Genomic DNA, 57,671 nt, shown 5'->3' on the forward strand with positions numbered 1-57,671 from the left:
TTCTGCCTGATCAGTTGGCGGATTTTCTGGCTTACCATGGCCAATCGCACTGCCCCAGCCGAACCACCACGGTGCGCCCTGACCAAATTGGAAATCAGCTTGCTCGATCACATCGTGAAAGATCGAGAGCCATGCAGCCAGAAAACACTATCCCATTATCTCGTCAAAATCGCACGCCTCGGAGGCTATCTCGCCCGCGCGAGTGATCCGCCACCCGGCAATACCGTCATGTGGCGCGGAATGACGCGCCTCACCGATATCACCCTCGGAGCGGTCACCATGGCAAATATTTGTGGGTAATCGAAAGCCTCACCGGATGGGTACGAGGATGCGGCCGATGGCGGGATTGGTTTCGATCAGTTCGGCCATGGTGGGGTCGGCCAGCAGGTCGCGGAGTTGCTGGGCGGGGTAGGTGACGGCGGCCGGCATGTCGTGCGTGCCGGGGAAGACGCGGGGGAGCCAGCCGAAGCCATCCGGCAGGGATGGGCGCTTGGCGCGGTTGGGTTTGGCGGGCGTGAGGCGCTTCCGGCTTGGGGTGGGGCCGCGCAATACAGCACGCGCGAAGCGGGCGGCGATGCCGGCGAGGCGCTGCCAGATTGTGATGATTTTGGCACCGGGGAGGTGTTGGGCGTGGCCCTGGGTGACGACGATCTCGGTCAGCATCGCCATGATGAGGGCGAAGCGGTCGAGAAGCGAGATCGTCAGAGGGGTTGGGTTGGTGCGCACCAGGCGAGATAAGCATGGTGGGCGGGGGGTGAGAAAGGGTTTTGTTTGCCCGAAACCGGCTTGACGCAGGCGAGACGGTTGACGCTAGAGCGTTACGCTTTCAGCTCAACGTCCTAGCTCCATGTTCTATCGATCGATTTCATGGGATTATGTTGCTGCTGCTGCGTCAACTTGATCGCACATCGCTCAACGCTGTGCCGGAGCAACGGGTCCGATTACCGCAAGTTGAAATCCCATGCTACGTCTTCCTTGATCACCTTTGCAGGCTGGCCGGCGGCCAAGGTGTGGGGTGGAATTTTGGTTGTAACGATCGAACCAAGTCCTATGATCGAACCTTTCCCGATATGCGCACCTTTCAGGATCTTCGCTTGATATGCGATCCAGACGTTATCATCCACGAAAATGTCTTGGGCCGGATTGAGGCGTACCCTGGTGGTTCTGTCGAGGATCGAATGCATGTCACTGGTCATAAAAAGTGTATCGCTTGCGATCAGGCAGTTCGAGCCGATCGAAATACGCGATGGTTCGTGGATGTACAGGCGGGTATGCCACGTGAAATTGGTTTGGGCCCCGACGAAGATTGAGCCGTTCGCGCTCGCGAGCACCTCCAGCGCGGCCAGACTGCAATTTGGCCCCATCTCCAATATACAAGAGTCACCCAAGGTGATCATTGCCCCGCTAAAGGTGCAGTTCTCGTCAATCCGAACGTACGTGTCCGACCCTTTCAATGTGATAAGCGCATCGCCTGATTTCTCGACAGTTGGGTGGATCTGGACGTCGTTATTGGACCCTTCATCAACCACCCTGATCGTCATTCGGTTGGCTCAGCCAACAGGGCGGAGACCACGACCGTTTCAGGTGCGTAAATCGGGGCGGATTCGGCGACCCGTTTCAGCCCTTCGATCGCCCCGGCGGGGTTTGCGAAGTCGACCTCCTGCAGCTGCCAGGGCGCGTAGTCCCACCAGCGGATAAACAGTAACTGAGCGGCAATGATCGGATCATGGCGCATGCGGATGATGCGGGCGGGGTTGCCGCCGACGATTGCGTATGGGGGTACGTTTTTGGTCACGACAGCCATGGCAGCGACTACTGCGCCGTCCCCGATTGTGACGCCCGGCATAATCATCGCGCCGTGGCCGATATAGACGTCGTTACCGATCGAGATTGGTTTGAACTGGGTAGACACGGCGTTCTGCCAGTCTGGTGCGCCGTATGAGTGATAAGGGCCAGCGGATGAAAAACCGTCGCCGACGTCAAATATTTTCTCTCGAAGATAGAAAAATGGGCTTGTGCTGACCCAGGTCAATGGATGGCTGGCGCGGCCAACCTGAACGTTTTCGCCAATTGACGTATAGCGACCTATAGTGACACCGGAATAAAATCCGCTGACGGCATAGCTGAACGCTCCAATGCGAAAATCATCTCCGATGTTCATCCACTTGATGCTGCAAGGTGGCTCGAAAGTCGCCCCTACTGAAATCGTTGTTCCAGGGCCATTGAATGTTTCAACACCGTGAAACTTCAGGAGATCAACTAACTCCGATGTCATCTCTGTGATCAAATTTCAGTTCCTCTTCGCTGGTATCGTCGGCAATAGAAAAATACCCAGCTAATCCGTCCGCTCGTTCGTTGGATTATCAAACCTTTAATGGCGATGTGCCAAATCCCCAAGTATGAATCATCCTAACAACTGGCGCACGGAGAAACGGCGTATTGACAGGGTCAGACCTCAGCTTACGATCTACTCTTCATTTGAAAAAACCGCGACATGCATCGCGATCAAGGCCCCCCCCGACGGAGACCGGCAGTCCTCTCCATCGCCGGCGATCACTTGTTGGTTAGTCCCAACAAATTTGCCAACTGTTCGAATGCTCCATCGTGTCTTTTCACTCTCCAAGAGCCGACACGTGAATCCTATAAGCTCTCTTGACTCACCGCGGGTACCAGCAAACATACCTTGATCAAACCAATCAGACCATGTGGAATCAGAATATTGGACTCTATAATGAATTAAGCGTTCGTCTAATTCAATTGAAAACCCCTGTATCGGAAAGTTTTCAGAAGAAAAATTCACAAATCCATCATTTCCTAAAACATCACCTTGGTTCGAAATATGAGCTGCAATTTTTAGTGTTTTTTGAACCGAAGAAGTGGGCTGCGGTATGTCAAAGAACGGCTGACTTTCACGAATAATAGGTATAAACAGTTTTTTTATCAGACATGCTCGTCTATAGAATGTGATAGATTCCGCCGCTCGTCCGTAGGTCCGTAAAAATGCATCTTCGACAGAATCAATATCTACCAAATCATCGCCAACTCTAAGGTCAACCCATTTTTTTAGGTAATCTACACATGACAGAGCTGAAATCCCCTTATATAATTTATACATATCACCATAATTTGTCTGTAAATCCTCTACAATATATATGCCGCTACTTTTTAAAAATGGAAATAAAGTTCTCAATGATGTAATTTGATGTTCCCACATATGTGACCCATCTTCAATTATCAAGTCAAATGGTCCATATTTAACTGCGAGCCGCGTTAACTCTTCTATGTTGGATTGATCCAAAAGTTCAATTTTAATTCTTCCTGCTTCATGAAATTTAGCGCTGGGAACGATGTCCGCCCCTACGATCGTAGAATTGGAAAAATATTCCTCCCAAGTCCTAAGCGATGCACCGTCTAAAACTCCAATTTCTAAAATATTCAATTTCCTGGATCGAATTTTCGAAAAATATTGCTCATAAAAATTCAAATAGTTATGATAACTAGAGGATTTGTCAGTCCCATTTTTCAGGCCGATTTCGTTCAAACTCAGATCAACATCCATTTTGTTAACTCCCTATTCATAAGTATGTAAAAGTAGTCAGTGGAAGCACAAATCACGAAACGAAGGTTTAGTGACTGCAGACGGACCACGAGCCTATTAGTCAAAATAATCTGAGAATGATACGGGAACTGTCGCTGCACTTTCGGGGTCCGGAAATATTCCATGGTCTATCCTCAGAGAGAGAAAGCTGCTTGAGTTGTTATATATATAATGTGTCTTTACAGGGCGCCGATATTTACAATACTTTTCCCAACAAACATTGTTTGAAAAAGTAGACCTGGTTAATCCAACAAAATACTCCGCATCCATCGCCATTTCGAAGTCTATAAGCGACAGATTTAAGACACCTAATTGTGACATATCGTCCGCACTTAAAAAATCAGATTTCCAGAACAATTCAATTCCGAATTCCTTGTAGATCTTAGATTTAATTTCTTCGACTGGAACAGGTAGATTTTTTTCATCAGAGACAATATATATCTTTCTAGGAATCGGTTTTATCGTTTTTTCGATTTTCGAAAATATATATGGATATGGGATTATAAAGTCCTCGGCCGACCCAAGGGCTGTTCTAAGATGAGTAGCATATTCTTGCCAATCGTTCTCGATTCGCAGTTGAAGAACGGTGCTAATTTCTTCATTTTCAAAGACGTTCTTTTGTAAATTCACTAAAATATTTGAATTTCTGATAATGGGCACCAACGCATTTGTACGATCAATTCCCATGGTTGCAGGTGTATTGAAATCCGGATTTCCATTAAAAAAAATCCACCCATGTGGGTCATCTGATTGGAAGTCTTGCGGCTTCTCTACGATTTCAACTCCATATTTCGACGCGAAATCCCTGAATTGCCCAAGATCATAAATAGACTCGAATGGTACAGTCTTCTGCACATCATTTTTATGATCGAGTTGGTACAGCTCTGGAAGAAAAATCGGACGCTTAGCATCGTAGGCGGCAGCGAGAAGTCCCGCTAAAGCTCCCTTTTGATTGTTTAGTCCACCGTTGTTGTATAAATATCCAAGCGGCATGGCGCGGCGACTTTCGTCATTGAACGTTATACCGGCTTCATTAGTCGTAGGAATAAAATAAGAATCGTTATCAATCGTATTTTGTTGAACAGTGTTTTCAGGAGATTCTACTAAGGTTAATCGCCAACCCGCGGTATAAAAATGTGTATCATATTCACTCTCTGTGACTAGGCTTGGAATCATATTAGGCAAGTCGTCTCGATAAATTGCTGTGACGAATACGGTCTGCCATTGATCACGAAGCGCCAGATCGGGAGAGTTAAAGTCCTGCGAGTATGTCCCCCATAAGACGGTCGAGATGTGTGAGCCTTTAAAAGAGCTGGGGATCAGAATCGAAACTTCGAATTTATATAGTCTGCCATCGATTAAGCCATTGATAAGAATATGGAATATGGGCTTTTCAACTGTGTTTGTCTTCGACACTTGGTGTTTTATGACTTCCAAATACTCCAGCGGAGGACTGACCTCTGTTTCTGGCGGTGGAGTGTCTATCGACCTCATCTTATATTCCCTAAGCTTGATAGTGACGCTGGCGTTTGAAGTATTTTGAATATGTATCATGTCGGAGCAACATTTTGCTAGGGTTACATGAGGTATGATTGCTCCATCGGAGTTGCGCGGATTTTGCCGTCTCCTGATATGTTATCAATGAGTATGGGATCGGCAAAGTCGTTGCTTAAGATCCGTCCGCTCACGTTTCGAAGGTAGACCAAGGGCTGGAACGAACGAAGTATGGCACAATGTCGCTGAGACGTCAGGGCAAGAAGATCGATCGCAGAACAGTCTAATCTGGTTTGGTCGCGTCGGCCTCGAGACATAGCGACGGCTCCAATTCATCGTCGTGCGATTATTCGAGTTTGTACCGATAGTTGTCGACGTTTGTGATACGTCCAAAACCCTGGTTTTAGCGGGGGGCGTCGTCTAAAGTGTTTCGCGGTTCCGACTTACTCGTCGAATTGTCGGGTGGTGTCGTGTTGGCGGAAAATGCCGGCAAAGATGGGACGTTTGATAGGGAGGCGTCGGACCTAGCGGTGCATCAGCCAAGTGTCGATGCTGATGGCGCGGCGGGTGCGCCCGCTTTCGGTAATCACTTGGGTGACGGTTCCATAATGGTCGAAGTTTGCGGTGTCGGGGGGCGGGGTGGCGAGTCGTTCTACCATACCCGCATCGCCTGGGATCAGCCTCATGCCCTATTGGATATCGCATTTATGCCTACCATGAGTTCAGTTGATGTGCCGGCGCAACGAGACCGGTAGGATGGCCCGCGTTATTGCCTCAAGCGCCGAATTCGGCCTGGAGGAGGGCGACGGATTCGGTGTCGGCGAAGGGGGCGCGGGCGTTTTCGGGGTAGGGGTGGGCGGGGTCGAAACCGTCGATCGCGGCGAGGGCGTCGGCGGGGGTGACCGGGAAGGGGATGATGATGCCGAAGCCAGCGTTGCGGATGCGTTCGGCGGGGGCGCCGATGTCCGGCACGATGGGGATGAGGCCGGCGTTGACCGCTTCGGAGAGGGTGTATGAGAAGGTTTCGGGCCAGGCGCTGAGGAACAGGGCGAGGCGGCCGCCGACGCGATCGATCAGGCCGGGGAGGGTTGCTTCGGTGTAGCGGCCGAGGATGGTGACGTTGCCGAGTTGTTTCAGATCGTCATCGATATCGGTATGGCCGATGATTGTGAAGGTGAGGTGGGGGTGGCTGAGGCGCGCGGTTCGGGCGATTTCGAGCAGCTGGCGTGAGCCTTTGTGCGGGCCGATGCCGCCGAGCAGGATGATGTTGTCGCTGGCACCCTGGCGGATGGGCGCGGGCGGGGTGTGGGTGATGGTGGGGTGGGGGATCGGCTGGATCGGGACGGTGGGGAAGGCGCGCTGGAGGTAGGATTTGGTGTCGTGCGAGGGGGTGATGATTTTGGTGATGTTGGCGAAGAGGCGGGCGAACAGGGCGCGGTGATCATCGATGGTGAGGCTGGCGAGGCGTGAGGCTTCGTGGCTGCCGCCGATTTTCAGGCAGCGGTTGCAGACTTCGGGCGTGCCGCCGCCGCAGAAGCGCTCCGCGGCGTCGATGAAGGTGGTGCGGGGGCAGACGGCGTAGAAATCGTGGCCGTAGTAGATGGTTTTGCGATGGGCGGCCCAGCCGGTCAGGGTTTCGATGGCGGCTTCGGTGAAGCCGAGGAGTTGGTGGATCAGGACCAGGTCGATCTCGGCGGCATCGAGCATGGCGCGGAGGACGGGTTCGTCGCCGGGGTGGAAGACGGCGCGGATGAGCGGGGCGTGGCAGGTGAGGACGAGGGCGCCGTTTTCCTGGCATTGCAGGGAGATGGGGTGGCGGGCGCCGTAGGAGACGATGGTGCCGAGATCGGCCGCGGCTTTGCGGGTGCCGCCGGCGAGCCAGTTTTCGATGATGAGGGCGTAGCGGCGGCCTGGCTGCGCGGCCGTGGCGCGGGTGCGGCGCAGGCGGGCGATGTCGAGCTGCCAGCGGCCGGCGCGCAGGGGATCGGCGTCTTCGAACGCCATGATGAGGGGGGTGTATTCGGGATAGATGCCGCCGAGGATGGCGAGGTTGCGGCTGATGAGGTCGGCTTTTTCGGCACCGAAGGAGACGCTTTCGCGGTGTTCGACCAGGGCGCCGGTGGCGGCGACGTGGCGGAAGCCGAGGTCGGTCGCGCGCAGGCAGAGCTCGTTTTCCTCGCCGTAGCCGCGGCCGAACACCGTGTTCAACTGCTTGATGTGATCGAGGATTTCGCGGCGGATGAGCATGCAGAAACCGTGGCCGGTCGGGACGTCGATGAGCTGGTCGCGGTTGAGATCGGCCGCGAGGCGCGCGAGTTCGGGCCAGGTGATGTCGGGCAGGGTGGTGGTGGCGAGGGTGGGGTGGGGGTAGGAGAAGATGGTGGCGTTGTTGGAGAGGGCGGTGACGGTTGCGATGTCGTCAGCACTGCGCAGGGCCCGGCGCATCCGATCGAGCGTGCCGGGGAAGACGCAGGTATCGGCGTTGAGGAGCAGGACGTCGCCGGTTTTGCAATAGTCGAGCCCGCGGTTGACGGAGCGGACGAAGCCGAGATTGGCCGGGTTTTCGAGGATGACGACGCGAGCCGCGGCGCGGAACCGGTTGAGCATCGGCATCATGCCGGGTTCGGGCGGGCCATCGGCGATGATCAGGATGGTGTCGCTGGGGCCGAGATCGGCGAGGGCGTGGCGGATGCAGGTTTCGGTGATGTCGACGCCGGCGTAGACCGGGATGAGGATGGTAATCGCGTCGGCGGGTTGTGGGCTTGCCGCGATGAGGTCAGGGCGCCAGAGATGGTCGGGGCCGGTGCGGGATTGGACGAGATAGTCGCGGATGATGGTCTGGAAGACGGCGCGATCCATCGGTGCGAGCGGGGTGGCTTGGGCGTGGATGCGGGCGGCGACGCGCTTTGCCGCAGCGACGAAGGCGATGCGGTGGCCGATGACGAAGGGGCCGTTGAACAATTCGACGGTGCTGCCCTTGAGGCGGAGCGATAGTCGGGACAGGTCAGCGGGCTCGCGTGTAGTGCCGGGGAGTTTGAGCCAGAAGCCGCGCTGCCAGTTGTTCGGGAAGGTATCGCGCAGGTCGCTCCGGGGGAGCGAGCAGACGGCCGAGCCGACCACGGTGCCATCGATCACGGCTTCGATTTCGAGCATGCGGCCGGGGGCATCCGGGCAGAGGAGCCAGCCGGCGCAGTGATCGGGGGTGATGGTATCGAGGAAGCCGGTGACGGGCAGGCTGGCGGTTGCGCTCGCGCAGACGCGGCCGGCGGCGACCATTTCGACGTGGAGGTCCGGACGACTGAAAAAAGCGTCCGGCAGGGGGCTGTCGAACCAGCAGGGTTGAAAGCCGGGGTCCTGATCGTGCGCGCCTGGCATCGCCAGCAGGGTGTGGGAAGCGACACCGTCGGTGGTGCGGAAGGTGAGGTCGAGCGGGCCGGTGCGATCACTGCGGCGGCAGGCCCAGCCGACCACCCGGTCTTCCAGGATTTTGAAATAACCATCGATGATATCATCGCCGATCTGCAGCGGCGAACCGGGCAGTTCGACGCCATCGGCCAGGATGTGGACCAGCGGGCCGCCGCCGAAATCATCGAGGGGGATGCGGAAGCCGAAATCGATGCGGCCGAGGGCGAGGGGCGCGAGGTCCGGACGGTCGCGCCGGGCGCTGCCTGAGGCAAGGCGGGTGCCGTTGCTGGCGCGGATATCGATGGCGCAGGTGTCGGTCAGGGAGTCCGGGAGGGCCCAGCCGCTGACGTAGCGACCGATGAAACCATCGACGTGGCCGTTAGAGACGGTCAAGCAGGGACGCCTGTTCGCTTGTCAATCCGGAACGGGTCACGCACGGTGGTTGGGCGTTGGCCGTCCGACACGAGCGTCCAGTCGCGGGATGGTAGCCGACCTTCACGGAACCCTTCGAGATTGAAGTGCTGCGTGGCCGAGGTGAAATACTTCCGTGCGACGGCTTCGGCGACGTCGGGGTATTCGCTCAGGTACCAGGCTTCGTCGACCACGATTGGTCGGGGCAGGCGATCTTCATAGTATCCGGCCAGGATGTAATGCGACTTCGCGGATTTCAGCTCGCCGGTTCTGATCTTTTCATCGACGTCGGGGTTCATTTTGCGATAGTAATCTTCATTGACGTCGACCGTTTCCAGGACCGAGGTCAGGAGCTGCCTGAGCCTGCTTTCGACGACTTCGATGCCTCGTGCCATTCCATATTGCTTGACGCCGCGGAGGCATCCAAATGGAGGGATCATTGAAATATTCCTAAACCTTGATAGCCAACAAAAAGCAGCGGCAAGACAAAACCTGGTCGTACGCTGAGCGCCGACATTATTGCGGCGCACGTAGTCGAAATGACAAACGAATAAATGGCTGGTCGGAAGGGGTGAAGCGTATCGAATACATCGGATAAAACCTTTTTTGTATTCCCCCCTTTCGGAGCGATTTTTTAGATAATCCGGGACGCTTCGTCAAGGATGAAACGCAGGCTGGACTGGCTTGACGTGGTCCAGCGGCGTCGGCTGCCCGGCTTGTTCCGGCCCGGGGCTGGGCCAATGGATCGTTTGATTCGAATTATTGGTGATACGAACTAACGGGAAGTTAGATCGGTCGCCGCGAAGCGCTTCGCGCCACAGGGCGCTTGACCATATGTCCTGTTTGTAACAATGTGCAAAAAAATGGACCATATTGCAGCTTTCTATGAGCATCATGTGATGTTACAATTTTTTTATAATATCGGGTAGTTTGATGACTCAATCTTCGAGAGACGAATTTGTTGCGATGTTGGCTTCCGCTGGGATTCTGATCCCCAGCACCGTGGCCGGACTTTATGGTCGTGGGGTGTTGATGGAGCGGGTGGCCGAATTCGTCAGTCATTGGGTCAACGAGGCCGGCGTTAGTGATGGCGCCGAGTTCTTGCGGTTTCCGCCGCTGATGCCGCGGCGATCGTTCGAAGACTCGGGATACTTCCGGAATTTTCCCAATCTTGTTGGGACGGTTCACTGTTTCTGTGGGGATGAGGAAGATCATCGCCTGCTGATGCGGACCCATGATGCCGGTGGCGACTGGACCAGCCAGCAGAGTGCGAGTGATCTCGTGATGGTGCCTGCCGCTTGTTATCCGGTTTATCCTGCTGTCGCGGCGCGTGGCCCGGTTGCCGCGGCGGGGCAAATCTTCGATGTGTGCAGCTATTGTTTTCGACGTGAGCCGTCGCAGGACCCCAATCGGCAGCAGATGTTTCGCCAGCATGAGCGAGTTTATATCGGCAACCCGGAAGGAGCGAGGGCATTTCGTGCGACCTGGGTGGACCGCGCCAAGGAATTGGCATCGCTGCTCGGACTGCCGTTTCAGGTCGTGCCGGCCAATGACCCGTTCTTTGGTCGGACCGGCCGCATCATGATCCGCGGCCAGATCGAGCAGGCGTTGAAACTCGAACTCGTTACACCCTCGGTTGCTGAGTCCGGCGAGACGGCCTGCGTCAGTTTCAACTTGCACCTCGACAAGATGGCGCAGGCATTTGGTCTTGAATTCGAGGATCGAACGCAGCCGCATACCGCCTGCGTCGGGTTTGGTCTGGAACGGCTGGCGCTCGCGGTATTCTGGCATCATGGTACGGATGTGGGCGGGTGGCCTCGCGCGCTGGTGGATGCGCTGGTTTCGCACGGTGGACGATTGCCGTGACGACCACGGGTCATCTGGTCGATCGTTTGCGGATATTGCGAGACGACCCGCGGGTTGAAGCGGTGTCAGTTTTCCCCGCTGGCTCCGCTTCATGGTCTGCTGTAATCGTGCTGCCGGATGAAGCCTGGCTGCGGAGCCAGGTTGCTGATGCGACAAATTTGTCGCGGCGGGCGCTGCGGAGCTGGCAGACGACTTACGATCTGGCCTATCGGAAGCCCGACGCGGCGCCGCGACCTGGTTTCGCGAGTTGGACCAGCAGTTTTACCCGCGAGCAGATCCCCCAGCCAGATATGGAGGATTGGCTTGCCGGTACGGTTCGGCGGCTGCGGGCTCTCGGGCATGGCCGGGTACTCGAGATCGGGTGTGGCACCGGTTTGATCGTGGAGGCGCTTGCGCCATTCAGCGAGGCGTATCGTGCCACCGATCTATCGGGGGTCGCGATCGGGCAATTGCGCGGTTGGCTCGATACACGTGCTGATCTCGCGCATGTCGAGACCGTTCACGCGGCGGCCCACGAGGTTGGTCAGGATTGGCCGGCGGATCTGGTGGTTTTGAATTCGGTCGTTCAGTATTTTCCCGACGCGGCGTATCTGAGCCAGGTGTTGGACAACGCCTGGCGCTGCCTTCGGCCGGGTGGTCACATATTCGTCGGCGATGTCCGGTTGCTCGGTGCGTTGCCATGCTTTGTATCGGCGGTGGAGCTTGGCCGGAGCGCGGACACCGACGATGTCGCGACGCTTTGGCGATCGATCCATGCGGCATGGCTGTCGCAATCCGAACTGGTCATTGATCCGGGTTTTTTTCATGATTTTGCGGCTGATCGTCACGCGAGCGTGAGCACGCGCCTGAAATCGGGCCACAGCGCATCCGAAATGACGAGGTACCGGTATGACGTTGTGATCGGCAAGCCCGGGGAGGATGAGGTTGCATTCACATCAGCTGCACCGACCGAGGTCGAAACGATGGCCGCGTTGAGGTCATGGCTCGTGTCACCCGGGGCCGGGCCGGTGGTGTTGCGCGGCATTGCAAACAAACGAGTGCTGTCTGACGTGATCGCGCATCAGGCGATTGGCGAGGCGGCGGCGGGGCTGACCGTGGCGACGCTTCGCCAGTCGATTGCTGCGCGCGAGACAATCGCCGGCGATTTTGCCGATCCTGCCGATCTTGAGGAGATGGCGGCGGCGCGACAGTTGCACTGCGCGATGCTTGCTCCGCCCGGCGCGATCGACGGACGGTATGACGCCTGGTTTGGTCGATCGGCGTATCGGGGCGACCCCGAAGTGCTGGGCGGGCGGGCGGCGGCGGTGTCGCAACCGCTCTTGTTTCAAGTCTTGCGGCGGTTCGGCGCGGACCTGCTCGATGGTTTGTCGCGGGTCTTGCCCGCAGGGAGCCTGCCGACGAGCGTGTTGCCGGTCGCTCGTGCATCGCGGCTGAATCCTCCGCTTTACGAAATCTTCAATTTTTCATTGTAGCACATTTGAAAGGTGGAAACCGGTGGCGGATGGAGGGACCGTGCTCGCGACAATCACGCGGATCGTTCGATCGAATCTCAATGATTCAGGTCTGGAAATGACTGTGGATACCCGGCCGGAAACCGTTCCTGCGTGGAACTCGCTCAAGATGGTCGATATCATTCTGGACATCGAGGACGCGTTTACGATGCGCTTCGATATCAGCGACATCGATAAACTGCGTACGGTCGGCGATATGGTCGATGCCGTCATTGCACGGCAGGCGCGCTGACGATGATCGTTGCGATTCCAAACGATGAATGATCAGTTTGCCAGACAAGCGCCGGTTGTCGGTACGTTATCGTCAACGGTCACTGAAGTCACCGATACCGCGCTGTTGCGCCGGTTCGAGAGTCTCGGCCCGGATTGCGAGTTCGGGTTCGTGCAACGGCATGCTGGGGTTGAACCGCTGAGTTTGTTCCGATTTACATCGGCGCCGGCGGAGACTTTTGTGCGAGCGGCGGCCGAACGTTTCAAGGGTGTGGCGTCACCGGACTCGATCGAGGTGTTTGAAGATACGGCAACGCCCGAGTGGTTCTGCCGGATCGAACCGTATGGGTTTGTGTTTCATACCGGACAGTTCGCCGGTGTGGCCGATCCGCAAGCCGTGATCCAGGAACAGAAGCGTCGGCTGCCGTTCATGCTGAGGCTGTTTCTGCACGAACTTGAAACGGCGCGGCGCATATTCGTTCGCGGCGGCGGCTCCACGGTCGAGGAGGTGATGGCAATCTGCGATGCGATCGGTGCGTATGGGCAGGGTGTCGTTTTATGGGTGACGCTGTCTGATGAGCAGAACGCACCGGGGTCGGTCAGGCGGCAATCCGAGCGGCTGTACATCGGGTATATCGAACGGTTCTGGACGATGGCGAGCAATCGCTTCAATGGTCGTCTCGATCAATGGATGTCGATTTGCCGAAACGTCAACGCGATGGTGTTCGACGGCTTCGCTGGTGACGCCCTTGGCCCTTTGGTCCGTGCGGATCGCCCCAATAAATTGACTGACGATACAGAACGCAAACTGATCGCCGGACGGGCCGATACCACACCGTCGTACGATGCACGGGTTCATATCCTGACCGCTGAGCAGCGGTTTCCGGACTCCATTACAGAGAGTGTTTGGGTCAATGATCTGATTCTGGACACCGTGTATATCACGTCACTCGAAGTCTGGATCTCGTCGGGTTTCAGCGGGAGTTCGGTGGGTGTGCTGTTTCCGGGTTTGCAATCGATCAGCTTCGTGACTGCTGATCTCGGTGTGCGGGATCAATGGCAAATCGTCTGGACGACCGCGAAATGCCCACCTTCCGGCTCGATGGCCGTTGCGCTCGCCATCGAAGGCAACAATGGCGATCTGATATTTACCCGCAGGGCACAGTTGTTCGAGGGTTGCTGCTTCTGATCGCCTGTTCCGAAATCGGTCTGCCGGACAGATTGCGTCGCCGCAGCCCGTGGCGTTGCCACGGGTGCGCCATTCCATATTATTATTGTTCTGTAACAAATTTTGTGTCGAACAGGGCGGGTTCGGCGATTTTTTGGGTGGGTTTCATCTGGCCCTGGGTGATCATGAGTTGGCGGACCATGGTGACGTTGGTTTTGTAGGGGATGATTTTCAGATTGCCCTTGCCGGTCATCATGTATTTCATGTCGGCGAGGGTGGGGTTGATCACCTGGGTGTATTGGATTTTGGCGTCGGCCGGGGAGATGCCGAGGGCTTTGCCGATGATGGCGTAGGATTCGGTCGGGTGGGATTTGATGTAGGCGGTGCCTTCGAGGAAGCCCTTGATGATGGCGGGGATCGCGCCGGGGTGGGCTTTGAGGAAGCTGGTTTTCACCGCGAAATTATCGGTGATCAGGCCGGGGGCTTCGGCTGAGGTGTAGAGCGCATGGTAGCCGGGGTTGGTGGTGACCAGATCGATGTGCGGGGCCCAGGTGACACCGGCTTCGGCGTGGCCGCCGAGCAGGGCGGCGGGGACGGCGGAGGCGGGCATGTTGGTGGGTTTGACATCGGCCAGCGAGAGTTTGGCCTGGTGCAGGGCGTAGGCGAGCAGGAGCTCGGAATAGGAGGTGGTGTCGAGCGGGATGGTCTGGCCGCGTAATTCGGCGACCGAGGTGATCGATTTTTTGGCGACGATGGCATCGGCGCCGTTCGAATAGTCGATCGGCATCACGATTTTGACGTCAAAGCCTTTGAGGTGGTCGCTGATCACCTGGTTCATCGAGAGATCGGCGGAATCGGCGGCGCCGGAGACCACCGCGGCGTTGATGCCGGTATCCATATGGACGAATTTCAGCGGATAGGCGCCGAAGAATTTTTCCTGTGAGGCGACGAACAGCGGGGCGAAGCCGATCCACGCACTCATGGCGAAAGTGACCGGGGTGGTGGCGGCCTGGGCTGAAGTGAGGGCTGGGGTGAGGGCGGTGGTGGCCGCGAGCAGAAGTGCGGCGGATGCGGTGCGGGTGAGTTTCAGGGAGCGGGTCAAGCGAGCCTCCGTTGGGGTTGGGCGGGCCGGATCATCCGGCCGGTGCGGTGAGGGTTTTCAGGTCGTCGAGATCGCCGGACAGGCCGGCGGTGGCGCGGATACGGTCGGTGATGCGGCGTTTGAGCGTGAGGAACGCCGGGTCGAGCCGCAGGTCGCGATGGCGGGCGGTGAAGGGGATGTCTTCGATCGTGTCGATCCGGCCGGGGTGGGGGGCGAGGACGACGACGCGGTCGGCGAGGTAGATGGCTTCCTCGACATCGTGGGTGACGAAGATGATGGTGCGTTTTTCAGCGGATTTCACGTGCAGGATCAGGTCGTGCATCACTTCGCGGGTCTGGGCATCGAGCGCGCCGAAGGGTTCGTCCATCAGCAGGACCGCGGGTTTTGCCATCAGGGCGCGGGCGATCGCGACGCGCTGGCGCATGCCGCCGGAGAGTTGCTTGGGGTAGGCGTGTTCGACGCGGGCGAGGCCCATCAGGTTGAGCAAAGCGACGCTGCGGCGGGTGGCATCGCCGATGTCGGAATCGGTCGCGTTGCGGGCGTGGACGGCGAGGGTGCGGCAGAAGCGGATGTTCTGCATCACGGTGAGCCATGGGTAAAGGCTGTAGTCCTGAAACACCATGGTGCGGTCGCGGCCGGGGCCTGCGACCGGTTCGCCATCGATCAGGATGCGGCCGGCGCTGCGGGTTTCCAACCCGGCGATGATGCGCAGCAGGGTGGATTTGCCGCAGCCCGAGGCGCCGACGATGCCAGTGAAACTGCCGGGTTCGAGGGCGAGATCGATCGGTGCGAGGGCTTCGAAGCCGCCGGGGAAGGTTTTGGTGATCGATTGCAGGACGACGCGCGCGGTCATGGCAGCCAGGGAAACAGGAATTTGTGCAGGCGGCGGAGCACTTGGTCGGTGATCAGGCCGATGATGCCGATCAGCATGATGCCGACGAAGATTTTGTCGGTTTGCAGGTAGCGCTGGGCTTGCAGGATGGCGAAGCCGAGGCCGGAATTGGCGGCGATGAGTTCGGCGACGACCAGATAGGTCCAGGCGAAACCGAGGGTGATGCGCAGCGTGTCGAGCATGGCGGGCATGGCGGAGCGGAACAGGACGAGGCGGACGATCTCGCTGTTGCTGGCACCGAGGGTGCGGGCGGCTTCGATCTGGGCCATCGGCACGCGGGAGGTGTCCTCGGAGATCATCAGGACCATCTGGAAGAAGGTGCCGATCCAGATCAGGGAGATTTTCGCGGACTCGCCGAGGCCGAACCAGAGCAGGACCAGGGGGACGAAGGCGACGGCGGGGAGGTAGCGGGCGAATTCCATGATCGGTTCGAACAGGGCGCGGACCGGTTGGTAGGCGCCGATGTAGAGGCCGAGCGGCACCGCGATGACCGCGGAGAGCGCGAAGCCGGCCATGACGCGCCAGACCGAAATGCCGATGTCGGCCCAGAGATCGCCGCTCTGCCACCAGGCGATCAGGGCGCGGACGACCGCGAGCGGGCCGGGTAGGAACAGCGGGTTGATGGTGCCGGCGGCGGCGACCAGTTCCCACAGGATCAGCAGGCCGAAGAAGCTGGCGAGGGCGAAGGCGATGTAGCGGCCGCGATCCATCCGGCCGCGCACCACCCAGAGCGGGGCGCGGAGGTCGTGCGGTTCGGGGCGCGGTTCGGGTTGGATGGCGCGTGCGGTTGGCGGTGCGCTGGCGGTTTTGGCGCGTTCGGTCATGCGAGGTGTTCGGGAAAACAATCGTGCGCGCGGAAGAAGTCGATATCGTGGTTGGGCCAGAGCACGGCACCGCAGTCGCAGGCGCGGGATTTCAGGGCGCGGATCGAGGCGAGGGCGAGGGTTTCGTCGTCGCGGTAGCACAGGCCGGGGGCGATTTCGTGCTCGAGGTTTTCGGTGAGGTCGGCGGCGTCGCCGCAGAGCAGGATCGGCGCGCCGTGGGGTAGTTCGATCAGCATCGACATATGGCCGGCGGTGTGGCCGGGGGTTTCGATCGCGGTGACGCCGGGGGCGAGGTCGTAATCATGGTGTTGCAGGCGCCAGCGATAGGCGGCGGAAAAATCATCGGTGAAGTAGCCGCGCGCGCCGGGTTCGGCGGCAGCGGCGCGTTCGGCGGCGTGGACGTGGATGTCGGCATGGGTGAAATCATGCAGGCCGCCGGCATGGTCGAAATGCAGATGGCCGAGGAAGACGAGATCGATGTCGCGCGGATCGAGGCCGAGGGCACCGAGGCGGGCGGGCAGGCGGTGATCCGGCGGCATTGCGGGCGGCGGGAAGGACAGAGCGCCGTAGTATTGATCGCACAGAACCGGATCGTCGATTTTGCGATAGTCGCAGCCGACGTCGTAGAGGATGCGGCCCTGGGTGGTTTCGATCAGATAGGCGAGGATCGGCGCCTCGATGATGGTGCCGGTGCCGATGTTTCGGGTGGAGATCGATTTATCGTAATGGTAGATGCCGGTCAGCAGCGGCCAGAATTTGCGCACCGCGGTCATGCGAACACCGGTTCGTCGAGTGTGGCGCGCTGGATGGCGGGGTCGTGGCAGGCTGTGGCGTCCGATATCGTGACGCGATCGTAACCGCGATCGATCGCGGATCGCGGGGGCGTCTCGGATGAATTTGCCGGCATGGTCGGTCTCCCCGCTTGCAACATTGGCCTGACGTGCAACGAGGGATCGGCATGGACAGCGAATGCGACCCCTCGCATCAAAACGCTCTCCCGGGCTTTTATCCCGCCGTGTACCGTGCGGATGTCTCCCGCGCGGCTGCTGCTCTCGGACCAGCATCGGAACATCGTTTCGACCGGAACCCTAGCGGCGCAATGGAATAAGCAAAACTCATGCCATCGACGATCTGTGGCGTAATCGCGATCAGATCAACGGGTGCTGGTGATATCGTGGGCAAGATGGCATCAGTTGTTGCTGTTATTTTATGCTGAATGATCGTCATCGGACGTGGCCGTGAGGTGGCAAGGTCATGGGTTTGCCAGTGCGGCGCGGTAGGTGCGCCAGCCGCCGTGGTGGGTGATGTCGGTGGCGGTCGTGGTGGCTTGGGGTTCGCAGCTGAAGCCGGGGTGGGTGGTGCCGTCGGCAAGGGTCACTTTGCCGATGGTCATCGGTGCGGGCAGGGCAGCGACGAATTGGGCAAAGGCGGCTTGGGTGAGCGACCAGCGTTCCACCGCGATGCCGGGGCCGGTGAAGCTGGGGTCGCGCAGCAGGCCGGGTTTGGGGGGTGAGGTGGCGAGGGCGACGAGGCGGTAGTCCGGCGCGGTGGTGGTGGTTTCTTCGAGGGTGGCGCCGAGGGCGGTGAGTTCGTGGTTGAGCGCCATGCCGGAGAGATGGGCGCCGGCGACGATGAGGGAGATGCGGTTGCTGGGGGGTGGCATCGTGTGGTGTTGGGCGGTGGCGCGGGATTTGCCGCTGCCGGCGCCGATGCTGTGGTGGAGCTGATCGGCGAGGTGGAGCAGGGCGTGATCGGTGAAGGCGGGGGCGATCAGGGTCATGCCGAAGCCGATGCCATCGGGGCGGAAGCCGGCGGGAAGGGCGACGGCTGCGAGATCGAACAGATTGACGAAATTGGTGTAGCGCCCGAGCGTTGCGTTGTGGACCATGGGTTGGGATTGCATGGCGGCGACGGTGAAGCAGGTGGGGGCGGTGGGCAGCAGCAGGGCGTCGATGTGCTCGAACGCTTGCATGGCGCGGGCGCGCAGGGATTGCAGGCGGGTTTGGGCGGCGAAGGCATCGGCGGCGTCGAATCGGTCGGCGCCGGCGATGATGGCGCGCACGGTGGGGTTCATGTGCTGGTCGTGGGCGCGGAAGAACGGGCGGATCGCGCTGAGGCGTTCGGCGACGAAGGCGTCTTCGTAGAGCAGGGCGGCGGCGGCGCGGAACGGCGCGTAGTCGATTTCGGTGAGGGTCCAGCCGAGGGCGGCGGCGGCGTGCAGGGCGGCTTCGTGGAGGGATTGGTAGGCGGCATCGTCGGCGAAATAGCGTTCGGGGTCGGCCAGGATGCCGAGGCGCGGGTGTGAGGGCAGGGCGATGTCGTGCGGGGCGCGACTGTAGGGATCGGCCGGGTCGTGGCCTTGGGCGATGGTTAGGATGAGGGCGGCGTCGGCGGCGGAATTCGCCATGATCGAGATGCAGTCCAGGCTTTGGCAGGCGGGCACGGCGCCGGTGGCGGGGATGCGGCCGCGGGTGGGTTTCAGGCCGATCAGATTGTTGAACGCCGCGGGGATGCGGCCGGAGCCGGCGGTATCGGTGCCGAGGGCGAAGACGCAGAGGCCGGCGGCGACCGCGACCGCCGAACCCGAGGATGAGCCACCCGAGATGTAATCGGCATCGAACACGCAGCGGGGCGCGCCGTAAGGCGAGCGGGTGCCGTTCAGGCCGGTGGCGAACTGGTCGAGATTGGCTTTGCCGAGCACGATGGCGCCGGCGGCGCGCAGGCGGGCGACCACGGTGGCATCCTGCGCGGGGTGATAGGTGTAGTCCGGGCAGGCGGCGGTGGTCGGCAGGCCGGCGACGTCGATATTGTCCTTGACGGCGAACAGCATGCCGGCGAGGGGCAAGGCAGGGTCGATGGTGGCGGCTTCGGCGAGAATGTCGGCGCGGGGGCGGCGGGTGATGAACACCGCTGGGTCGGGATAGGTCTCGAGACGATCGAGCAGGGCGGCGGCGAGGGATTGCGGGGTGAGCGTGCCGGCGGCGATCAGGCGGCGGAGCGTGGGGATTTCGAGGGGGGTTGGGATCATCGGGGCGGCTCCTTAAGGGTAGGCGAAGGGAAGGGAGACTTCTTTTTTGTAAAAAAGAAGCAAAAAACTTTCTGAAACCGGGGCAGGGGCGGGTCGACCCGCACGGGACCAGATTAACGAAGTTTTTTTTGCTTCTTTTTTGTTCACAAAAAAGAAGATCTTTTCTTTCACTGTGCCTCCAGCGCCGCGATCACCGCGACCCGTTGTCCGGCGCGGATCACCTGGCCGGGTGCGGTTTCGATCATGCTGACGATGCCGGTGATCGGGGCGGGGATGCGGATTTCCATTTTCATCGATTCGACGATCATGATGGTGTCGCCTGCGGTGATGGGTTGGCCGGGCGCGTGCAGGATCTGCCAGACGCTGCCGGGGATGGGGGAGTCGACGCCGTGGGATCCTGGGGCGAGCGGGGTTTGGGCGGGCGGTGGCGGTGGGTCCGGCAGGTCGGCGGCGTCGAGCCCTTGGGCGATCCATGCGGCGCGTTCGGCCTCGAAGGCGGCGCGCTGTGTGTGCTGGAAACGGGCGATGTCGGCTTGGTGGGCGGCAAGGTCGGTTTGGTGGGCGGCGAGGCTGAAGCTGCCGGGTTCGATGCGGATGGGGTAGGCCCCGTGGGGGAAGGATGCGCGGGCGCTTTCGAGTTCGTCGGCGGTGACCTGGTGGAATTTGAGACGATCGAACGGGCGGAGCAGCCAGGGCGTGTCGCCGAACGGGGCGCTGCCGTTGGGGAAGCTGTTCCACATCTGGATGGTGCGGCCGAGCAATTGGTAGCCGCCGGGGCCTTCCATGCCATAGACGCAGAGATAGGCGCCGCCGATGCCGACGGCGTTTTCCGGGGTCCAGGTGCGGGCGGGGTTGTATTTGGTGGTGATCAGCCGATGGCGCGGGTCGAGCGGGGTGGCGACCGGGGCGCCGAGGTAGACATCGCCCAGGCCGAGTACGAGGTATTCGGCTTCGAACACGATGCGGCGGACTTCGTTTTCGTCGGTGAGGCCGTTGATGCGGCGGATGAACTCGACATTGTCCGGGCACCAGGGGGCGTCTTCGCGCACGGTGTCCTGGTATTTGCGCATCGCCAGCATCACCGTGGCGTCTTTCCAGGAGAGCGGCAGATGGACGATGCGCGAGGGGACCACCATGGCGTAGGGGTCGGGCAGGGTGGGTTCGAGGGTTGCGATCAGGTCGAGCAGGGCGACTTCGGTGATCCGATCGGGGTCGAAATGGATTTGTAGCGAGCGGATGCCGGGGGTGAGGTCGATCAGGCCCGGGATGGCCTGGGACTGGAGTGATTGTTGCAGGGCGTGGGCGCGCAGGCGGAGCGCGAAATCGAGCGCCATCGGGCCGAATTCGACCAGGAGGTTTTCATCGCCGGCGCGGCGGATGGTCATGGTTTCGGAGTGCAGGATGATGGCGGGTTCGGCGTCGGCGCGGGCAAAGCGCACGGTATCGCCGGGGCGGAGTTGGCCGAGTTTCCAGAGATCATTGCGGGTGACCACGCCGGGGCAGACGAAGCCGCCGAGGGAAGGACCGTCCGGCCCGAGCAGGATGGGCATGTCGCCGGTGAAATCGACCGCGCCGATCGCGTAGGGCGTGTCGTGGATGTTGGAGGGGTGCAGGCCGGCTTCGCCGCCATCCGCGCGAGCCCAGGCGGGTTTCGGGCCGATCAGGCGGATGCCCGTGCGGGCGGAGTTGTGGTGGACCTCGTAGGGTGCGGTGAAGATGGTTTCGATATCGGCGGCGGTGAAGAAATCGGGGGCGCCGTGCGGGCCGCTGCGCAGGGTGAGGGTCCAGTGATCGGTGAGCGGGGCGGGTTCGGGTTGGGTCGGGGTGGTGAGGGCGGCGGTGGCGATGCCGATGACATCGCCGGTGCGGAGCGCGCCGGTGGCGTGGCCGCCGAAGCCGCCGAGGGTGAAGGTGGCGGTCGAGCCGAGGCTGGCGGCGGCTTCGAACCCGCCGGCGACGGCGAGGTAGCAGCGTTGGCCGGGGCCGGTGATGGTGCCGAGGGTGAGGGTCTGGCCGGCGGTGATCGGGGTGGGGTGGTGGTGGGTGACGGGTTCGCCGTCGATATCGGCGGCCATGGCAGCACCTGTGAGCGCGATGGTGGCATCGGTGCGGAAGCGCAGGGTGGGACCGGCCAAGGTGCATTCGAGCACGCTGGCATCGGGCGGGTTGCCGAGCAGGGCGTTGGCGGCGGCGGCGCTGCGCCGGTCCATCGGGCCGCTGGGGGGGATGCCGACGTGCCAGTAGCCGAGGCGGCCGGGGGCGGATTGCAGCGAGGATTGCGCGCCGGGGTCGATCACCAGAACGCTGCGCGAGAGCGGTTTGAGCTGGGCGAGGCTGGCGGTGGTCATGGTTCCGGCGGCGAAATCGGGCAGGGCGAGGCCAGCGCGCAGATAGTCGCGGTTGGTGGTGAGGCCGGTGATGGTGGTGGCGGCGAGGGCGGCATCGAGCGTGGCGATGGCGGTGGCGCGATCGGGGCCGGTTGCGATCAGTTTGGCGAGTGTGGGGTCGTAGAACGGGGTGATTTCGGTGCCCGGTTCGACCCAGTGATCGATGCGGATGGTGGTGGGCAGGGTGAGGGCGGTGATGCGGCCGGTGGCGGGGCGGAACTGGTTGGCGGGGTCTTCGGCGTAGAGGCGGGCTTCGATGGCGGCACCCCGCGGCGTGAGGGTTGCGGGCCAGGTGAAGGTGCCGGCGGCGAGTTCGATCATCCAGGCGACGAGGTCGATGCCGTAGATGGCTTCGGTGACGCCGTGTTCGACCTGCAGGCGGGTGTTGACTTCGAGGAAGTGGAAACGGTCGTGATCGGCATCGTAGATGAATTCGACGGTGCCTGCGGAGCGGTAGCCAACGCTGGCGGCGAGCGCGCAGGCGGCGTGCTCCATGGCTGCGATGGTGGCGGCGGGGATGTTGGGCGGGGGAGATTCCTCGATCAGTTTCTGGTTGCGGCGTTGCAATGAACAATCGCGGCAGCCGAGCGCTTTGACGGTGCCGGTGCCGTCGCCGAAGATCTGGACCTCGACGTGGCGGGCACGTTCGACATAGGATTCGAGGAACAGCGCGGCGTCGCCGAAATTGGCCCGGGCGAGGTGGGCGATACTCGTGTAGTTGGCGGCGAGTTCGGCTTCGGTGCGGCAGATTGCCATGCCGATGCCGCCGCCGCCGGCGCTGCTTTTCAGCATGACCGGGTAGCCGATGCGCGCGGCGTGGTGCGTTGCGTCCGCGAGGTCGGTGAGGATGCCGGAACCTTCGAGCAGCGGCACGCCGGCGGCGGCGGCGAGGCCGCGGGCGGTGTGTTTCAGGCCGAAGCTGCGCAGGTGATCGGCGCTGGGGCCGATGAAGGCGATGCCGGCGGCGGCGAGGGCTTCGGCGAAGGAAGCGCGTTCGGCGAGGAAGCCGTAGCCGGGGTGCACGGCATCGGCGCCGCTGCGGCGGCAGGCGGCGATGATGGCATCGATGTCGAGATAGCTTTGCGCGGCGGGAGACGGGCCGATCGGCTCGGCGTGGTCGGCCGCGCGCACCGGTGGGGCGAAACGATCGGCCGCTGCATAGACCGCGATGGTTTCGATGCCCATGCGGTGCAAAGTGCGTGTGATGCGGGCGAGAATTTCGCCGCGATTGGCGACCAGGATACGCCGGAACATGGTCAGGCGGCCCAGACGATGCAGCGGATCGGGGTGGGGTTGAAGCCGTTGCAGGGGTTGTTGACCTGCGGGCAGTTCGACAGCACCACAAGCAGGCGCATCTCGGCGCGCAGTTCGACATAGCCGCCCGGCGTGCTGACCCCGTCATCGACGGTGAGTTCGCCGTCCGGGCGGATCGGCACGTTCATGAAGAAATTGACGTTGGAGACGAGGTCGCGCTTGTCCATGCCGTAGCGGGCGATTTCGGTGAGGAAGTTTTCGCGGCAGGCGTGCATGAATTTGGTTTCGAAGCCGAAGCGGACGGTGTTGCTCTCGCAGGAGCAGGCGCCGGCGCAGGTGTCGTGAAAGCCGCAGGTGTCATCGATGATGGTGGCCATCGGGCGGGCTTCGTTCGAGAGCAGCACGGCGCCGGTGGTGAGGTCGTAGCGGCCGCCGGCGCGGGCTTGGGCGAGCAGCGTGTCCTGGGCGGAGTAGCGTTCGCCGTGATCGTCGGCGTTGTAGAACAGGGCATCGACCGCTTGCTGGCTTTCAAGGTCGATGATGCGCAGCGTCTGGCCGGGTTCGAGGATGGTGGAGAAGGCGGCGCGGGCGGGGACGTGCTGGTCGAGGAGCGCGTTGGTCGGGGTGATCATGGTCATGGCCTCAGCGGAACCAGGCATCGGTGTTGGCAAAGCCGCGCTGGGCTTCCTCGGAGAAGCTGCGGCAGAGATCATCGGCGGCGGGTGGTGGGGCGGTGAAGCGGGTGAGGGCGAGCGGGCCGGTGTTTGCGGCGGCCGCGAGCGGGTGGGGCGTGTTGGACAGGGCGAGCAGCAGGTTCAGCTCGGCGCGCAGGGTGATGAAGCTGCCCGGCGGGGCGGCTGGGGCGAGGTTCATGCGCCCGTGCGGATCGACGCGCAGGGCGGCGAACAGGGTGAGGCTGGGGCCGAGGTCGCGCCGGTTGAGGCCGAATTTCGCGGCGGCGTTGCGCAGATTGTCGCGCCCGTTGCGCGCTGTGCCGCCATGGGGGCCGGTGGTCGGGGTCGAGGGGCCGAGGATGGGGTCGTGGCCGGCGCCGCTGTCGGCGATGATCGATGCGAGGATGCGGCCCATGTCCGAGAACAGGACGCGGCCGGTGGTGAGGCGCGTGGTCCATTGCAGTTTGACCGTGTCGCCCGGGTTGTAGCGCTCGGTGGGGTCATCGGCGTTCCAGAGCATCAGGCTGGCACCGGTCGTGGCGGCTTGGGTTTCGATGTGCAGGGCTTCGCCGCGGCGGAGTTTGAGGGTGATATACGCCTCGGGCGGCAGGGATGCGGTGCTGATGATGCTGGATGGGGCGATGACCGGCGGGGCGGCGGCTGGCGGGGCGGCCTGGGCGCGGGCGCGGGCGCGTTCCTGCAATTGATTGTAGCGGGCGCGGTATTGGTCGGGGGTGAGGCTGTCGAGATCGAGCATGGCTTGGCTTTCAGGCGATGGGTGGGCAGGCGGTGGGTGGGCAGGCGGTGGGTGGGAGCGCGGCGGATTGGCGGCCGGCATCGGGTCGCTGCTCAGACATCGGCATAATGGTTTCCCTTCTCGAATGACGGCCTGCGCGAAGGGCACACGGAGAGACCGATGCGCGCCCACGCACCAATGCTCTCCCGGGCTTTTATCCCGCCGTGTACCGTGCGGATGTCTCCCGCACGGCTGCGGCTCTCGGACCAGCATCGGGATGACCGACCGGAACCCTAGCCACGTTTTGCGGCAATGCGAGAACCGTGCCAGTGCGCTCGGCGCGGCAAACCGGGGCGATCGAGCTGAGTTATGGGCCGAACTGCCTTATTTGTGGTCATATTTGCTATAATAATGGCAGTACTGATGAAAATTTCCGATCCGATCGGGTGATTTATGCCGTAACGGCCGTGATGGCTGGGTCTTCCGACTGATTTATGCGTGAATTTTGCGACGCGCTTGGATCGGTCAGGCGATCGGAACGGCAACGATGGTTGGGTGCGCTGTTTTTTGCATCATGATGTGCTGATTTTTATGCTATTCTTCATGCTGTAGTTGCTGTAGTTCTACGGTACTGATCAATATTTAATCAGAAAGACCGGATATATTACCGTGTTGTTTATGTTTCTGACGCGACTGATTGAAGCGGAACGAGCTTTTTGGTTATGATCCCTTACGGCTATGCTGACCTGGCCGGCGGCGGGGCCGTCTGAAAGGAACGACTGCATGCGAAACATCGTTGGTCCGACCGATCGAGACGGTCCTCCTGCCGGCCAGTGCGGCCTGGTCTGGTGCGGGGCGTGACGCTGCTGCGGGTGGCCGCGGAGCCTTATGAATTCAGCGCTGATCCGGCGCGCAGTGCGCTGGTCATTATCGATATGCAACGGGATTTTCTGGAGCCCGGCGGGTTTGGTGCGGCGCTCGGCAACGATGTTACGCTGTTGCGCAGCGCGATTGCGCCGATCGAGGCGACGCTGGACGCTGCGCGCGCACGCGGGATGCTGGTGATCCATACGCGCGAGGGGCATCGGCCTGACCTGTCCGATTTGCCGCCGGCCAAGAAATCCCGTGGCCGGCTGGCCTGTGGCATCGGCGATGCCGGGCCGATGGGGCGGATCCTGGTGCGCGGCGAGGCCGGGCATGGGTTGATCGGGGAGTTGGCGCCGATCGAGGGTGAACCGGTGATCGACAAGCCCGGCAAGGGGGCGTTCTACGCCACCGATCTTGAGACCATTCTGCGCCAGCGCGGCATCGGATCGTTGATTCTGTGTGGCGTGACCACGGAGGTTTGCGTTCATACCACATTGCGGGAAGCGAACGATCGTGGGTTCGAGTGCCTGGTGCTGAGCGATGGCACGGCTTCGTATTTTCCGCAGTTTCATGCGTCAGCGCTTGCCATGGTCAAGGCACAGGGCGGCATTTTCGGTTGGGTGACGGACAGCGCGGCGCTGATTGCCGCCATGCAGGGAGAGTGACGATGCGGACACGCACGGATCAGATCGCTTTGTGGGTCGGTGGCGATTGGAACGGATTTTTTGGTCTGTTCACCAATGTGCTGCTCAATGTGATCGTGCTGACCGGGTTGTGTCTCGGTGTGGTGCATCTGCCCGGCAACGTGGTGTTCGGCCGGATTCTGCCGGCGCTGGGGATCGCGCTGCCGTTGGGTAATTTGTTTTATGCTTACCTGGCCTGGAATCTTTCGAAATCGAGCGGGCGTTCCGACGTGACCGCGATGCCCTATGGGCCGAGCGTGCCGCATATGTTCATCGTGGTGTTCGTGATCATGCTGCCGACCTGGCTGAAGACCCATGACCCGATCGCGGCGTGGGAGGCGGGGTTGGCCTGGGCGTTCATTATTGGCGTGATCGTTACGATCGGGGCGTTCGTCGGGCCGACCATTCGCAAATATACGCCGCGCGCCGCGATGCTGGGGGCGCTGGCGGGTATTTCGATCGCCTTCATTGCGATGCGCCCGGCGTTTCAGTTTTTTGAGGTGCCGTGGCTCGGGTTTTTATCGTTCGGCATCATTCTGCTCAGCTGGACCGCCAAGGTGCGGATGCCGTTCGGCCTGCCGGGCGGGCTGGTGGCGGTGCTGGTGGGGACGGTGCTGGCCTGGGCGGGAGAATTCACCGGCCTGTCGCATGTGATGCACCCGGCGGCGGTGGGCGCGGCGCTGGGCGAATTCGGGCTGCATCTGCCGGTGGCCTCGGGGCATTTCATCAAGGGGCTCGATGCGATCGGGCCGCTGCTGGTGACCGCGATTCCGCTTGGCATCTATAATTTCACCGAGGGGATGAGCAACGTCGAAAGCGCTGCCGCCGCGGGCGATGAGTATGATTTGCGCAAGATCCTGCTGGCCGATGGCATCGGCGCGATGCTCGGGGCGGTGCTCGGCAGCCCGTTTCCGCCGGCGGTGTATATCGGCCATCCGGGCTGGAAGGCGGTGGGCGGGCGGATCGGCTATTCGCTCGCGACCGGCGTGGTGGTTTCGGGGGTGTGTTTCCTCGGTCTGACCGCGCTGCTGCTGGCGGTGGTGCCATTGGTCGCGATTCTGCCGATCCTGCTCTATATCGGCCTGGTGATCGGGGCGCAGGCGTTCGAGGCGACGCCGCCGCGCCATGCGCCGGCGGTGATTCTGGCATTGCTGCCGAACGTCGCGAACTGGGCGCAAAGTCAGATCGACGGTGCGCTGCACGCCGCCGGCACCACCGCCGCCGCGGTCGGGTTCACCAAGCTCGAAGGGGCGGGGGTGATTTATCGCGGGCTCGAATTGTTCGGCGGCGGCGGTACGCTGGCGGGGCTGGTGCTGGGCGCGATTGCGGTGTTCATCATCGACCGGAAATTCGAGGCTGCCGCGATCTATGCCGGGATCGGCGCGGTGCTGGCGTTCTTTGGGTTCATCAACGGCACGCAACTGGCGTTCGGCAACTCGGCACCGGTGGCTTTGGGCTATGCGATTCTGGGGGGTATGCTGATCCTGCTGTGGCGACGTGCGCCAGCGCGGGTTGCGGTACCGGGTGAGGGGATGGTGGAGTCGGTTTAGGTTAGGGAAGGGAAGACTTCTTTTTTGGAAAAAAGAAGCAAAAAACTTTCTGACTCTGGGGCACGGGCGTTTGAAACGGCACGGGCTTAAATTAACAAAGTTTTTTTTGCTTCTTTTTTGTTCACAAAAAAGAAGGCCTTCCGTCTCTGACCTTTTGCTATAATTTGTTGCGACAACATTCCGAGTAGATGCGAGATACGCCATGACCCAAGACATCCCCGCCTATGTCGACGCTGCCGCATCACTTCTGGGCCTGCCGATCGCGCCCGCGCATCGTGATGCGGTGATCGAGGCGATGACGATGATCATGGCGCAGGCGGAACTGGTGCTGGCGTTCGATCTGCCGCACGCGATCGAGGCGGCGCCGCGGTTCATGCCGTGCTGATGCAGAGCGTGGCGGTGCCGCATCGGGCCAGCGCGACCGCGATCGCGGCTGCGGTGCGGGGCGGGCGGATCAGCGCGCGCGCGGTGCTCGAGGATCATCTGGCGCGGATTGCGGCGCATGATGGGGTGTTCAACTGTTTCACGACGCTGACCACGGATCGGGCGCGGGACGAGGCCGATGCGGTCGATGCGAAAATCGCGGCGGGGGGTGATGCCGGGCCGCTTGCGGGCGTGCCGGTGGCGGTGAAGAATTTGTACGATATCGCGGGGTTGCCGACGCGGGCGGGCTCGAAACTGTATCGCGACGCGGCGCCTGCAATGGCCGATGCACCGGTACTGGCGCGGTTGATCGACGCCGGAGCGGTGTTGCTGGGCGCGCTGAACATGGATGAATTCGCCTATGGGTTCACCACCGAAAACGCCCATGACGGGCCGACCCGCAACCCGCATGATGTGGCGCGCAGCGCTGGTGGTTCGTCCGGCGGGTCGGCCGCGGCGGTGGCCGCCGGGTTCGCGCCGATCACCCTGGGGTCGGATACCAATGGTTCGATCCGCTTGCCGGCGGCGCTGTGCGGGGTGTTCGGGCTGAAGCCGACCTATGGCGCGCTCGATCGGTGCGGCACGTTTCCGTTCGTCGATAGTCTCGATCATCTTGGCCCGTTCGCGCGCTGCCCCGAGGATATCGCACGCGCGTTCGATGTGATGCGCGGGGTGGCGCCGACGCCGATTGGCGATGCCGGCGAGATGCGGGTGGCGACGCTGGGCGGGTGGTTCGCGCAACAAGCGACGCCGGCAGCGCTGGACGCGGTGCGGTTGGTGGCGGCGGCGCTTGGCGCGCAGGGCGAGGCGGTTTTGCCGGAGGCCGGCCGGGCGCGCGCGGCGGCGTTTTGCATCACGGCGGCGGAAGGCGGCGCGCTGCATTTCGAGATGCTGAAAACCCGTGCCGAGGAGTATGACCCGGCGACGCGGCCGCGGCTGATGGCGGGCGCGCTGCTGCCGGCGCATATCGTGCAGGCGGCGCAGCGGTTTCGCGCCTGGTTTGCAGCACAGGCCGCGCTGTTGTTCGAGCGTTACGACGCGCTGCTGGCGCCGGTGACGCCGTGCGCGGCACCGTTGATCGGGCAGGCGCGCATGATGCTCGGCGGCAAAGAGGTGCCGGTGCGGCCGAACCTTGGCCTGTATACCCAGCCGATCAGCTTCATCGGCCTGCCGGTGGTTGCCGTGCCGGTGTATGCCGCCGGGGCGCTGCCGCTTGGTGTGCAGATTATCACGGCACCGGGGCGCGAGGCCGTCGGGCTCGCGCTGGCAAAACGGTTGGAGGCCGACGGCGTGACCCGCGCTGCGGTCGTGCCATGAAGGATGGCATGACGATCGACGATCCCGCGACACATGCGAGCATCGCGGCGATGTTCGCGCGCTATGAGCAGGCGCTCGGGTCCAATGACATCGCGGCGCTGGATGCGTTTTTCTGGGATTCGCCGCAGACTATCCGCTACGGTGTCGGGGAGGCGCTGTATGGTTTCGAGGCGATCAGCGCGTTCCGAAAGGCACGCCCCGGCGGGTCGCCGGCGCGCACGCTCGCGCATCAGGCGATCACCACGTTTGGGCAGGATTTCGCCATCACCAATACCGAATTCCACCGCGCCGGCGAGGCGCGGGGCGGCCGGCAATCGCAGGTGTGGGTGCGGTTTGCCGATGTGGGCTGGCGCATCGTGGCGGCGCATGTCTCGCTGGCGGCGGAGACCAGTTGAGTGCCGCGCCGGGGTTGAAGCGCGTGGATGTGGTCAGGTGCGGCGGCGTTGCACCTGTTTGACGTCGCGGACGGCGCCGTTGGCGGCGCTGGTGGTCAGCGCGGCGTAGGCTTGCAGGGCGGCGGAGACCACACGCTCGCGGCCGATCGGCTGCCAGGCATCGGCGCCGCGGGCTTCCATGGCGGCGCGCCGGGCGGCGAGGGCGGCATCGTCGATCAGCAGGTCGATCTTGCGGGCGGGGATGTCGATCGCGATGATGTCGCCTTCCTCGATCAGGCCGATCGCACCGCCTTCGGCGGCTTCGGGTGACATATGCCCGATCGACAGGCCGGAGGTGCCGCCGGAGAAGCGGCCATCGGTGATCAGGGCGCAGGCTTTGCCGAGACCCTTCGATTTCAGATAGCTGGTCGGGTAGAGCATTTCCTGCATGCCCGGCCCGCCCTTCGGGCCTTCGTAGCGGATGACCACGACATCGCCGGCGATGATCTTGTCACCCAGGATCGCGGCCACGGCATCGTCCTGGCTCGCGAAGATTTTGGCGGGGCCTTTGAAGATCAGGTTGGCGGCATCGACGCCGGCGGTTTTCACGATCGCGCCGTCGAGCGCGATGTTGCCGTAGAGCACGGCGAGGCCGCCGTCCTTGCTGAAGGCGTGTTCGGCATCGCGGATGACGCCTTTGACGCGGTCGGTATCGAGCCCGTCGTAGCGGCGGGACTGGCTGAACGCCTGGGTGGTGCGCACGCCGCCGGGGGCCGCGCTGAACAGGGTGCGGGCCTGGTCGCGGCCGTTCATGACATCCCAGAGTTCGACGGCGGCGCCGATGGTTTTTTCATGCACGGTCGAGCAGTCGCGGTGGAGCAGGCCGGCGCGGTCGAGCGCGCCGAGCAGGCCCATGATGCCGCCGGCGCGGTGGACATCTTCCATGTGGACGTTGGGGACCGAGGGCGAGACCTTGCAGAGATTGGGCACGCGGCGGGACAGACGATCGATGTCGGCCATGGTGAAATCGAGCTCGGCCTCGCGCGCGGCGGCGAGCAGATGGAGCACGGTGTTGGTGGAACCGCCCATCGCGATGTCGAGCGACATGGCGTTTTCGAACGCATCGAAATTCGCGATCGCGCGGGGCAGGAGGGTATAATCGTCCTGCTCGTAATGGCGGCGGGCGAGATCGACGATCTGCCAGCCGGCTTCAACGAACAGGCGCTTGCGATCGGCGTGGGTGGCGAGCAGCGAGCCGTTGCCCGGCAGGGCGAGGCCGAGCGCCTCGACCAGGCAGTTCATCGAATTGGCGGTGAACATGCCCGAGCAGGAGCCGCAGGTGGGGCAGGCGGAGCGCTCCATCACGGCGGCTTGTTCGTCGGTCTGGGTCGGGTCGGCGGCGGCGACCATGGCGGTGATCAGGTCGACCGCCTTGGTCTCGCCCTTGGCGACGTATTTGCCGGCTTCCATCGGGCCGCCGGAGACGAAAATGGTGGGGATGTTCAGGCGAAGTGCCGCCATCAGCATGCCCGGGGTGATCTTGTCGCAGTTGGAGATGCAGACCAGCGCATCGGCGCAATGGGCGTTGACCATGTATTCGACCGAATCCGCGATCAGCTCGCGCGAGGGCAGGGAATACAGCATGCCGCCGTGGCCCATCGCGATGCCGTCATCGACGGCGATGGTGTTGAACTCCTTGGCGACACCGCCCGCGGCCTCGACCTCGCGCGCGACCAGCTGGCCGAGATCCTTCAGATGGACATGGCCGGGGACGAACTGGGTGAAGGAATTGGAAATGGCGATGATCGGCTTGCCGAAATCGCCGTCGCCCATGCCGGTGGCGCGCCAGAGGGCGCGGGCGCCCGCCATGTTGCGGCCGTGGGTCGAGGTGCGAGAACGATAATGCGGCATGGGCTTGGTTTCCGTTACGTTTATTGCGCGTTGACTATAGTTTGGGTGGGCCAGACTAGCTACCCCGCATCGTCAGGGCAAACACGCGCAGGGCGGATGCCAGCGCATCGTCGGGTGAGCGGGTATCGTCGATCGAGGCGATCAGGGCTGGCAGGCTGGTTGAGCGGGCCGCCGCGATCGCTTCGAGGGCGGCCCAAAAGGCTGGTTCCAGCGCGATGCTGGTGCGATGGCCGGACAGCGAGACGCTGCGTTTTTCAAGGCTCATCGGTGGCGCGGGTTGCCGTACGGCGGGGCAGGACCGAGAGCAGCGCCGGCAGGAAGATGAAGGTGGCGATCAGCACGGCGGCGAGGCTGAGCAGCAGCAATGTGCCGAGGCTGGCGGTGCCGCGATCGTGCGAGGCAGCGAGCGAGCCGAACGCGGTGCCGGTGGTCAGCGCCGAGAACAGCACGGCGCGCGCGGTGGCCGAGCCGAGCAGATTGCGCATGCCATCGCGCCAGTTCATCACGAAATAGACGTTGAACGAGACACCGACGCCGAGCAGCAGGGGCAGGGCGATGATGTTGGCGTAGTCGAGCTGCATGTCGGCGAGGCGGGCGAACAGGGCGGTCAGCAGCGCGGACAGGGCGAGGGTGGCGACCACCAGGGCGGAATCGCGCACCGAGCGAAGGAAGATCATCAGGATGATCGCGATGGCGATGGCCCCCAGCGTCGCGGCTTCGCGGAAGGCGCCCAGGATGGTTTTTGCGGTGGCGACGGTGGTTGCCGCCGGGCCGGCGAGCACCGGCACGATGGTCTGTGCGGCGGCGACGAATTTCCACAATCCGGCCGATGTCTGGGCCGCGGCGGTCGGGATGATCTGCAGGCGCACCTGGCCATCGGGCAGGAACCAATCCTGTTTCAGGTCGGGCGGCAGGTTGGCGAGCGTGATCCGCTGGGCGGATAGCGCATCGTTCAGCCGGGCCAGCTCGCCGGGCAGGTATTTCACCAGGGCCGCGTTGGCGGCGAGGAGGCGGGCGTCCGATGCGGTTTTCAACCGGTCGAGCGCCTCGCCGATGCCGAGCAAGGGCGAGGTTTTGGGCAGTTTGGCGGCGATGGCGGCGATTTCACCGGCGGCCTTGGCCGCGGCTTCGCGCAGGCGGGCGGCGGTGACCGGCGGTGGCGTGCCGCCCGACAGCGAGGGGGCGAGGATCTGCTGGGTCTGGGCGATCATCGCGAGTTTTGCGGTCTGATTTGTGGGCACGAAGGTGGCGCCCGAGATCACCTGCGCGACTTCGGGGCGTTTGTCGAACCGTGCGGCGAGCGCCTTTGCCGCGGTGACGTTCGGTGCCAGCGCGTTGATGTAGAACGGGTTGGTGACCGATTTGCCCAGCATCGATTTCAGCGTGCGCATCGCTTCGGTGTTCGGGTTCTGGGTGTCGAGCGGATTGGCGTCGAAATGGATGGTGGCGACCGAGACGACGCCGGCGATGGCGAGGACGCCGAAGCCGGCGAGGACCGCTTTGCCGTGCCGCTTCACCGCGCCGTCCGCCCGGTCGCCGAGTGGAAAGCCGATCCGCTCGGGCTCGCCGCGCGGCTGGGTAAGGGCGAGCAGCGCGGGCAGGATGGTGATGGTGCAGACGAACGCGATGAGCATGCCGATGCCGGCGATCTCGCCAAGCTCGGCCACACCGACGAAACTGGTCGGCACGAAGGCGAGAAAGCCGCAGGCGGTCGCGACCGAGGCCAGGGCGATCTGGGTGCCGGCCTCGTTGGCGGCTTCGATCATGGCGAGGGCGGGATCGGCGATGCGGGTGCGCACGTCGCGCAGGCGGACGCAGAACTGGATCGCGAAATCGACCGCGAGGCCGACGAACAGGATGGCGAAGGCGACCGAGATCAGGTTGAGCGTGCCGATCGCGAGGGCGGCGAAACTGACCGTGAGCAGCAGGCCGACGATCAGGGTCGCCAAGATCGGCACGATCATCCGCCAGGATCGCACCGCCAGGATCAGCCACAGGGTGATCAGCGCCACGCTGATGACGAGGCCGAGCACCAGGCCTTGGGTGAGGCTCGCGAATTGTTCATCCGATAGCGGGATCTGGCCGGTGTAGTTGACCGTCGCTTCGCCCGATCGGACGCTGGGAAGTGATGCGGAGATGTGGCGGAGTGCCGCGGTTGCGGCACCGCCCGGCTGCAATGTGCCGTGGTCGAGCACCGGGTGGATCAGCACGAAGCGGACATCGCCCTGTTCGGCCGCGACACCCGGGGTCAGCAGCGCCTGCCAGGAAATCGGCTTCGGGTTGCCCGAGGCGGCTTGTTCGATCGCGGCCTGGAAACTCTTCAACTGGGCTGCGTAGGGTGCCAGATTGGCCTGGCCGGCGCCGACGCCGACCGCCATCAGGTCGAGCGCCTTGAACAGGCCGGCGGCCGAGGGATCGGCCGAGAGTTGGCCCAGAAAGGGCTGTGCCGTCACGATCGAATTGAGCAGGGCGGCCAGTTGATCCGCGGGCAGGAGCAGCAGGCCGTCCCGCCGGTAGAATCGGCCGGTGCCGGGGCGACTGACGTCCTTGAAATGGGTCTTGTCGGCAGTGATGCGGTCCGCCAGCGCCTTGGCCGTGGCATCGGCGCCTTCGGGTGTCGCATCGTGCACCACCGCCACGATCAGATCGTTGAATTGGGGGAATGCCTTGTCGAACACCATTTGTTCCTGCCGCCAGGGCAGCGAACTGGCGAACAGATGGTCGGTATTGGTGTCGATGCCGAGATGCGAACGCGCGTAGCCCAGCCCGAGCACCAGCAGCACAACATAGCACGCGAGCACGACGAAGGCGTGGCGCCGGCTGTTCCCCACAAGTGAGACGATCAGTTTCTGCATCAAACGATTCCGATATATGCCTGAACTACATAGGGCAAAATCGCCGCCGGACCAGCATTGCGCACCGCGCCGGCCGGGTGCGGGCGCGGCTTGTCAGCTGCGGACCAGCCTGGCCGGGGCGGCGAAGCCGTGGTGGCGCAAGGCCATGGCGGCGCCGGGGTGGATCTGGATCGGGCTGCTGGCGTCAATCCAGTCATTCTTCAACGTCATGCCGTGCGGGGGCAGGTTGGTTGCGCGCAGGATGGGGCGGTGGCTCAGGGCTGCCTCGGTCAGCTGGGCGACCAGCTGGTCGGGCAGGTCGGCGCGGCCGATCGCGATGGCGTCGGAGCCGACGGTCGCGACCGCGGCGGTCTGGTGAGGCAGGCTGGTGTGCGGAATGATCATGCGGGTCATCCCCGGCAAACGTGCCATCGCTGCCTGCTGCGCTTTGGTCACGCCGAGCAGGGTGAAACTGCCCTTGGCGGCCTCATCGCGCAGGGCCGGCAGCGGTGTCGGGCCGAAAAACGCACAGGCATCGAGTTTGCGCCGCAGCAGCAGCTCGATCTGTTCGGTGTAGAGGCCGGCGATGGCGAGGCGGGGCGTGATGTTGACGGCGCCGAGCAGGGCGGGGGTGAGCACCGCGCTCGCGCCGCCGGCCGGGCCGACGCCGATCGGCCGGCCGGCCAGATCGGCCAGGCGTTTCACCGGTCCGTCGAGCAGGGAGACCACCTGCCAACTGGCCGGAAAGATCGGGAACAACGCGCGAAACCCGCGCAGCGTGACGCGCCCGGTCCAGGATGCGGTGCCGAGCCACGCCTGATCGGCCACCGCCAGCGTGGTCAGGCCGAGCTGGGCCGCACCTTGTTCGACCAGCAGGATGTTGGCGGCACTGCCGCCCGAGGCGCGGTAGGACAGGGTGACCGGGGCGGCGGCGCTGGCCGATTGGCCCCAGGCGGGGCCGTACAATGCAAAGCCGCCGCCGGGTTCGCCGGTCGCCATGGTCAGCGCCATGCGCGGCATGCCGGCCGTGGCACGCGGGATGGCACCGGCCGATGCCAGGGTGATGCCCGCGCCGAGGAACGATCGTCTGCGCCATGTCATTGCCAATGCCTCACGGTTTTCATGATCGATGGCCCCAAATTCTGGCTAGATCAGGGCACGCGCCCGCTCCAATCCGGCCAGCAGCGCGGTGCGGATGCCGGGTTCCAGGGCGGAATGCCCGGCATCCGGCACCACGGTCAGCCGCGCGCCGGGCCAGGCGGCGGCGAGTGCGAAGGCGGTTTGCGGCGGGCAGATCATATCGTAGCGGCCTTGCACAATCTCGGCCGGCACGCGGGTGAGGCGCCCCATATGCGCGAGCAGGCCGCCCTCCGGCAGGAACAGGCGATGGGCGAAATAATGCGCCTCGATCCGCGCGAGGCCGATTGCGGTGCGGTCGTGCGCGAAGGCGGCCACGGTTTCGAAACTGGGCAGCAGCGTCGAGCATGAGCCTTCGTAGACCGACCATGCGCGTGCGGCCGGCACGTGGACGTCCGGGTTCGGATCGCAGAGGCGCTTCAGATAGCTGCCCAGCAGGTCGGCGCGTTCACCCGGCGGCAGAAAATTCAGCAAGGCCGCATGGGCATCGGGGAAGAATTGCGCGAGGCCGTGCAGGAACCAATCGACCTCGATCGGCCGGCCCAGAAAAATGCCGCGCAGCACCATGCCCGCCACGCGTTCGGGGTGGGCCTGGCCGTAGGCGAGCGCCAGGGTCGAGCCCCAGGAGCCGCCGAACAGGATGAAGCGGTCGATGCCGTGGAACTGGCGCAGCGCCTCGATATCGGCGACCAGATCGGGGGTGGTGTTGGCCTGCAGCCCGCCCAGCGGCGTCGAGCGTCCGGCACCGCGCTGATCGAAGATCAGGACCCGCCAGATCGTCGGATCGAAGAACCGCCGATGCACCGCACCCGCGCCGGCGCCCGGGCCGCCGTGCAGGAACAGCACCGGCTTGCCGCGCGGATTGCCGACCTGCTCCCAATAGATGACATGGCCGTTGCCGACCGGCAGGTAGCCGGTCTGATACGGGCCGATTTCGGGGAACAGGTCACCGCGCGGCATGGTCGCCCAATCCTTCGAACGCGGCGATCACGCGGGCCACTTGCGCATCGCTCAGGTCCGCGTGGAGCGGCAGCGCCATGATGCGGTTGGCGATCGCTTCGGAGACCGGCAGTGCGACGCCATCATGCGCGCCGGCGTAGGCGGGCTGATGATGCAGCGGCTTGGGATAATAGATCGCGCTCGGTACGCCCTGCGCGCGCAGCGCTTCCTGCGCCGCGGTGCGGGCTGCGTTATCGGTGAACAGTATGGCGTAGATCGCCCAGGCGCTCGTACTGTCCGCAACGCGGGCGGGGATGGTGACGTGGCGTGCGAGCCCGGCATCATACGTGCGCGCAATCGCCTCGCGCCGTGCCAGTTCGGCTTCGAAGGTGCCGAGCTTGGCCAGCAGGACCGCGGCCTGGATGGTATCGAGCCGGCCGTTCATGCCGATCCGCTGCACATCGTAGCGCGTGGTGCCCTCGCCATGGGTGCGCAGGCTGCGATAGAGCGCGGCGCGCGCGGCATCATCGGTGAACAGCGCACCGCCGTCGCCATAGGCGCCGAGCGGTTTGGAGGGAAAAAAACTCACCGCCGTCGCCTGCGCCGCGCGGCCGAGCCGGGCTCCGCCGAGCGCGGCGCCGAATGCCTGGGCGCAATCATCGAGGGTGAACAGATCGTGCCGGGATGCGATGTCGCGCAGCTGCGGCCAGGGTGCCGGCTGGCCGAACAGATCGACGCCGACCACCGCGCGCGGCCGCAAGCCGCGCCGGGCGGCATCGCCGATGCGCTGTTCCAGGTGTTCAGGATCGATCTGGAAGGTCGCCGCGTCGATATCGACGAACACCGGCACAGCCCCGAGCAACAGCGGCACTTCGGCGGTGGCGGTGTAGGTGAAGGCAGGCAGAAACACCGCATCGCCGCGCCCGATGCCTTCCGCCATCATCGCGATCTGCAGCGCATCGGTCCCGGAGCTGACGCTGACGCAATGCGCCGCACCGCAGAAGGCGGCGAGTTTTGTTTCGAGCTCGGCGACCTCGGGCCCGAGGATGAACTGGCCATGCGCCATCACCGCATCGATCCGCGCGCGCAACGCCGGCCCGAGGCGGGCCTGCTGTGCCTTGAGGTCGAGAAAGGGGATCGGCGGCTCAACGATATCCATACTGGTGCCTTATGGAAGGGCGGCAGCCAAGGCAAGCGCGCCGTGCGGGAATCGGGCCGCCGGCGCGTGTTTTTCAGCCGCGCGCCTGCGCTGCGTCCGGGCTGAATTCCGGGATCAGGCGCCGCAACAAGGCAATTCCCGCCGCGGCATCGCCCCGGTCGACGATGGCGCCGACCTCGTCGAGCGCGCGGCCGATGATCGCGGCATCGGCGACGCGGGGTGCGGCCATCAGCAGGCCGGGGAATGCGGTTTCGATCGGTTTTTCAGCGCCGTGGAACAATTCCTCGAACAGTTTTTCGCCGGGCCGCAGACCGGTGAATTGCACCGCGACATCGAGATCGACGCGCAACCCGGCGAGGCGGATCATTTGCCGTGCGAGATCGACGATTTTGACCGGCTCGCCCATATCGAGCACGAAAATGCCGCCGCCATCGACCGGCAGCGCCGCGCCGGACGCGCCGACCACGGAGGCCTGCAACACCAGCGAGACCGCTTCGCGCACCGTCATGAAATAGCGCCGCATGTCCGGGTGGGTGACGGTCAGCGGGCCGCCGCGCGCCAATTGGCGGCGAAACAGCGGCACCACCGAGCCGGTCGAGCCGAGCACGTTGCCGAAGCGTACCGTGACGATCTTCATCGATTTGCGCTGGCGGGCCGCGACATCGAGCCCCTGGGCATACATTTCGGCGAGCCGCTTCGAGGCACCCATCACCGATGATGGATTGACGGCTTTGTCGGTCGAGATGAGCACCATCAGCGCGGCGCCGGACGCGCGGGCGGCGTCCGCCACGTTGCGGGTGCCGAGCGCATTGGTCGCGATGCCTTCCAGCGGGTTCGCCTCGACCATCGGCACGTGTTTCAGGGCGGCGGCATGGAACACCAGCTCCGGCCGCACCCGGGCGCAGACCTGCTCGATGCGGGGCCGGTCGCGCACATCCGCGATGATCGCTTCACGCGCGAGCACAGGGAAGGATTCGGAGATTTCCAGCTCGATCTGCCAGAGGGCGAATTCGCTGGAATCGAGCAGCACCAGCAGCGCCGGGCCGAACGCCGCGACCTGGCGCACCAGTTCCGAGCCGATCGAGCCGCCGGCGCCGGTGATCAACACGCGCTGCCCCTGGATCAGCCGGGCCATGCCTTCGCGATCGAGCGCCACTTGCGGGCGGTTCAGTAAATCCTCGATCGCGATCGGGCGCAGCGAGGTCTCGCCCGCCAGCGTGGGGGCCAGCGCCGTCGGGCTCGGCGCGCGGGCGACGCGCAGGCCCCGCGCTTCGGCCGCCGCCATGATGGCGCGCAGATCGGCACCGATGATCTCGCCGCTCGCGACGATCAGCAGCGATGGCACCTGATCGGCCGTGGCCAGGCGATCGAGCACGCCATCGAGCTCGGCCACGGTGCCGAGGATCGGGACGTTGTGAATCCGCCGGCCGGTTTCGCGACCCGAGACCGAGAGCAACCCGACCACCAGCAGGCGCCGCTTCGCTTCACGCGCCAGGGCGGCCAGGAACAGTTCCGCGCCCTCGCCATCGCCCAGCAGCAGGGCGCGTTCGGCATCGTTGTCGGGGATTTCGCGGGGGGCGCGGGCGATGCGGTAGAGCAGGCGCGGCGCGGTCAGGCCGAGGGCGAAGGTGAGGACCAGCAACACCGGGAAACTGGCCGATGGCAGCGGCGCGCCGACGCCGACCAGCAGCAGGATGATCAGGATCGCGGCGAGGGCGGCGATGGCGCCGATCGCGGTGAGGTCGGGCAGGGAGGTGAAGCGCCAATGCTGGCGCGCGAGGCCGAACGGCACGCCGATCAGCCAGATCGCGGCCGTGCCGGCCAGCGGCAAGGCTGCGGGATTGGGCAGCGGGTGCGCCGGGTTGGCCAGCCAGCCGGCGGCGATGACCGCGAGGGCGGCCAGCAAACCGTCGAGGGCGAAATTCACCGCGATGCGGAACTGGCTGCGACCGAAGATCATGATGGGGGTGCTTAGCTTAAACCGGTTGGTTCGTCATTGGGTGGGTTGTGAGGAAGGTTAAGGGGAAGGGGAAGGCTTCTTTTTTGGAAAAAAGAAGCAAAAAACTTTCTGACCCTGGGGCACGGGCGTTTGAAGCGGCACGGGCCTAAATTAACAAAGTTTTTTTTGCTTCTTTTTTGTTCACAAAAAAGAAGACTCTTGCCGCGCCTTTTCTATATGGTTAACCCTGACATCCAGAGCGGTTAACCCAAAGAACGGAGCGGCGCGATGGCAGTCTCGACCATGGGCGTGAAACTGGACGACGATGTGCGCGCCCGCCTGCGCAGCATGGCCGAAGCGCAGGGTCGGACGCCGCATCATTTGATGAAGCAGGTGATCATGGCGGGTCTGGAGCGGCTGGAACGCGGTGAGGCGCTCGATGCCGGGCCGGCCGGCGTGCGGTTTCTGGAGTTCGCGCAGGATGTGCAGCCGCAGACCGTGCTGCGCGCGGCCATTACCGCGGCTTATCGCCGGCCGGAACCCGAAGCGGTGGCCGCGCTGATCGATGCCGCGACGTTGAGCCCGGAACGGGAGACGCAGGCGCGGGACACGGCGCGCACACTCGTCACCACGCTGCGCGCGCGGCGCAGTGCCGGCCTGGTCGAGACGTTGCTGCAGGAATACGCTTTGTCCAGCCAGGAGGGCGTTGCGCTGATGTGCCTGGCGGAGGCGCTGCTGCGAATTCCCGATGCGGCGACGCGGGATCGGCTGATCCGCGACAAGATCGGCGGCGGCAACTGGCGCACGCATATCGGTGAAAGCCCGTCGCTGTTCGTCAATGCCGCGACCTGGGGGTTGTTGTTGACCGGCAAGCTTACCGCGACCGCGAGCGAAACCGGGCTGGGCTCGGCGTTGAGCAGGCTGCTGGCGCGCGGTGGCGAGCCGATCGTGCGGCACGGGGTGAATATCGCGATGCGGCTGATGGGCGAGCAATTCGTGATGGGCCAGACCATCGCCGAAGCGCTCGCCAATGCGCGCAAGCGTGAGGCGCGCGGGTTTTTGTATTCATACGACATGCTGGGCGAGGCCGCGCTGACGGCGGCGGACGCGGCGCGCTACTATAGGGATTACGAACAGGCGATCCACGCGATCGGCACGGCTTCGGGCGGCCGCGGGCTGTATCGGGGTCCGGGCATTTCGATCAAGCTGTCGGCGCTGCATCCGCGGTATGGCCGGGCGCAGCGCGCGCGGGTGATGAACGAACTCGGGCCAAGGCTTGCGGCGCTGGCGCTGCTGGCGCGGCGCTATGACATCGGCCTGAACATCGACGCCGAAGAGGCCGACCGGCTCGACCTTTCGCTCGATCTGCTGGAGATGCTGTGTTTCGAGCGCGGGCTCGCCGGCTGGAACGGCATCGGGTTCGTGGTGCAGGCGTATCAGAAGCGCGCGCCTTTCGTGATCGATCATCTGATCGATCTGGCGCGCCGGAGTGGCCATCGGCTGATGGTGCGGCTGGTCAAGGGTGCTTATTGGGATTCCGAGATCAAGCGGGCGCAGATGGAGGGGCTGGAGGATTTTCCGGTCTATACGCGCAAGATCCATACCGATCTTTCCTACCTCGCCTGCGCGCGCAAGATGCTCGGCGCGGCGAGCGATATTTTTCCGCAGTTCGCGACCCATAATGCGCTGACGCTCGCTAGTATTCATGCGATGGCGGGGGGTGATTTCACGGTCGGGCAGTACGAGTTCCAGTGCCTGCACGGCATGGGCGAGGCGTTGTATGACGAGGTTGTCGGGGCCGGGAAGCTCGGCGTGCCGTGCCGGATCTATGCGCCGGTCGGCACGCATGAGACGCTGCTCGCCTATCTGGTGCGCCGCCTGCTGGAAAACGGCGCCAATACATCGTTTGTCAACAAACTCGCCGATCAGCGGGTGCGGATCGAGGAATTGTTGGCCGACCCGGTGACGCAGGCGCGGCAGATCGTGCCGCTCGGTTCGCCGCATGATAAGATCGCTGCACCCGGGGCGTTGTTCGGCGCCGTGCGGCGCAATGCGGCGGGGCTTGACCTGTCCAACGAGCAGCGGCTTGGCTCGTTGTCGTCCGCGTTGCTTGCGAGCCTCGATACCGTCTGGCGCGCCGCACCCGATGCGGCGGCGGCGGATGATGCCGAGCGCGCCATTCGCAATCCGGCCGATTTCACCGATCAACCGGGCTGCGTGATCGATTCGAGCGCAGCCGCGATCGAGGCGGCTCTGGTGCAAGCCAGCCTCGCCGCGCCGATCTGGCAGGTGACCCCGCCGGACCAGCGTGCGCAATGCCTGCTGCGGGCTGCGGATTTGCTGGAACAGGGGCTCGGGCATCTGATCGGGTTGATCGTGCGCGAGGCCGGCAAGACGATTCCGGCGGCGATCGGCGAGGTGCGCGAGGCGGTCGATTTTCTGCGCTATTATGCGGCGGAGATCAGTGACGGGTTCGATAACGCCACCCATCGGCCGCTCGGCATTGTCGCGGCGATCAGCCCTTGGAATTTTCCACTCGCGATTTTCATTGGTCAGGTGGCGGCAGCGCTTGCCGCCGGCAATGTCGTGCTCGCCAAACCGGCCGAGGAAACGCCGCTGATCGCAGCCGAAGCGGTGCGGTTGCTGCGTGCCGCCGGCGTGCCGGCGGGCGCGGTTGCGCTGCTGCCGGGCGATGGCGCGGTGGGTGCTGCGCTGGTCGCGGATGCGCGGGTGCGCGGCGTGATGTTCACCGGCTCGACGGCGGTGGCGCGGGCGATCCAGGCGACGCTTGCGCAGCGGCTCGACCCCGCGGGGCGGCCGATTCCGCTGATCGCGGAGACCGGCGGCCAGAACGCCATGCTGGTGGATTCCTCGGCACTGCTCGAACAGGCGGTGGGCGATATCATTGCCTCCGCCTTCGATTCGGCCGGGCAGCGCTGCTCGGCCTTGCGGATTCTGCTGGTGCAGGACGACATCGCCGATGCGCTGCTCACCATGCTGAAAGGGGCGATGGCCGAACTGACGATCGGCAACCCGGACCGTTTGGCGAGCGACATCGGCCCGGTGATCGGCGAGGCGGCGCGGGCGACGATTTTGGCGCATATCGCTGCCATGGCGCGGCGCGGCTTTCCCTGTTTTTCGGCACAATTGCCCGGCGAGGCCACGGGCGGCTGGTTTGTTGCGCCCACGCTGATCGAAATTCCCGACCCCGCCGTGCTGGAGGCCGAAGTGTTCGGCCCGGTGCTGCATGTGGTGCGGTTTGCCGCCGCCGCGCGGGATGGGATGATCGATGCGGTAAATGCGCTCGGCTATGGCCTGACCTTTGGCATTCACAGCCGGATCGATGAGACGATCGCACAGGTGACCGGGCGGATCGTTGCCGGGAACCTGTACGTCAACCGCAACATCATCGGCGCCGTCGTCGGTGTGCAGCCGTTCGGCGGTCATGGCCTGTCCGGCACCGGACCCAAGGCGGGCGGGCCGCTCTATCTGCGGCGGCTGCTGGCGGTGCGCCCGCGCTTCGATGCTGGATCGACCCGATCGCGCGAATTGCCCGGTCCGGTGGGTGAGCAGAACCTGTATCGGCTGCGGCCGCGCGGCATCGTGCTGTGCCGCGCGGCGACGGCGGCGGGTGCGGCACGCCAGATCGCTTGCTGCCTTGCTACCGGTACGATCCCGCTGGTGCTGTGCGATGAGGCGCTCGATGCGGAACACGCCGCGCGGGCGCGCCTGGCCGACCCTGCCCATCCGCTCGATGCGGCGATTGCGGCGGTGCTGTTCGAGGGCGATGCCGGGACCCTGAGCGTTTTGCAGCGCGAGGTTGCGGCGCGCCCGGGGGCGATCGTGCCGATTTTTGTATGCGGTGAGGCGGCGGGCGATGATTATCCGCTCGAATTCCTGTTCGCCGAACAATCGATCAGCACCAACACCGCCGCCGCCGGCGGTAACGCGAGCCTGATGACGATCGGGTAGGATCAGCCGCTGCGTTCGTCGTTGTCGGGCTGGGGCGAGTCTGTGCATGATGGCGCATGACGTTGGAGCAGTTGCGGATTTTCACGGTGGTGGCGCAGCACGAGCATGTGACTCGCGGGGCGGAGGTGCTGGGGATGACGCAGTCGGCGGCCTCGGGCGCGATTGCGGCGTTGGAGCGCGAGTTCGGCACCAAGCTGTTCCACCGGGTCGGGCGCGGGATTGTACTGACCGAGGGCGGGCGGTTGCTGGCGGCGGAGGCGGCGGGGGTTCTGGCACGGGCGGAATCGGCGGCCTTGGCGATGCGCGAGTTCACCGGGCTGGCGCGCGGGCGGCTCGCGGTGATGGCGAGCCAGACGATTGCGGGGCATTTGTTGCCGGCGCGGCTGGTTGCGTTTCATCGGGCGTATCCGGGGGTGGCGCTGGCGGTATCGGTTGGTAATTCGGCGCAGGTGATCGGGGCGATTTTGCAGGGGCGGATCGAGCTTGGGTTCATCGAGGGGCCGCGCGATGATGTGACGGAACCCAACCTTGCGACCGAACTGATCGCGACCGATCCGCTGGTGATGATTGTCAGCCCCGCGCATCCCTGGGCGTCGCGCGAGGGGTTGAATGCTGATGATCTGGCCACCGGGCAGTGGGTGGTGCGCGAGGATGGCTCGGGCACCAGGGCAGTATTTTTCAGGGCGCTGGAGTCGCTCGGCGTGGCGCGGGAGCGGGTTGATATCGTGATCGAGTTGCCGTCGAACGAGGCGATCATGGCGGCGACGGTGGCGGGGGCGGGGCCGACGATCGTTTCGGCGCTGGTCTGCCAGAGCGAGATTGCGGCGGGTACCGTGGTGCGTGTGCCGGTGAGCTTGCCGCCGCGGGCGTTTTTTGCGGTGCAGCATGTCGACCGATATCGGTCGCGGGCGGTGGCGGCGTTTTTGGGGATTTTACGGGGGTGGGAGGCGGGGAGGGAAGAGTCTTCTTTTTTTGAAAAAAAAGAAGCAAAAAAACTTTCTTGAGCTGGGTTGGTGCTGGTGAAAACGGCTGCGCGCTATCGCAACAAAAGTTTTTTGTTTCTTTTTTTCAAAAAAGAAATGCTTGCCTTGCGATCCTGCCATCCCTGAAATTACCCGCGGATATGTTGCGCTGCGGCATGAAAAAGCGTAGCGACGCGGCTCATGCTCGATCAAGTCACAGAGCGGCGCGCAGACGATGTGATGTCGGCCTATCGTGCCCGTATCGATGCCGGCGCGATCCTGCCGGACCCGGTGCAGCGCCGCGCGGCTGAGCGGCTGCACGAGTTGTGGGGGCGGTTGCGCGGCTATGATCCGCACCCGAAGGCACCGCCGAACGGCTGGCTGGGCCGGCTGCTGAACAAGAAGCGGGTGGATGAGGTGCCGGACGATTATCCTTCGGGCCTGTATCTGGTCGGCGATGTCGGGCGCGGCAAATCGATGCTGATGGACATGTTTTTCGATGCCGCCGCGGTGCCGCGCAAGCGGCGGGTGCATTTTCATGAGTTCATGCAGGAAACCCACGCAAGGCTGCATCGGCTGCGGACCGAGGCGCCCGAGTCGGATGCGATGACGACGCTGGCCGAAATCATCGCGGCCGAGTCGGTGCTGCTGTGTTTCGATGAGTTCCAGGTGCATGACATCGGTGATGCGATGATGCTGGCCCGGCTGTTCGAGGCGTTGTTTGCCCGCGCGGTGGTGGTGGTTGCGACCTCGAACACGCTGCCGGACGATTTGTACAAGAACAAGCCTGGGTATGAGAACTTCAAGCCCTTCATCGCGCTGCTGAAGCGGCATCTCGACGTGTTGGTGCTGGATGGCGGCAAGGATTACCGCCGCGCGCGTGTGCGCGGCGTGCGGAATTGGTACGTGCCGGCGGACCGCCGCGCGGAGCGGATGCTCGATGAATTGTTCGCGCGCCTGACCGATGGCGCGGCCCCGAAACCGGAGGCGCTGACCGTGTTCGGACGCAAATTGCCGGTGCCGCTGGCGGCCAACGGTGTCGCGCGGTTCGATTTCTCGGCTTTGTGCGCGCAGGCGCTGGGGTCGGGCGATTACCTGGCGCTGGCGACGCATTATGACACTGTGCTGATCGATGCGATTCCCGCGCTGTCGCCCGATAATTTCGACGAGGCGCGGCGGTTCATCACGCTGATCGATGCGCTGTATGAGCATCGGGTCAAGCTGTACGCCTCGGCGGCGGCGGAACCGGCGCAGCTTTATACATCCGGCGAGGGGGTTTCGATTTTCGAGCGCACGGTTTCGCGGCTCGAGGAAATGCGCAGCGAGGCGTATTTCGCGCTCGCGCATCTGCAGTGAGCATGCCCGGTTGCACGGCGCGGCGGCTTGGTCTAGGCCGCTCTCCGACGGGTCCAAGGCATGAGCAGATATAACGACCGGCGAATGTTTTTTGATGACAGGCGAATGACCACCGTACAGGAATCCCATGAACATACATGAATATCAGGCCAAGGAACTTCTGAAATCCTATGGCGTCGCGGTGCTGGACGGGCATGTTGCCTGGAGTGGCGAGGAGGCGGCCGAGGCGGCGGCGAAACTGCCCGGACCGGTTTATGTCGTGAAATCGCAGATCCACGCCGGCGGGCGCGGTGCGGGGCATTTCAAGGATGATCCCGAGGGCAAGGGCGGCGTGCGACTGGCGAAATCGGCCGATGAGGTGAACGCGGCGGCCGAGGCGATGCTGGGGCATACGCTGATCACCAAGCAGACCGGTCCGGCCGGGCGCGTGGTGCGGCGGGTGTATGTCGAGGCCGGGTGCGACATCAAGCGCGAGTTGTATTTGTCGCTGCTGGTCGATCGTTCGGTGTCGGAAGTGGTCATCATGGCCTCGACCGAGGGCGGCATGGAGATCGAGGAAGTCGCCGAGCATCATCCGGAAAAGATCATGCGCGTCGCGGTCGATCCGGCGAGCGGGATTTCCAGTTTTCATGCGCGCAAGCTGGCGTTCGGCTTGGGGCTGGATGCGACGCAGCAGAAATCCTTCGCGAAATTCGTGGCCGCCATGTACAAGGCGTTCATCGCACTCGATTGCGCGATTGTGGAGATCAACCCGCTGGTGGTGACCGGTTCGGGCGAGATTGTCGCACTCGATGCCAAGGTGACGTTCGACGACAACGCGCTGTATCGGCATCCCGATCTCGAAAAGCTGCGCGACGAGGCCGAGGAGGACCCCAAGGAACTCGAAGCGGCCAAGCACAGTCTGAATTATGTGGCGCTGGAAGGCTCGATCGGGTGCATGGTCAACGGCGCCGGACTGGCGATGGCGACGATGGATATCATCAAGCTGTATGGCGCGGAGCCGGCCAATTTTCTGGATGTCGGCGGCGGTGCGACCAAGGAGCGGGTAACCGCGGCGTTCAAGATCATTCTGTCCGATCCGAACGTGGAGGGTATTCTGGTCAATATTTTCGGCGGCATCATGCGCTGCGACGTGATCGCCGAGGGTGTGGTGGCGGCGGCGCGCGAGGTTTCGCTCTCGGTGCCGCTGGTGGTGCGGCTCGAAGGCACCAATGTGCAACTCGGCAAGGACATATTGTCGAAATCCGGCCTGCCGATCATCGCGGCCGACAACCTGGCTGACGCCGCGCAGAAGATTGTGGCCGCCGTGAAGGAGGCCGCATAATGGCTATTCTGGTCAATGCCGAAACCCGCGTGATCACCCAAGGGTTCACCGGGGCGCAGGGCACGTTCCATTCCGAGCAGGCGATTGCCTATGGCACCAAGGTGATGGGCGGCGTGACGCCGGGCAAGGGCGGCACGCGGCACCTGGATTTGCCGGTGTTCGACACCGTGGCCGAGGCGAAACACGCGACGCAGGCCGATGCCAGCGCGATTTACGTGCCGCCGCCGTTTGCGGCCGATGCGATTCTCGAAGCGATCGATGCCGAAATCGGCCTGATCGTGTGCATCACCGAGGGCATTCCGGTGCTCGACATGGTGCGGGTGCATCGGGCGCTGTCCGGCTCGAAATCGATCCTGGTCGGGCCGAACTGCCCGGGCGTGATCACGCCGGATGCGTGCAAAATCGGGATCATGCCCGGTCATATCCACCGGCGCGGCAAGATCGGCATCGTCTCGCGCTCGGGGACGCTGACCTATGAGGCGGTGGCGCAGACCACGGCGGCGGGGCTTGGCCAGTCGAGCTGTGTCGGGATCGGCGGCGATCCGGTCAAGGGACTCGATTTCATTGAGGTTTTGGAAATGTTTCTGGCCGATGATGAAACCGAGGCGGTGATCATGATCGGTGAAATCGGTGGCCAGAGTGAGATCGATGCGGCGGAGTTTCTGGCACGTCACCGGGTGAAGAAGCCGGTGGTCGGGTTCATTGCCGGTGTCACGGCACCGCCGGGGCGGCGCATGGGCCATGCCGGTGCGGTGATTTCGGGTGGGCGGGACACCGCGGGTGCCAAGATCGAGGCGATGAAGCTGGCGGGTATTCATGTGGCCGACAGCCCAGCCTCGCTCGGTTCGACCATGGTGAAGGCGTTGCGGGCATAATGGACCGCAGGCTGGATGATTGATTAACTTTTCGGCGAAACTGCCGATACATGCGCCGCAAGCATCCCTGCACAGTGAAGCAGCGGTGCAAGCGGCGCGGTAAGTGACCTATGTCTATCCGCTCATGTATGCCCAACACATGACGGGTTCCGCTTTCGGGCGGGTCTAATGCGGCGGACCGATTTCGGTTGAAGGAAGTTGATATGGCGGGTGTCGATATTTTAGCCACGGCGATGAACGGCGGTAACGCGGCCTTCATCGCCAATCTTTATGCGCGCTGGGTGAGCGCGCCGGACAGTGTCGATCCGGATTTTGCGGCATTGTTCGCATCGCTCGGCGACGAGGCAAAATCGGTGCTCAGCGACGCGGTCGGTGCGTCATGGGCGCCGCGGCCGAATGATTTCACGACGGTACCGACGACCGCGGAGACAGGATCCGCACCGGTGTCGCGCCAGGCGACGATCGATTCGATCCGCGCGTTGATGTTCATCCGCGCCTATCGCGTGCGCGGGCATCTTGAGGCTGATCTGGACCCGCTGGGGTTGAAACGGCCTGGACATCATCCGGAACTCGACCCTGCAAGCTACGGGTTTACCGAGGCCGACATGGATCGGCCGATCTTCATCGACATGGTGCTCGGCCGCGAGACCGCGACGATGCGCGAGATCATCGGTATTCTGCGCGAGAGCTATTGCGGCAAGATCGCCGTGGAATTCATGCATATTCAGGACCCGGAGCAGAAATCCTGGATCCAGCGCCGCATCGAAGGCGCGCCCTGGCGCAACGCGCTGTCGCCTGAGGGCAAGCGCAAGGTGTTGCAGCACCTGACCGAGGCGGAAGGGTTCGAAACCTTCTGCCAGCGCCGCTATGTCGGGACCAAGCGGTTCGGTCTCGAAGGGGCGGAGAGCACGATTCCGGCGCTGCACCGGATTATCGAGACCGCGGCGCGTGACGGGGTTTCGGAAATCGCGATCGGCATGCCGCATCGCGGCCGGTTGAACACGCTGGTCAATATCGTCAAGAAACCGTTCACCGCGCTGTTCTCCGAATTCGGCGGCGAGAGCTTCAAGCCGGATGCGGTGCAGGGTTCCGGCGACGTGAAATATCATCTCGGCACGTCGACCGACGTGTCGATCGATGGTCAGCAGGTGCATTTATCGCTGCAGCCGAACCCTTCGCATCTCGAAGCGGTCGATCCCGTCGTGGTCGGCAAGGTGCGCGCGCGGCAGGATATGGCGGGCGATACCAGCGGCCGGCGCTCTGTGATGGGCGTACTGATGCATGGCGATGCGGCGTTTGCCGGCCAGGGGCTGGTGTATGAAACGCTCGCGATGAGCCAGCTGATCGGCTACCGGACCGGTGGCACCATTCACATTGTCGTCAACAACCAGATCGGCTTCACCACGGTGCCGGCCCATGCGTATTCGGGCCTGTATTGCACCGATGTGGCGAAATCGGTGCAGTCGCCGATTTTGCATGTGAACGGGGATGACCCCGAAGCGGTGGTTTTTGTAGCACAGCTGGCGACCGAGTTCCGCCAGCAATTCGCGGTGGACGTGGTGATCGACCTGGTCTGCTATCGCCGCCATGGCCATAACGAGACCGATGAGCCGGCATTCACCCAACCGCTGATGTATCAGGCGATCCGGGCGCGCAAGACGACGCGCACACTGTATGCCGAGCGTCTGGCCGCCGAGGGTTCGGTGAGCACCGCCGAGTCCGACAAGATGCATCAGGATTTCGTCGCCACGCTTGAGGACGCCTACAAGGCGGCCTCCGGCTACAAGCCGAATAAGGCAGATTGGCTGGAAGGCCATTGGGCGGGGCTGAATTCATCGCGCGACGAGGATGGCGAGACCGAGGAACCGACCGCGATTTCGCTCGAAAATCTGCGCGCGATCGGTCATGCACTGGCGACGCCGCCGGAAAATTTCGACCTCAACCCCAAAATAATCCGCCAGCTTGAGGCCAAGCGCGAGGCGATCGAGACCGGGGCCGGGATCGACTGGGCGACCGGCGAGGCGCTGGGCTTCGGCTCGCTGCTGCTCGAAGGTCATCGGGTGCGGCTGTCCGGCGAGGATTGCCAGCGCGGCACGTTCAGCCAGCGCCATGCCGTGCTGGTCGATCAGTCGAACCAGCATGAATACGTGCCGCTGAACAACATTCGCGACGATCAGGCGAAGATCGAGATTTTCAACTCGCTGCTGTCCGAAGCGGGTGTGCTCGGGTTCGAATATGGCTATTCGGTCGCCGATCCGCGCACGCTGGTGCTGTGGGAAGGCCAGTTCGGCGATTTTGCCAATGGCGCGCAGGTGATCATCGATCAGTTCATCGCGGCCGGTGAGAGCAAATGGCTGCGCATGTCCGGCCTGACGATGCTGTTGCCACACGGTTATGAAGGGCAGGGGCCGGAGCATTCATCGGCGCGGCCGGAGCGGTTTTTGCAATTATGCGCCGAGAACAACATGGCGGTGTGCAACATCACCACGCCGGCAAATTATTTCCACGCGCTGCGCCGCCAGCTCAAGCGCAATTTCCGCAAGCCGCTGATCATCATGACGCCGAAATCGCTGCTGCGGCACAAGCTGGCGGTCTCGACGCTCGATGAGATGAGCAACGGCTCGGCGTTCCGCACCGTGATTGCCGAGATCGATGCGATCGGGTCGGCCGAGCAGGTCAGGCGCGTGGTGATCTGTTCGGGTAAGGTCTATTACGATCTGCTGGCCGAACGGCGTGATCGCGGCATTGCGGACGTGGCGATCGTGCGGTTGGAGCAATTCTATCCGTTCCCGAAAAAGGCGCTGAAAGCCGCGATCGAAATGTATGGCAATGCCGAGATCGTCTGGTGTCAGGAGGAGCCCGAGAACATGGGCGGCTGGCATTTCGTCGACCGGCGGATCGAGCACGTGCTCGAATGCCTGGGCGATGGGATGAAGGCGAAGCGGCCGGTCTATGTCGGGCGCACATCGGCGGCGAGCCCGGCGACGGGTCTTGCCAAAACGCATGCTGCCGAACAGGCGGCTCTGGTCAAGCAGGCACTCGGCGTCTGATACGCCGACAGGAGAGGCAGAAGTATGTCCACCGAAATCAAGGTCCCGACTCTGGGCGAAAGCGTCACGACCGCGACGGTTGCGCGCTGGATTAAAAAAGTCGGCGAGCGGGTCGAGCGGGACGAGGCGATCGTCGAGCTTGAAACCGACAAGGTGACGGTGGAGGTCAATGCCCCGGCGGCCGGTACGATCGAGGCGATTGCGGCGGATGAGGGGGCGGAGGTCGAAGTTGGCGCGCTGCTCGGCACGATCGGTGCCGGTGATGGTGCGGCTGCCGCGCCTGCCAAGGCCGAGCCGAAGCCCGCGGCCAACCCGCCGGCCGGCGTGACCGCGCCGCCGCCGCCGTCTGGCCCGGTTGCCCGCAGCGGCCACGCGCCGATGCCGGCGGCCCAGAAAATGATGACCGAGACCAAGGTTGCGCCGGCCCAGATCGATGGTTCGGGCAAGGATGGCAGGATCACCAAGGGCGACGTGATCGCGTTTCTCGACAAGCCGGCCGAAAAGCCGGTTGCGGCACCGAAGGCGCCCCGTACCGAGGATGTGCGCGAGGAGCGGGTGAAAATGACCCGTCTGCGCCGCACCATCGCGGCGCGGCTGAAGGAGGCGCAGAACAACGCCGCCATGCTGACCACGTTCAACGAGGTCGACATGGGGGCGGTGATGGCGCTGCGTTCGGAATACAAGGACGCGTTCGAGAAGAAGCACAAGGGTGTGCGCCTTGGTTTCATGAGCTTTTTCGTCAAGGCGTGCGTTGCCGCGCTGCGCGAGTTTCCGGCGGTCAATGCCGAGATCGACGGTGACGAAATTGTCTACAAGAACTTCGTGAACATGGGCATTGCCGTCAGCAGCCCGAACGGGCTGGTGGTGCCGGTGCTGCGCGATGCGGATCAGATGAGTTTTCCGCAGATCGAGGCGGCGATTGCCGGGTTCGGCAAGCGGGCGCGCGATGGGGCGCTGAAGCTCGATGAGCTTTCGGGTGGTACGTTCTCGATCACCAACGGCGGCGTGTTCGGCTCGTTGATGTCGACGCCGATCTTGAACCCGCCGCAATCGGCGATCATGGGGATGCACAAGATCCAGGATCGGCCGATGGCGATCGGCGGCAAGGTGGAAATCCGGCCGATGATGTATCTGGCGGTCTCTTATGATCACCGGATCATCGATGGGCGCGAGGCGGTTTCGTTCCTGGTGCGGGTGAAGGAGAGCATCGAGGATCCGCGCCGGCTGATGCTGGAGATCTAGCCCGACGATCGCTCGTGAGCATCGTGCCTCGGCAAAGGCCATCCCGGGGCACGAGCTGAACTAATAAAAGTTTTTTGGTTCTTTTTTACAAAAAAGAACTGCTTCCTAAAGGATTTCACCTAATGCCAGACCAGTTCGACCTCATCGTCATCGGCGCCGGCCCCGGCGGTTACGTGTGCGCCATCCGGGCCGCCCAGCTGGGGATGAAGGTTGCCTGCGTCGAGAAGCGGGCGACGCTGGGGGGAACATGCCTGAATGTCGGGTGCATTCCCTCGAAGGCGTTGCTGCAATCCTCGGAGAATTATCATGCGCTGCTGCATGGGTTCGCGCAGCATGGGGTGATGGCCAAGGAGGTTTCGTTCGACCTGCCGACAATGATGGGGCACAAGGACGAGGTGGTCGGCGCCAATACCAAGGGCGTCGAGTTTTTGTTCAAGAAGAACAGGATCACCTGGCTGAAGGGGGCGGCAGCGTTCAAGTCCGCCGATATGATTACTGTTGAAGGCGTTGATTATACGGCAAAACATATCGTCATCGCGACCGGTAGCGAGAGCGTGCCGCTGCCTGGTGTGGAGATCGATGAGGTCAGCATCGTCACCTCGACTGGCGCGATCGCGCTGGCGTCGGTGCCGAAGCATCTGGTGGTGATCGGTGGTGGCTATATCGGGCTGGAACTCGGCAGCGTCTGGCGCCGGCTGGGGGCCGAGGTGACGGTGGTCGAATATCTCGACCGTCTGGTGCCGACGATGGATGGCGAGATCGCGACCAGTTTTCAGAAAATTCTGACCAAGCTCGGCATGAAGTTCAAGCTGGGCACCAAGGTGACCGGTGCAACCAAGACCGATGCCGGCGTGACTCTGATGCTTGAACCGGCCAAGGGCGGGGCGGCGGAAACGCTGCAATCCGATGTCGTGCTGGTCGCGATCGGCCGGCGGGCGCATACCGAGGGGCTGGGGCTGGATGGTGTCGGCGTTGCGACCGATGAGCGCGGCCGGGTCAAGACCGACGGGCATTTCGCCACCAATGTCAAAGGCATTTACGCGATCGGCGATGTGATCGCCGGGGCGATGCTGGCCCACAAGGCCGAGGAAGAGGGCGTTGCGCTGGCGGAATTGCTGGCGGGGCAGGCCGGGCATGTCAACTATGGGGCGATCCCCGGCGTGGTGTACACATGGCCGGAGGTTGCCTCGGTCGGCAAGACCGAGGAAGAGCTCAAGGCCGAGGGCGTGGCGTACAAGAGCGGCAAGTTTCCGTTCATGGCGAACGGGCGCGCGCGCGCGATGGGCGACACTGACGGTTTCGTCAAAATCCTGTCCGACAAGACGACCGACCAGGTGCTGGGCGCGCATATCATCGGGCCCGATGCCGGCACGATGATCGCGGAGCTGGTGCTGGCGATGGAGTTCGGCGCTTCGGCCGAGGATATCGCCCGGACCAGCCACGCCCATCCGACGCTGAACGAGGCGGTGAAAGAGGCGGCGCTCGCGGTTGATGGGCGGGCTCTGCATATTTGAGCCAGCTTGCGCGATCGGCGACGCGCTGCGCGATAAATTTCTGGCTGTCCTTCAACCGTCCTCTTGCATCGACCGGGTGAAATCACCAAAAGTTAATCTACTGGGAATGATTTCTGGTATGAGCCTGAGCAGGCTGCGTGACTTGTCTCAGGCCATTGGCGTCTCAGCATGGATCGGACCGTCAGGTGCAGCTTTGTTGCGAATCTGGACCGCCACAACATGGATCATAGCCAACTTACGCCGGGCTCCGATACGCGCAGCCTGATCAGCGCGTTCGATTGGGGCGCGACGGTGTTGGGTGCGCGCCATGATTGGCCGGCCGCGCGTTGCTGCGCCGTCGATTTGGCGTTGCGGTCACACGCCCCGATTGCCCTGCTCCTGGGGTCTACCGGGATTCTGGTCTATAACGACGCTTACGCGGCGCTGATCGGTACGCGGCATCCGCGGGCGCTCGGCATGGCCGTGGCGGACGCGTTTCCGGAATACGCATCGTTCTGCCGGTCGGTGATCGAGCGCGTCGGCCGGGGCGAGGCGGTGCTGTTGTCTGACTCCGCGCTTGGCACGGCTGAACTGGCGGCGGCGCAGCGGTGCGGGATCGATATCAGCTATACGCCGATCATGGCAGACGGGAACCGCGTCGATGGCGTGTTCGCGGTGATCATGGCAACGACCGCGCGCGTGCGCGAGCGTGAGGGCATCGCGTCCGGCTTGCGCCAGAGCGAGAAAATGGCGGCGATCGGTCAGTTGACCGGCGGGATTGCCCATGACTTCAATAATTTATTGGCCGGTATTATCGGCAATCTCGATATGCTCACGACGCGTCTGGCGCAGCGTGATCTGACATCGGCGGAATCCTATTTGGCCGGGGCGCGCAGTGCCGCCAGCCGGGCTGCGGGGCTGACGCAACGGCTGCTGGCGTTTTCGGGCAGGCAATCCCTGATGCCGACGGTGATCGACATCCCAGGGTTCCTGCTCGACATCGAGGAATTGCTCAGCCACACGGTCGGCCCGGCGATCGAACTGCGGACGCGGTGCGACCCTGCGGTCGGCACCGCGGTCTGTGACCATCATCAGCTGGAAAACGCGCTGCTCAATCTGGCGATCAACGCGCGTGACGCGATGCCGGACGGCGGACGCCTGACGATCGAGGCGTGTAACCGGACGCTCGATATACCAGGTGCCGGTGCTGCCCACACGGCCGGAGCGTATGTCGTGGTATCGGTGATGGACACCGGTTGCGGCATGACCGAGGACGTGGCGGCGCGGGCGTTCGATCCGTTCTTTACCACCAGGAAGGGCGGCCAGGGCACCGGGCTTGGCCTGTCGATGATTTACGGTTTTCTCAAACAATCCGGCGGTCACGTCGAATTACAGAGCCGGCCGGGCATGGGGACGATCGTCCGCCTGTTCATTCCACGTGAAACCGCTACCGATGCGATCGACGGGGCGGATTCCGCCACGCAGGCGCCGCAGCGCGGGGCCGAGGGCGTCATTTTGGTCGTGGACGATGAGCCCGATTTGCGCGCGCTGCTGGCCGAAATGCTCGAGGGGCTCGGCTTTTCGGTGGTGCAGGCGCCCGATGCCGCGGCGGCGCTCGACGTGCTGTCCGCATCCGGGCGGATTGATCTGCTGATTTCCGACATCGGGTTACGTGGGGCGATGGACGGGCGCTGCCTGGTCGATGCGGCGCATGCGCTGCGGCCGGGGTTGCCGGTGCTGTTCATCACCGGGCTGAGTGCCGGGAGCGATGCCGCCCGTGTCGTGACCGGGCCGCGGGTCGAACTGTTGAGAAAACCGTTTTCCTTCAGCGCGTTCGAAGACCGCGTCGAACGGCTGCTGGAGCGCGTGGCATGACGCGCGGGTGCCTGGACGGTCAGTGCGCGATGATGTCGCGCAGCGCCGCGGCCTGATCCGGCCATTCCGGTAGCGTGCGGGCGTGGGCCCAGGCGATGCCGCCCATTTCGGCGCGCAGCGCAGGGCTGAAGATCAGCCGGCGGAGCGCTTTTGCGAGTTGGGCGACATCATCGACCGGGGCGACGATTCCGGCACCGGTTGCAACGAGGCTGCCGGCGGCACCGCCATCGGTGATGGCGACGGGCAGGCCACGCGCCATCGCTTCGGCGATCACCATGCCGAAGCCTTCGAATCGGGTTGCCAGGGCGAATAGATCGGCGCGCGCCCAAGCGGTATCGAGGGCAGCACCTTCGAGTGCGCCGTGTCGCTCTACCCGGCCGGACAGGCCGGCTTGCTCGATCAGCGTATCGAGGCTGTGAGCATAGGTTTCATCGCGCGGTTCGCCTGCCAGGATCAGACGCCAGTCGAGGTCGGTGAGGGTCGCGAGGGCTTTCAGCAGGACATCATGGCCTTTGCGATAGGTGAGGGTCGCAAGGGACAGAATGGTGCAGGGCGCGCCGAACGGCGCATCGGCATCGATCGGGCGGCGGGTCTGGTGATCGGTGCCGGGGACCAGAACATGCAGCCGGTTGGCTGGTACGCCGAATTCCTGGGTAAGGCGCTCCGCGATCGGCGCGCTGGCCGCGATGACTTTGCGGAAACCGGGCAACACGGACAGTTCGAGCGCCTTGAGCGCGCGGCGGCGCGGCTCGGGCGTGCCAGGTTCCAGCGCCGTTGGGTGATGGATCAGGGCGACGGCTCCGCGTGCCTGCAGCGCGGGGATGATGGCCTCCGCGTATTCGAACGCGGCACCTTCGACGATGATCGAGGCTGATGGATCGAACCGCTCGGCGAAATCGGGCGCAGGTGGTGACGCCAAGGCAATCACCTCGGCGGTGCCGCCCATGTCGTTCCAGGCGGCGAGCAGGCGGCGATGGTAGAACGATGCGCCGGAGACGGATTCGAACGGCGCGATCGTGATCAGAATGAGACGCATGAGATTGGCCATGCCATAGCGCGCCGACAGTGACCAGAGATTGGCCGCTTGGGCGGTTATGCACGCAGCGTCAGCGCGACCGGCGCTGTATTCCGGTGGGATGATTCGGCACCGTTGTGGCCAGGATAATGGCCGTCGAGCGGTTCAGGGTCGATCGCTTGCAGGATGGTCGCGATGACGCGTTGCTGCGTGTCGATCGAGCGGCGCAGCAACAGGCGGTTCTGCTCGATCGCGCTGTCCAGCCGGCGGTGCAGCGCCTCCGGCATCAGGCGTGGCGAGGGCGGTTGATGATGGGTGAGGCTTTCGAGCGAAACGATCGCAAGGCGTTTGGCATCGGCGAGCGCGCCGCTGGCACCGAAATCCGATTGGCGCAATGCTTTGTTTTCCGCCTCAAGCACTGTGGTGAGGGTGGTCACCGCATCGAGCAGCGGTGAGGGTTCCGGTGGCGGGACGATTTTGGCGGGGGATTTGGTGATCATTTTTTGACTCCTGTCGACATGCGGAACGCCGGTGCGGGGCCCTGTTTTGCCTGTTCGCCGGCCAAGGTGGTTTCGATCATCGGCGTGAGGCCGAGGCCGCCGCGCGCTTCCATCGATTTGGCGATGGCATCGATCAGGAAGGGCTGAAACTGTCGAGCGGCGGTGCCGCCGCCGAACGGGGCATCGGCCTTGCCCATGGTCTCGAAGATCGGTTTCAGAAACTGGGCGATCGCCATGGCTTCGAATTTCTGCGCGGTAGCATCCGTCGTGCGCGCTGCCGGGATCGTGCGGGTCGCCGGCGGCAGGATCGGGAC

44 protein-coding genes, 2 pseudogenes and 2 riboswitches (1 of these 48 running past the window's edge) are annotated in these 57,671 nt (G+C 63.5%); of the genes and pseudogenes, 19 read left to right on the forward strand and 27 right to left on the reverse strand.

Annotation, left to right across the window (positions count from 1 at the left end; all coding sequences use genetic code 11):
- Window positions 1-300: pseudogene (locus BW994_RS06850) on the forward strand (hypothetical protein); the annotation flags it as partial.
- Window positions 301-309: 9 nt separating this feature from the next.
- On the opposite strand, the gene BW994_RS06855 reads toward BW994_RS06850, so the two are convergent.
- From BW994_RS06855 to BW994_RS06880, 8 genes and pseudogenes are all read right to left on the reverse strand, one after another.
- The gene (locus tag BW994_RS06855) at window positions 310-726 is read right to left on the reverse strand and encodes a hypothetical protein (protein WP_051657198.1); all 417 of its coding nucleotides are present in this window, start codon (window positions 724-726) and stop codon (window positions 310-312) included.
- A gap of 215 nt (window positions 727-941) precedes the next feature.
- Window positions 942-1,541, reverse strand: coding sequence for an acyltransferase (locus tag BW994_RS06860; RefSeq protein WP_076454422.1), 600 nt, complete (start codon window positions 1,539-1,541; stop codon window positions 942-944).
- Window positions 1,542-1,681: 140 nt separating this feature from the next.
- A pseudogene (locus BW994_RS20520) lies at window positions 1,682-1,885 on the reverse strand (DapH/DapD/GlmU-related protein); the annotation flags it as partial.
- A gap of 582 nt (window positions 1,886-2,467) precedes the next feature.
- The gene (locus tag BW994_RS19120; RefSeq protein ID WP_139334017.1) at window positions 2,468-3,559 is read right to left on the reverse strand and encodes a class I SAM-dependent methyltransferase; all 1,092 of its coding nucleotides are present in this window, start codon (window positions 3,557-3,559) and stop codon (window positions 2,468-2,470) included.
- Between the two features lie 96 nt (window positions 3,560-3,655).
- On the reverse strand, window positions 3,656-5,092 hold the full coding sequence (locus tag BW994_RS19125; RefSeq protein ID WP_217696443.1) for an O-fucosyltransferase family protein: 1,437 nt from the start codon (window positions 5,090-5,092) through the stop codon (window positions 3,656-3,658).
- 524 nt (window positions 5,093-5,616) lie between these two features.
- Window positions 5,617-5,778: a hypothetical protein gene (locus BW994_RS19900; protein ID WP_217696444.1), complete on the reverse strand. Its 162-nt coding sequence runs from the start codon at window positions 5,776-5,778 to the stop codon at window positions 5,617-5,619.
- A gap of 88 nt (window positions 5,779-5,866) precedes the next feature.
- Window positions 5,867-8,890: a glycosyltransferase gene (locus BW994_RS06875; protein ID WP_029311012.1), complete on the reverse strand. Its 3,024-nt coding sequence runs from the start codon at window positions 8,888-8,890 to the stop codon at window positions 5,867-5,869.
- The gene (locus BW994_RS06880) at window positions 8,887-9,303 is read right to left on the reverse strand and encodes a hypothetical protein (protein WP_051657195.1); all 417 of its coding nucleotides are present in this window, start codon (window positions 9,301-9,303) and stop codon (window positions 8,887-8,889) included. Before BW994_RS06880 ends, BW994_RS06875 begins: the two co-directional genes overlap by 4 nt.
- Before the next feature lie 538 nt (window positions 9,304-9,841).
- On the opposite strand from BW994_RS06880, the gene BW994_RS06885 reads away from it, so the two are divergent.
- The 4 genes from BW994_RS06885 to BW994_RS06900 are packed head-to-tail and all read left to right on the forward strand — an operon-like array spanning window position 9,842 to window position 13,684.
- Entirely contained in the window at window positions 9,842-10,774 is a 933-nt protein-coding gene (locus BW994_RS06885; protein WP_035228218.1) for an amino acid--[acyl-carrier-protein] ligase, read from the forward strand.
- Window positions 10,771-12,246, forward strand: a complete 1,476-nt coding sequence (locus tag BW994_RS06890; protein ID WP_139334019.1) for a class I SAM-dependent methyltransferase — start codon at window positions 10,771-10,773, stop codon at window positions 12,244-12,246. The genes BW994_RS06885 and BW994_RS06890 overlap by 4 nt, the downstream gene beginning before the upstream one ends.
- Window positions 12,247-12,286: 40 nt before the next feature.
- On the forward strand, window positions 12,287-12,517 hold the full coding sequence (locus tag BW994_RS06895) for an acyl carrier protein (protein ID WP_029311008.1): 231 nt from the start codon (window positions 12,287-12,289) through the stop codon (window positions 12,515-12,517).
- Window positions 12,518-12,541: 24 nt separating this feature from the next.
- A complete protein-coding gene (locus tag BW994_RS06900; protein ID WP_029311007.1) occupies window positions 12,542-13,684 on the forward strand; it encodes a hypothetical protein in 1,143 nt (380 codons plus the stop codon).
- An 82-nt stretch (window positions 13,685-13,766) separates the two neighbouring features.
- Here the strand turns inward: BW994_RS06900 and BW994_RS06905 are convergent, their stop codons facing one another.
- The 9 genes from BW994_RS06905 to BW994_RS06940 form a co-directional block, all read right to left on the reverse strand.
- Window positions 13,767-14,765: an ABC transporter substrate-binding protein gene (locus tag BW994_RS06905; protein WP_051657192.1), complete on the reverse strand. Its 999-nt coding sequence runs from the start codon at window positions 14,763-14,765 to the stop codon at window positions 13,767-13,769.
- 31 nt (window positions 14,766-14,796) lie between these two features.
- Window positions 14,797-15,618 (reverse strand): ABC transporter ATP-binding protein, encoded by an 822-nt coding sequence (locus BW994_RS06910; protein WP_029311005.1) that lies wholly within the window; start codon window positions 15,616-15,618, stop codon window positions 14,797-14,799.
- Window positions 15,615-16,481, reverse strand: a complete 867-nt coding sequence (locus BW994_RS06915; RefSeq protein ID WP_081849013.1) for an ABC transporter permease — start codon at window positions 16,479-16,481, stop codon at window positions 15,615-15,617. Before BW994_RS06915 ends, BW994_RS06910 begins: the two co-directional genes overlap by 4 nt.
- Window positions 16,478-17,254, reverse strand: coding sequence for an N-acyl homoserine lactonase family protein (locus tag BW994_RS06920; RefSeq protein WP_029311003.1), 777 nt, complete (start codon window positions 17,252-17,254; stop codon window positions 16,478-16,480). Before BW994_RS06920 ends, BW994_RS06915 begins: the two co-directional genes overlap by 4 nt.
- Window positions 17,251-17,388: a hypothetical protein gene (locus BW994_RS19580; protein WP_156038099.1), complete on the reverse strand. Its 138-nt coding sequence runs from the start codon at window positions 17,386-17,388 to the stop codon at window positions 17,251-17,253. The genes BW994_RS06920 and BW994_RS19580 overlap by 4 nt, the downstream gene beginning before the upstream one ends.
- 85 nt (window positions 17,389-17,473) lie before the next feature.
- Window positions 17,474-17,584: riboswitch (guanidine-I (ykkC/yxkD leader) on the reverse strand.
- Between the two features lie 149 nt (window positions 17,585-17,733).
- Complete coding sequence (gene atzF / locus BW994_RS06925) at window positions 17,734-19,509, reverse strand: allophanate hydrolase (protein WP_029311002.1); 1,776 nt, start codon at window positions 19,507-19,509, stop codon at window positions 17,734-17,736.
- 167 nt (window positions 19,510-19,676) lie between these two features.
- Complete coding sequence (locus tag BW994_RS06930) at window positions 19,677-23,150, reverse strand: 5-oxoprolinase/urea amidolyase family protein (protein ID WP_029311001.1); 3,474 nt, start codon at window positions 23,148-23,150, stop codon at window positions 19,677-19,679.
- Between the two features lie 2 nt (window positions 23,151-23,152).
- The gene (locus BW994_RS06935) at window positions 23,153-23,809 is read right to left on the reverse strand and encodes an urea amidolyase associated protein UAAP2 (protein ID WP_245801532.1); all 657 of its coding nucleotides are present in this window, start codon (window positions 23,807-23,809) and stop codon (window positions 23,153-23,155) included.
- Window positions 23,793-24,581 (reverse strand): DUF1989 domain-containing protein, encoded by a 789-nt coding sequence (locus BW994_RS06940; RefSeq protein ID WP_029310999.1) that lies wholly within the window; start codon window positions 24,579-24,581, stop codon window positions 23,793-23,795. Before BW994_RS06940 ends, BW994_RS06935 begins: the two co-directional genes overlap by 17 nt.
- 180 nt (window positions 24,582-24,761) lie before the next feature.
- A riboswitch (guanidine-I (ykkC/yxkD leader) is annotated at window positions 24,762-24,868 on the reverse strand.
- Between the two features lie 549 nt (window positions 24,869-25,417).
- On the opposite strand from BW994_RS06940, the gene BW994_RS06945 reads away from it, so the two are divergent.
- From BW994_RS06945 to hpxZ, 5 genes are all read left to right on the forward strand, one after another.
- Entirely contained in the window at window positions 25,418-26,092 is a 675-nt protein-coding gene (locus tag BW994_RS06945; protein WP_029310998.1) for a cysteine hydrolase family protein, read from the forward strand.
- Window positions 26,093-26,094: 2 nt separating this feature from the next.
- A complete protein-coding gene (locus BW994_RS06950) occupies window positions 26,095-27,660 on the forward strand; it encodes a hypothetical protein (protein ID WP_029310997.1) in 1,566 nt (521 codons plus the stop codon).
- Window positions 27,661-27,862: 202 nt separating this feature from the next.
- Window positions 27,863-28,045 (forward strand): DUF4089 domain-containing protein, encoded by a 183-nt coding sequence (locus tag BW994_RS06955; protein WP_029310996.1) that lies wholly within the window; start codon window positions 27,863-27,865, stop codon window positions 28,043-28,045.
- Window positions 28,045-29,400, forward strand: a complete 1,356-nt coding sequence (locus BW994_RS06960) for an AtzE family amidohydrolase (protein WP_029310995.1) — start codon at window positions 28,045-28,047, stop codon at window positions 29,398-29,400. The genes BW994_RS06955 and BW994_RS06960 overlap by 1 nt, the downstream gene beginning before the upstream one ends.
- An 8-nt stretch (window positions 29,401-29,408) precedes the next feature.
- Window positions 29,409-29,795 (forward strand): oxalurate catabolism protein HpxZ, encoded by a 387-nt coding sequence (gene hpxZ, locus BW994_RS06965; RefSeq protein ID WP_035228252.1) that lies wholly within the window; start codon window positions 29,409-29,411, stop codon window positions 29,793-29,795.
- A 33-nt stretch (window positions 29,796-29,828) separates the two neighbouring features.
- Here the strand turns inward: hpxZ and ilvD are convergent, their stop codons facing one another.
- From ilvD to BW994_RS07000, 7 genes are all read right to left on the reverse strand, one after another.
- The gene (gene ilvD, locus BW994_RS06970) at window positions 29,829-31,685 is read right to left on the reverse strand and encodes a dihydroxy-acid dehydratase (protein ID WP_029310993.1); all 1,857 of its coding nucleotides are present in this window, start codon (window positions 31,683-31,685) and stop codon (window positions 29,829-29,831) included.
- Window positions 31,686-31,740: 55 nt separating this feature from the next.
- The gene (locus tag BW994_RS06975) at window positions 31,741-31,950 is read right to left on the reverse strand and encodes a ribbon-helix-helix domain-containing protein (protein ID WP_029310992.1); all 210 of its coding nucleotides are present in this window, start codon (window positions 31,948-31,950) and stop codon (window positions 31,741-31,743) included.
- Window positions 31,940-34,540, reverse strand: a complete 2,601-nt coding sequence (locus tag BW994_RS06980) for an MMPL family transporter (protein ID WP_051657200.1) — start codon at window positions 34,538-34,540, stop codon at window positions 31,940-31,942. The genes BW994_RS06975 and BW994_RS06980 overlap by 11 nt, the downstream gene beginning before the upstream one ends.
- Window positions 34,541-34,633: 93 nt before the next feature.
- Window positions 34,634-35,620, reverse strand: a complete 987-nt coding sequence (locus tag BW994_RS06985) for a TAXI family TRAP transporter solute-binding subunit (protein ID WP_029310990.1) — start codon at window positions 35,618-35,620, stop codon at window positions 34,634-34,636.
- 45 nt (window positions 35,621-35,665) lie between these two features.
- Window positions 35,666-36,616: a prolyl aminopeptidase gene (pip, locus tag BW994_RS06990; RefSeq protein ID WP_029310989.1), complete on the reverse strand. Its 951-nt coding sequence runs from the start codon at window positions 36,614-36,616 to the stop codon at window positions 35,666-35,668.
- A complete protein-coding gene (locus tag BW994_RS06995) occupies window positions 36,603-37,754 on the reverse strand; it encodes a DegT/DnrJ/EryC1/StrS family aminotransferase (protein ID WP_029310988.1) in 1,152 nt (383 codons plus the stop codon). Before BW994_RS06995 ends, pip begins: the two co-directional genes overlap by 14 nt.
- A 73-nt stretch (window positions 37,755-37,827) precedes the next feature.
- Window positions 37,828-39,714 (reverse strand): polysaccharide biosynthesis protein, encoded by a 1,887-nt coding sequence (locus BW994_RS07000; RefSeq protein ID WP_029310987.1) that lies wholly within the window; start codon window positions 39,712-39,714, stop codon window positions 37,828-37,830.
- A 267-nt stretch (window positions 39,715-39,981) separates the two neighbouring features.
- On the opposite strand from BW994_RS07000, the gene putA reads away from it, so the two are divergent.
- The 9 genes from putA to BW994_RS07045 all read left to right on the forward strand — a co-directional run bounded on the left by putA (window position 39,982) and on the right by BW994_RS07045 (window position 55,842).
- A complete protein-coding gene (putA, locus tag BW994_RS07005; RefSeq protein WP_029310986.1) occupies window positions 39,982-43,665 on the forward strand; it encodes a trifunctional transcriptional regulator/proline dehydrogenase/L-glutamate gamma-semialdehyde dehydrogenase in 3,684 nt (1,227 codons plus the stop codon).
- 56 nt (window positions 43,666-43,721) lie between these two features.
- Window positions 43,722-44,669, forward strand: coding sequence for a LysR family transcriptional regulator (locus BW994_RS07010; RefSeq protein WP_051657191.1), 948 nt, complete (start codon window positions 43,722-43,724; stop codon window positions 44,667-44,669).
- 159 nt (window positions 44,670-44,828) lie between these two features.
- A complete protein-coding gene (zapE, locus tag BW994_RS07015; RefSeq protein ID WP_029310984.1) occupies window positions 44,829-45,983 on the forward strand; it encodes a cell division protein ZapE in 1,155 nt (384 codons plus the stop codon).
- A 127-nt stretch (window positions 45,984-46,110) separates the two neighbouring features.
- Window positions 46,111-47,307, forward strand: coding sequence for an ADP-forming succinate--CoA ligase subunit beta (sucC, locus tag BW994_RS07020; RefSeq protein WP_029310983.1), 1,197 nt, complete (start codon window positions 46,111-46,113; stop codon window positions 47,305-47,307).
- Entirely contained in the window at window positions 47,307-48,182 is an 876-nt protein-coding gene (gene sucD / locus BW994_RS07025; RefSeq protein ID WP_029310982.1) for a succinate--CoA ligase subunit alpha, read from the forward strand. The genes sucC and sucD overlap by 1 nt, the downstream gene beginning before the upstream one ends.
- Window positions 48,183-48,385: 203 nt before the next feature.
- Window positions 48,386-51,232, forward strand: a complete 2,847-nt coding sequence (locus tag BW994_RS07030) for a 2-oxoglutarate dehydrogenase E1 component (RefSeq protein WP_029310981.1) — start codon at window positions 48,386-48,388, stop codon at window positions 51,230-51,232.
- Between the two features lie 24 nt (window positions 51,233-51,256).
- A complete protein-coding gene (odhB, locus tag BW994_RS07035; protein ID WP_029310980.1) occupies window positions 51,257-52,474 on the forward strand; it encodes a 2-oxoglutarate dehydrogenase complex dihydrolipoyllysine-residue succinyltransferase in 1,218 nt (405 codons plus the stop codon).
- A 122-nt stretch (window positions 52,475-52,596) separates the two neighbouring features.
- Window positions 52,597-53,988, forward strand: coding sequence for a dihydrolipoyl dehydrogenase (gene lpdA, locus BW994_RS07040; RefSeq protein WP_029310979.1), 1,392 nt, complete (start codon window positions 52,597-52,599; stop codon window positions 53,986-53,988).
- Between the two features lie 219 nt (window positions 53,989-54,207).
- On the forward strand, window positions 54,208-55,842 hold the full coding sequence (locus tag BW994_RS07045) for an ATP-binding protein (RefSeq protein WP_051657190.1): 1,635 nt from the start codon (window positions 54,208-54,210) through the stop codon (window positions 55,840-55,842).
- A 19-nt stretch (window positions 55,843-55,861) separates the two neighbouring features.
- Here the strand turns inward: BW994_RS07045 and BW994_RS07050 are convergent, their stop codons facing one another.
- The 3 genes in view from BW994_RS07050 to BW994_RS07060 are tightly spaced (at most 56 nt apart) and all read right to left on the reverse strand, a layout consistent with a single transcriptional unit that may run on beyond the window.
- Window positions 55,862-56,878, reverse strand: a complete 1,017-nt coding sequence (locus tag BW994_RS07050; protein ID WP_029310977.1) for a glycosyltransferase family 4 protein — start codon at window positions 56,876-56,878, stop codon at window positions 55,862-55,864.
- 56 nt (window positions 56,879-56,934) lie between these two features.
- A complete protein-coding gene (locus tag BW994_RS07055; RefSeq protein WP_051657189.1) occupies window positions 56,935-57,357 on the reverse strand; it encodes a hypothetical protein in 423 nt (140 codons plus the stop codon).
- Window positions 57,354-57,671 carry the 3' portion of a rod-binding protein gene (locus BW994_RS07060; RefSeq protein ID WP_035228212.1) on the reverse strand. 21 nt of this gene lie beyond the right edge of the window, so 318 of the gene's 339 nt are visible here — the last part of the coding sequence; its start codon lies beyond the right edge, outside the window — the gene reads right to left on this strand; its stop codon occupies window positions 57,354-57,356. Before BW994_RS07060 ends, BW994_RS07055 begins: the two co-directional genes overlap by 4 nt.

This window comes from Acidiphilium rubrum (genome assembly GCF_900156265.1).
GTDB lineage: Bacteria > Pseudomonadota > Alphaproteobacteria > Acetobacterales > Acetobacteraceae > Acidiphilium > Acidiphilium rubrum.

What these genes read in the sequence shown, in the direction of transcription:
- BW994_RS06860 (WP_076454422.1), bottom strand. Translation starts at nt 1,541, where the DNA reads ATGACGATCAGGGTGGTTGATGAAGGGTCCAATAACGACGTCCAGATC.
- BW994_RS19120 (WP_139334017.1), bottom strand. Translation starts at nt 3,559, where the DNA reads ATGGATGTTGATCTGAGTTTGAACGAAATCGGCCTGAAAAATGGGACT.
- BW994_RS19125 (WP_217696443.1), bottom strand. Translation starts at nt 5,092, where the DNA reads ATGAGGTCGATAGACACTCCACCGCCAGAAACAGAGGTCAGTCCTCCG.
- BW994_RS19900 (WP_217696444.1), bottom strand. Translation starts at nt 5,778, where the DNA reads ATGAGGCTGATCCCAGGCGATGCGGGTATGGTAGAACGACTCGCCACC.
- BW994_RS06880 (WP_051657195.1), bottom strand. Translation starts at nt 9,303, where the DNA reads ATGGCACGAGGCATCGAAGTCGTCGAAAGCAGGCTCAGGCAGCTCCTG.
- BW994_RS06885 (WP_035228218.1), top strand. Translation starts at nt 9,842, where the DNA reads ATGACTCAATCTTCGAGAGACGAATTTGTTGCGATGTTGGCTTCCGCT.
- BW994_RS06900 (WP_029311007.1), top strand. Translation starts at nt 12,542, where the DNA reads ATGAATGATCAGTTTGCCAGACAAGCGCCGGTTGTCGGTACGTTATCG.
- BW994_RS06910 (WP_029311005.1), bottom strand. Translation starts at nt 15,618, where the DNA reads ATGACCGCGCGCGTCGTCCTGCAATCGATCACCAAAACCTTCCCCGGC.
- BW994_RS06915 (WP_081849013.1), bottom strand. Translation starts at nt 16,481, where the DNA reads ATGACCGAACGCGCCAAAACCGCCAGCGCACCGCCAACCGCACGCGCC.
- BW994_RS06920 (WP_029311003.1), bottom strand. Translation starts at nt 17,254, where the DNA reads ATGACCGCGGTGCGCAAATTCTGGCCGCTGCTGACCGGCATCTACCAT.
- BW994_RS19580 (WP_156038099.1), bottom strand. Translation starts at nt 17,388, where the DNA reads ATGCCGGCAAATTCATCCGAGACGCCCCCGCGATCCGCGATCGATCGC.
- atzF (WP_029311002.1), bottom strand. Translation starts at nt 19,509, where the DNA reads ATGATCCCAACCCCCCTCGAAATCCCCACGCTCCGCCGCCTGATCGCC.
- BW994_RS06930 (WP_029311001.1), bottom strand. Translation starts at nt 23,150, where the DNA reads ATGTTCCGGCGTATCCTGGTCGCCAATCGCGGCGAAATTCTCGCCCGC.
- BW994_RS06935 (WP_245801532.1), bottom strand. Translation starts at nt 23,809, where the DNA reads ATGCCTGGTTCCGCTGAGGCCATGACCATGATCACCCCGACCAACGCG.
- BW994_RS06940 (WP_029310999.1), bottom strand. Translation starts at nt 24,581, where the DNA reads ATGCTCGATCTCGACAGCCTCACCCCCGACCAATACCGCGCCCGCTAC.
- BW994_RS06950 (WP_029310997.1), top strand. Translation starts at nt 26,095, where the DNA reads ATGCGGACACGCACGGATCAGATCGCTTTGTGGGTCGGTGGCGATTGG.
- BW994_RS06955 (WP_029310996.1), top strand. Translation starts at nt 27,863, where the DNA reads ATGACCCAAGACATCCCCGCCTATGTCGACGCTGCCGCATCACTTCTG.
- BW994_RS06960 (WP_029310995.1), top strand. Translation starts at nt 28,045, where the DNA reads ATGCAGAGCGTGGCGGTGCCGCATCGGGCCAGCGCGACCGCGATCGCG.
- hpxZ (WP_035228252.1), top strand. Translation starts at nt 29,409, where the DNA reads ATGACGATCGACGATCCCGCGACACATGCGAGCATCGCGGCGATGTTC.
- ilvD (WP_029310993.1), bottom strand. Translation starts at nt 31,685, where the DNA reads ATGCCGCATTATCGTTCTCGCACCTCGACCCACGGCCGCAACATGGCG.
- BW994_RS06975 (WP_029310992.1), bottom strand. Translation starts at nt 31,950, where the DNA reads ATGAGCCTTGAAAAACGCAGCGTCTCGCTGTCCGGCCATCGCACCAGC.
- BW994_RS06980 (WP_051657200.1), bottom strand. Translation starts at nt 34,540, where the DNA reads ATGCAGAAACTGATCGTCTCACTTGTGGGGAACAGCCGGCGCCACGCC.
- BW994_RS06985 (WP_029310990.1), bottom strand. Translation starts at nt 35,620, where the DNA reads ATGACATGGCGCAGACGATCGTTCCTCGGCGCGGGCATCACCCTGGCA.
- pip (WP_029310989.1), bottom strand. Translation starts at nt 36,616, where the DNA reads ATGCCGCGCGGTGACCTGTTCCCCGAAATCGGCCCGTATCAGACCGGC.
- BW994_RS06995 (WP_029310988.1), bottom strand. Translation starts at nt 37,754, where the DNA reads ATGGATATCGTTGAGCCGCCGATCCCCTTTCTCGACCTCAAGGCACAG.
- BW994_RS07000 (WP_029310987.1), bottom strand. Translation starts at nt 39,714, where the DNA reads ATGATCTTCGGTCGCAGCCAGTTCCGCATCGCGGTGAATTTCGCCCTC.
- putA (WP_029310986.1), top strand. Translation starts at nt 39,982, where the DNA reads ATGGCAGTCTCGACCATGGGCGTGAAACTGGACGACGATGTGCGCGCC.
- BW994_RS07010 (WP_051657191.1), top strand. Translation starts at nt 43,722, where the DNA reads ATGACGTTGGAGCAGTTGCGGATTTTCACGGTGGTGGCGCAGCACGAG.
- zapE (WP_029310984.1), top strand. Translation starts at nt 44,829, where the DNA reads ATGCTCGATCAAGTCACAGAGCGGCGCGCAGACGATGTGATGTCGGCC.
- sucC (WP_029310983.1), top strand. Translation starts at nt 46,111, where the DNA reads ATGAACATACATGAATATCAGGCCAAGGAACTTCTGAAATCCTATGGC.
- sucD (WP_029310982.1), top strand. Translation starts at nt 47,307, where the DNA reads ATGGCTATTCTGGTCAATGCCGAAACCCGCGTGATCACCCAAGGGTTC.
- BW994_RS07030 (WP_029310981.1), top strand. Translation starts at nt 48,386, where the DNA reads ATGGCGGGTGTCGATATTTTAGCCACGGCGATGAACGGCGGTAACGCG.
- odhB (WP_029310980.1), top strand. Translation starts at nt 51,257, where the DNA reads ATGTCCACCGAAATCAAGGTCCCGACTCTGGGCGAAAGCGTCACGACC.
- lpdA (WP_029310979.1), top strand. Translation starts at nt 52,597, where the DNA reads ATGCCAGACCAGTTCGACCTCATCGTCATCGGCGCCGGCCCCGGCGGT.
- BW994_RS07045 (WP_051657190.1), top strand. Translation starts at nt 54,208, where the DNA reads ATGGATCATAGCCAACTTACGCCGGGCTCCGATACGCGCAGCCTGATC.
- BW994_RS07050 (WP_029310977.1), bottom strand. Translation starts at nt 56,878, where the DNA reads ATGCGTCTCATTCTGATCACGATCGCGCCGTTCGAATCCGTCTCCGGC.
- BW994_RS07055 (WP_051657189.1), bottom strand. Translation starts at nt 57,357, where the DNA reads ATGATCACCAAATCCCCCGCCAAAATCGTCCCGCCACCGGAACCCTCA.